General features: G+C 73.0%; 36 protein-coding genes and 2 pseudogenes (1 of these 38 running past the window's edge). 20 read left to right on the top strand and 18 right to left on the bottom strand.

Annotation, left to right across the window (positions count from 1 at the left end; genetic code table 11):
• The 3 genes from MW084_RS16595 to MW084_RS16585 form a co-directional block, all read right to left on the bottom strand.
• Nucleotides 1–5,008 carry the 5' portion of a non-ribosomal peptide synthetase gene (locus MW084_RS16595; RefSeq protein WP_010473304.1) on the bottom strand. The gene continues 2,789 nt to the left of window position 1, outside the view, so the window shows 5,008 of its 7,797 coding nt (coding positions 1–5,008); it begins with the start codon at nt 5,006–5,008; the stop codon falls past the left edge of the window.
• A gap of 61 nt (nt 5,009–5,069) precedes the next feature.
• Entirely contained in the window at nt 5,070–18,926 is a 13,857-nt protein-coding gene (locus MW084_RS16590) for a non-ribosomal peptide synthetase (RefSeq protein WP_275563656.1), read from the bottom strand.
• Between the two features lie 179 nt (nt 18,927–19,105).
• Nucleotides 19,106–20,482 carry a serine hydrolase domain-containing protein gene (locus MW084_RS16585; protein WP_010470901.1) on the bottom strand — a complete coding sequence of 459 codons (1,377 nt, stop codon included), beginning with the start codon at nt 20,480–20,482 and terminating at the stop codon, nt 19,106–19,108.
• Between the two features lie 1,159 nt (nt 20,483–21,641).
• Here MW084_RS16585 and MW084_RS16580 point away from each other — a divergent pair.
• Nucleotides 21,642–21,803 (top strand): hypothetical protein, encoded by a 162-nt coding sequence (locus MW084_RS16580; protein WP_158684326.1) that lies wholly within the window; start codon nt 21,642–21,644, stop codon nt 21,801–21,803.
• A 239-nt stretch (nt 21,804–22,042) separates the two neighbouring features.
• Here MW084_RS16580 and MW084_RS16575 read toward each other — a convergent pair whose 3' ends face one another.
• Nucleotides 22,043–22,240 (bottom strand): DUF397 domain-containing protein, encoded by a 198-nt coding sequence (locus tag MW084_RS16575; RefSeq protein ID WP_010470903.1) that lies wholly within the window; start codon nt 22,238–22,240, stop codon nt 22,043–22,045.
• A complete protein-coding gene (locus MW084_RS16570) occupies nt 22,237–23,139 on the bottom strand; it encodes a helix-turn-helix domain-containing protein (RefSeq protein WP_010470904.1) in 903 nt (300 codons plus the stop codon). The genes MW084_RS16575 and MW084_RS16570 overlap by 4 nt, the downstream gene beginning before the upstream one ends.
• Before the next feature lie 149 nt (nt 23,140–23,288).
• Between MW084_RS16570 and MW084_RS16565 the strand changes: the two genes are divergently transcribed.
• The 3 genes from MW084_RS16565 (at nt 23,289) to MW084_RS16555 (ending at nt 26,553) form a co-directional block, all read left to right on the top strand.
• Nucleotides 23,289–23,759: an ATP-binding protein gene (locus MW084_RS16565; protein ID WP_010470905.1), complete on the top strand. Its 471-nt coding sequence runs from the start codon at nt 23,289–23,291 to the stop codon at nt 23,757–23,759.
• Nucleotides 23,760–24,318: 559 nt separating this feature from the next.
• Nucleotides 24,319–24,936, top strand: a complete 618-nt coding sequence (gene lepB, locus MW084_RS16560) for a signal peptidase I (RefSeq protein ID WP_010470907.1) — start codon at nt 24,319–24,321, stop codon at nt 24,934–24,936.
• Nucleotides 24,937–25,119: 183 nt separating this feature from the next.
• Entirely contained in the window at nt 25,120–26,553 is a 1,434-nt protein-coding gene (locus MW084_RS16555; RefSeq protein WP_010470908.1) for an SMI1/KNR4 family protein, read from the top strand.
• Nucleotides 26,554–26,573: 20 nt separating this feature from the next.
• Here MW084_RS16555 and MW084_RS16550 read toward each other — a convergent pair.
• The 7 genes and pseudogenes from MW084_RS16550 to MW084_RS16520 all read right to left on the bottom strand — a co-directional run.
• Nucleotides 26,574–27,056: pseudogene (locus tag MW084_RS16550) on the bottom strand (hypothetical protein); the annotation flags it as partial.
• 56 nt (nt 27,057–27,112) lie between these two features.
• Nucleotides 27,113–27,841 (bottom strand): DUF4097 family beta strand repeat-containing protein, encoded by a 729-nt coding sequence (locus tag MW084_RS16545; protein WP_010470910.1) that lies wholly within the window; start codon nt 27,839–27,841, stop codon nt 27,113–27,115.
• A 332-nt stretch (nt 27,842–28,173) separates the two neighbouring features.
• Entirely contained in the window at nt 28,174–28,359 is a 186-nt protein-coding gene (locus MW084_RS16540) for a DUF397 domain-containing protein (RefSeq protein ID WP_010470911.1), read from the bottom strand.
• Entirely contained in the window at nt 28,356–29,192 is an 837-nt protein-coding gene (locus MW084_RS16535) for a DUF5753 domain-containing protein (RefSeq protein ID WP_420833767.1), read from the bottom strand. The genes MW084_RS16540 and MW084_RS16535 overlap by 4 nt, the downstream gene beginning before the upstream one ends.
• A complete protein-coding gene (locus MW084_RS16530; protein ID WP_010470915.1) occupies nt 29,159–29,356 on the bottom strand; it encodes a DUF397 domain-containing protein in 198 nt (65 codons plus the stop codon). Before MW084_RS16530 ends, MW084_RS16535 begins: the two co-directional genes overlap by 34 nt.
• 2 nt (nt 29,357–29,358) lie before the next feature.
• Nucleotides 29,359–30,237, bottom strand: coding sequence for a helix-turn-helix domain-containing protein (locus MW084_RS16525; RefSeq protein WP_010470917.1), 879 nt, complete (start codon nt 30,235–30,237; stop codon nt 29,359–29,361).
• A gap of 420 nt (nt 30,238–30,657) precedes the next feature.
• Complete coding sequence (locus tag MW084_RS16520) at nt 30,658–32,016, bottom strand: MDR family MFS transporter (RefSeq protein ID WP_039829331.1); 1,359 nt, start codon at nt 32,014–32,016, stop codon at nt 30,658–30,660.
• 598 nt (nt 32,017–32,614) lie between these two features.
• Here MW084_RS16520 and MW084_RS16515 point away from each other — a divergent pair.
• The 12 genes from MW084_RS16515 to ectB all read left to right on the top strand — a co-directional run bounded on the left by MW084_RS16515 (nt 32,615) and on the right by ectB (nt 45,336).
• A complete protein-coding gene (locus MW084_RS16515) occupies nt 32,615–33,091 on the top strand; it encodes a hypothetical protein (RefSeq protein ID WP_010470921.1) in 477 nt (158 codons plus the stop codon).
• A complete protein-coding gene (locus tag MW084_RS16510) occupies nt 33,082–33,561 on the top strand; it encodes a GNAT family N-acetyltransferase (RefSeq protein ID WP_275563653.1) in 480 nt (159 codons plus the stop codon). Before MW084_RS16515 ends, MW084_RS16510 begins: the two co-directional genes overlap by 10 nt.
• On the top strand, nt 33,558–35,213 hold the full coding sequence (locus MW084_RS16505) for an amino acid adenylation domain-containing protein (protein WP_010470925.1): 1,656 nt from the start codon (nt 33,558–33,560) through the stop codon (nt 35,211–35,213). The genes MW084_RS16510 and MW084_RS16505 overlap by 4 nt, the downstream gene beginning before the upstream one ends.
• A complete protein-coding gene (locus MW084_RS16500; protein WP_010470927.1) occupies nt 35,206–36,117 on the top strand; it encodes an alpha/beta hydrolase fold domain-containing protein in 912 nt (303 codons plus the stop codon). The genes MW084_RS16505 and MW084_RS16500 overlap by 8 nt, the downstream gene beginning before the upstream one ends.
• 2 nt (nt 36,118–36,119) lie before the next feature.
• Nucleotides 36,120–37,766 (top strand): AMP-binding protein, encoded by a 1,647-nt coding sequence (locus tag MW084_RS16495; protein ID WP_029553524.1) that lies wholly within the window; start codon nt 36,120–36,122, stop codon nt 37,764–37,766.
• On the top strand, nt 37,757–38,446 hold the full coding sequence (locus MW084_RS16490; protein ID WP_078571665.1) for a rhodanese-like domain-containing protein: 690 nt from the start codon (nt 37,757–37,759) through the stop codon (nt 38,444–38,446). Before MW084_RS16495 ends, MW084_RS16490 begins: the two co-directional genes overlap by 10 nt.
• Nucleotides 38,447–38,542: 96 nt before the next feature.
• Nucleotides 38,543–39,799: an NAD(P)/FAD-dependent oxidoreductase gene (locus MW084_RS16485; protein WP_010470933.1), complete on the top strand. Its 1,257-nt coding sequence runs from the start codon at nt 38,543–38,545 to the stop codon at nt 39,797–39,799.
• A gap of 69 nt (nt 39,800–39,868) precedes the next feature.
• Nucleotides 39,869–40,423: a DUF3291 domain-containing protein gene (locus MW084_RS16480; protein ID WP_010470935.1), complete on the top strand. Its 555-nt coding sequence runs from the start codon at nt 39,869–39,871 to the stop codon at nt 40,421–40,423.
• A 569-nt stretch (nt 40,424–40,992) separates the two neighbouring features.
• A complete protein-coding gene (locus tag MW084_RS16475) occupies nt 40,993–41,466 on the top strand; it encodes a hypothetical protein (RefSeq protein WP_010470939.1) in 474 nt (157 codons plus the stop codon).
• Nucleotides 41,463–42,764, top strand: coding sequence for a lysine N(6)-hydroxylase/L-ornithine N(5)-oxygenase family protein (locus tag MW084_RS16470; RefSeq protein WP_010470941.1), 1,302 nt, complete (start codon nt 41,463–41,465; stop codon nt 42,762–42,764). Before MW084_RS16475 ends, MW084_RS16470 begins: the two co-directional genes overlap by 4 nt.
• Before the next feature lie 32 nt (nt 42,765–42,796).
• The gene (locus MW084_RS16465; protein ID WP_275563652.1) at nt 42,797–43,987 is read left to right on the top strand and encodes an amino acid:polyamine antiporter; all 1,191 of its coding nucleotides are present in this window, start codon (nt 42,797–42,799) and stop codon (nt 43,985–43,987) included.
• Between the two features lie 98 nt (nt 43,988–44,085).
• On the top strand, nt 44,086–45,336 hold the full coding sequence (gene ectB / locus MW084_RS16460) for a diaminobutyrate--2-oxoglutarate transaminase (protein ID WP_010470945.1): 1,251 nt from the start codon (nt 44,086–44,088) through the stop codon (nt 45,334–45,336).
• 130 nt (nt 45,337–45,466) lie between these two features.
• Here the strand turns inward: ectB and MW084_RS16455 are convergent.
• Nucleotides 45,467–45,820: pseudogene (locus MW084_RS16455) on the bottom strand (winged helix-turn-helix transcriptional regulator); the annotation flags it as partial.
• Between the two features lie 94 nt (nt 45,821–45,914).
• On the opposite strand from MW084_RS16455, the gene MW084_RS16450 reads away from it, so the two are divergent.
• Both MW084_RS16450 and MW084_RS16445 read left to right on the top strand, forming a co-directional pair.
• On the top strand, nt 45,915–47,126 hold the full coding sequence (locus tag MW084_RS16450; protein WP_010470950.1) for a pyridoxal phosphate-dependent aminotransferase: 1,212 nt from the start codon (nt 45,915–45,917) through the stop codon (nt 47,124–47,126).
• A 416-nt stretch (nt 47,127–47,542) separates the two neighbouring features.
• Nucleotides 47,543–48,856 (top strand): ATP-grasp domain-containing protein, encoded by a 1,314-nt coding sequence (locus MW084_RS16445; protein WP_039829334.1) that lies wholly within the window; start codon nt 47,543–47,545, stop codon nt 48,854–48,856.
• Between the two features lie 304 nt (nt 48,857–49,160).
• On the opposite strand, the gene MW084_RS16440 is transcribed toward MW084_RS16445, so the two are convergent.
• The 3 genes from MW084_RS16440 to MW084_RS16430 all read right to left on the bottom strand — a co-directional run bounded on the left by MW084_RS16440 (nt 49,161) and on the right by MW084_RS16430 (nt 54,601).
• Nucleotides 49,161–50,675, bottom strand: a complete 1,515-nt coding sequence (locus MW084_RS16440; RefSeq protein WP_010470953.1) for an AAA family ATPase — start codon at nt 50,673–50,675, stop codon at nt 49,161–49,163.
• A gap of 403 nt (nt 50,676–51,078) precedes the next feature.
• Nucleotides 51,079–52,410: a class I SAM-dependent RNA methyltransferase gene (locus MW084_RS16435; protein WP_010470955.1), complete on the bottom strand. Its 1,332-nt coding sequence runs from the start codon at nt 52,408–52,410 to the stop codon at nt 51,079–51,081.
• A gap of 97 nt (nt 52,411–52,507) precedes the next feature.
• On the bottom strand, nt 52,508–54,601 hold the full coding sequence (locus MW084_RS16430; protein ID WP_275563651.1) for an APC family permease: 2,094 nt from the start codon (nt 54,599–54,601) through the stop codon (nt 52,508–52,510).
• 210 nt (nt 54,602–54,811) lie between these two features.
• Between MW084_RS16430 and MW084_RS16425 the strand changes: the two genes are divergently transcribed.
• Nucleotides 54,812–55,480 carry a potassium channel family protein gene (locus MW084_RS16425; RefSeq protein WP_010476595.1) on the top strand — a complete coding sequence of 223 codons (669 nt, stop codon included), beginning with the start codon at nt 54,812–54,814 and terminating at the stop codon, nt 55,478–55,480.
• The gene (locus tag MW084_RS16420) at nt 55,480–56,160 is read left to right on the top strand and encodes a potassium channel family protein (protein WP_010476597.1); all 681 of its coding nucleotides are present in this window, start codon (nt 55,480–55,482) and stop codon (nt 56,158–56,160) included. The genes MW084_RS16425 and MW084_RS16420 overlap by 1 nt, the downstream gene beginning before the upstream one ends.
• Before the next feature lie 79 nt (nt 56,161–56,239).
• Here the strand turns inward: MW084_RS16420 and MW084_RS16415 are convergent, their stop codons facing one another.
• A complete protein-coding gene (locus tag MW084_RS16415) occupies nt 56,240–57,004 on the bottom strand; it encodes a DUF3159 domain-containing protein (protein WP_010476599.1) in 765 nt (254 codons plus the stop codon).
• A 3-nt stretch (nt 57,005–57,007) separates the two neighbouring features.
• Nucleotides 57,008–57,406, bottom strand: a complete 399-nt coding sequence (locus tag MW084_RS16410; protein ID WP_078572174.1) for an OB-fold nucleic acid binding domain-containing protein — start codon at nt 57,404–57,406, stop codon at nt 57,008–57,010.
• Nucleotides 57,407–57,671: the final 265 nt, after the last annotated feature.

Genomic DNA, 57,671 nt, shown 5'->3' with positions numbered 1-57,671 from the left:
TCACGTCCACGTCGGGGCCGAGCAGTTCGCGCAGCGCGGGCGCGCTCGGCTCGACGGTGAGGACGCTGTGCGGGCGGGCCTGGCCGACGATCGAGCGGATCCGCTCGTCGGGGTAGGCCGGGTCGACGGGCACGTAGGCGGCGCCGGCCCGCAGCACGGCGAACACGGCGGCCACCGCGTCCGCCGTGCGCGGCAGGACCAGGGCGATCCGGTCGCCGGGTCCGGCGCCGGCGGCGACGAGCCGGCGGGCCAGCCGGTTGACGCGGGCGTCGAGTTCGGCGAAGGACAGCGTGGTGTCCCCCGCGGTCAGCGCGGGCCGCTCCGGGTGCGCGGCGGCGGCCTCGGTCAGGCCGTGCAGGACGTGGTCGCGCCCCGTGTCGAGGGCGGGCCCGGACGCGGCGGCCAGCAGCTCGCCGCGGGCGGCGTCGGACAGCGGGACGAGGTCGCGCAGGACGCGGCCGCCGTCCTCGGCCATCAGCCGCAGCAGCAGCGCGAGCTGGTCGGCGAAGCGGGCGACGGTCCCGGGGTCGAACAGGTCGGTGTTGTACTCCAGCGCGCCCAGCAGGCGGCCGTCCACCTCCCCGAAGTCCAGGCTGAGGTCGAACAGGGAGTGCTCGCGGACCAGCGGGTACTCGGTGAGGGACAGGCCGTCGAGGCGCGGGGCCTCGCCCGGCGCGTTCTGCAGCGCCACGACCGCCTGGACCAGCGTGGGCCGCGACGGGTCGCGCTCGGGCGCCACCGCCTCCACCACCCGGTCGAAGGGCACGTCGGCGTGCTCGAACGCCTCCAGGACGGTCTCGCGGACGTCGGCGAGCAGTTCGGCGACGGTCGCCGACTCGTCGACGCGGCCGCGCAGCGCCAGGGTGTTGACGAAGAACCCGACGATGTTCTCCAGCTCGGCGCGCTCCCGGCCGGAGGTGACCGTGCCGACGGTGATGTCGTCCTGCCCGGTCCACCGGGACAGCAGGAGGCGGACCGCGGCGGTGAGCGTCATGAACAGCGTGGCGCCGTTCTCCCGGCCGAGCCGGTGCAGCCCCTCCAGGACGTCGGCGGGGACCGCGAAGTCGTGCACCGCGCCGGCCGTGCCGCGCACGGTGGGCCGGGGGCGGTCGGTGGGCAGCTCCAGCGGCTGGGCGCCGGCGAGCCGCCGCGTCCAGTGCTCCAGGGACTCGCGGAAGGCCGCCGAGGACTCCCTGCGGGTCTGCCACACGGCGAAGTCGGCGTACTGGAGCGGCAGTTCGGGCAGCCCGGCGCGGGCGGGCAGCTCACCGGCGGGCGTACCGGGGTGGGACAGCGCCGCCGCGTACAGGGAGCCGAGCTCCCGGGTGATCACCGACGTCGACCAGGCGTCGGTGACGATGTGGTGGATGCTCATGAGGAGCACGTGCTCCTCGGGGCCGAGCCCGACGAGCAGCAGCCGCAGCAGCGGGCCCTCGTCGAGCGCGAAGGGCCGCTGGACCTCCGCGGCGAGGCGCGCGTCGAGCTCCTGCCCGGACCGGCCGGACAGGTCCTCGAAGGGCAGCGGCACGGGCGCGGGCGGGCGGACGACCTGCACCGGGCTGCCGTCCCGCGAGACGAAGACGGTGCGCAGCGACTCGTGCCGGTGCACCAGGGCGTCCAGTGCCGCCTGCAGCGCCGTCCGGTCCAGCGGGCCGGTGAGCCTGAGCGCGCCGCCCGAGTTGTACTCGGAGCCGCCCGGCTCGAAGTCGTCCAGGAACCACAGGCGGCGCTGCGTGAACGACAGCGGCAGCGGCTCGTCGCGCGGTGCGGGCGTGATCCGGTCGGCGTCCGGGTCCTTTGCGGCGGCGGCGTCGATCAGCGCGGCGAGCCCGGCGATCGTCGGGCGGTCGAAGACGCTGCGCGGCGGCAGCCGCACCCCGAGCACGTCGGCGGCCCGGGACAGCATCCGGACGCTGCCGATGGAGTCGCCGCCGACCCGGAAGAAGTTGTCGTGCACGCCCGGGTCCTCCAGGCCGAGCAGCTCGGCCCAGATCCCGGCGAGCGCGGTCTCGGTGGGGGTGGAGGGGGCGACGTGGCCCGCGCCGGACTGGCCCGCCCAGTCGACGGCGGGCAGCGCCTTGCGGTCCACCTTGCCGTTGCTGGTCAGCGGGACCGCGTCGAGGAGGCAGAAGGCGGCCGGCACCAGGTACTCCGGCAGGAGCGCGGACAGCTCCTCGCGCAGGCCGTCGACGGTCACCCCGCCGGGCTCGGCCGGCACGACGTACGCGACGAGCCTGCGGTCGGCGCCGCGGCCCTGCACGTCGACGACGGCCTGCGCCACACCGGGCAGCCGCAGCAGGGTGCCCTCGATCTCGCCGGGCTCGACGCGGTGGCCGCGGATCTTCACCTGGCCGTCGGAGCGGCCCAGGAACTCCAGCTCGCCGTCGGCGCGGCGGCGCACCACGTCGCCGCTGCGGTACATGCGGGCGCCCGCCGGGCCGAAGGGGTCGGCGACGAACCGCTCCGCGGTCAGCGCGGCCCGCTGCCAGTAGCCGTGCGCCAGGCCGTCGCCCGCGATGTACAGCTCGCCGGGCACGCCGGGCCCGACCGGCCGCAGCCAGCGGTCCAGGACGTACACCCGGGTGCCCTCGATGGCGGTGCCGATCGGCGGGGTGGCCGCGCCGGACAGCGGGGCGCTCATGGTGGCGCACACGGTGGACTCGGTGGGCCCGTAGGCGTTGAACATCCGGCGGCCCGCGGAGAACTCCGCGACCAGTTCGCCGGAGGTCGCCTCACCGGCCACCAGCAGCGCCTTCAGGGGGCGCAGGTCCCGCGGGTCGAGGCTGGGCAGCAGGGCCGGCGGCAGCGTCACGTGGGTGACGCCGTACGTGTCGAGCGCCCGGACGAGCCCCTCGCCGTGGAGCTGCTCCCTGGGCAGCACCACGGAGGTGGCGCCGTTGAGGAGCGCCACGGTCAGTTCGGCGATCGCCGCGTCGAAGGCCGGCGAGGCGAACTGCAGCATCCGCGCGCCCGGGCCCACGTCCATGCGGGAGCCCTGCGCGGCGGCCAGCGCCGCGATGCCGCGGTGGCCGACCAGCACGCCCTTGGGGCGGCCGGTGGAGCCGGAGGTGTAGATCATGTACGCGGCGTCCTCGACCGTGGCGAGGTGCGGCGCGGGCTCGCAGGCCAGGACCTCGTCGCGCACCCGGTCGAGCAGGATCGGCTCGACCGCGTCCGGCAGGACCCCGGCGACGGAGCTGTCGGTGACGACCGTGCGCACCCCCGAGTCCTCCACGACGTACGCGAGGCGCTCGGCGGGATAGCCGGGGTCCAGCGGCAGGTAGACGCCGCCCGCCCGCATGACGCCGAGCAGCGCGGCCACCTGGTCGGTGCCCCGCTCCAGGCACACGCCCACGAAGTCGCCGCGGCGCAGGCCGCGGCCCAGCAGGTACGCGGCGAAGCGGGCGGCCCGGTCGGTCAGTTCGGCGAAGGTCAGGCGCTCGCGGTCGGAGACGACGGCGACCTCGCCGGGGTGGCGCGCGGCCTGCTCGTCGAGGAGTTCGCCGAGGGTGCGCGGAGCCGGGCCCGCCGCGCCCCGGCCGGCGTCGAGCGCCCGCGCGCGGCCGTCGGCGCCGAGCGGTTCGGTCTCCCGCAGCGGCCGGGGGTCGGCCGCCGCGGCCAGTGCCGCGCACAGGTCGCGGGCGAGCAGTTCGACCGTGCCCGCGTCGAACAGCTCGGTGGCGTACTCGATCTGCGCGTCCAGGCCGTCGGCGGTCTCCTGGAACTCGAAGGTCAGGTCGAAGACGGCGTGCTCGCGCCGCAGCGGGTGGGTGTCGACCTCCAGCCCGCCGAGGCCGGTCTGCTGCCCGCTGTCGAGGTTCTGGAGGATCACCGTGGCCTGCACCAGCGGAGGCGTGGAGGGGTCCCGCTCGTCCAGCACGGCGTCCACGACGGCGTCGAAAGGCACCTCGGCGTGGTCCAGGTCGGCGAGCACGTCGTCCTTGACCCCGGCGAGGAGCTGCCCGAAGGTCTGCCGCTCGTCCACCCGGCCGCGCAGCGCGACGGTGTTGACGAAGAAGCCGATCGTGTCGCGCAGCTGCGGGTCGTCCCGGCCGGCCACGACCGTGCCGAGGACCACGTCCTCCGAGCGGGTCCAGCGGGACAGCACCAGCCGCGCCCCCGCGACCAGCACCGCGAACAGGTTGGCGTCCTGCTCGGCGGCGGCCTGCCGCATCGCGTCGGCGGTGGCCTTCGGGACGTGGAAGAAGTGGGAGCCGCCGCCGGTGCCGCGCACCGGGGGCCGCGGCCGGTCGGTGGGCAGGGCCAGCGGTTCGGCCCCGGCCAGCTTGGTCCGCCAGTGCTCCAGGGAGCGCTCGTAGCGCTCGCCGCTGAGCCGTTCGCGCTGCCACACCGCGTAGTCCGCGTACTGCACGGCCGGCTCGGCGAGGCCGGCGGCGCCGGGCAGTTCGGCGACGGGCGCGTCGGGCCGCTCCAGCGCGGCCCGGTACAGCACGTCCAGCTCGGAGCGCAGCACGCCCATGGACCAGCCGTCGGTGACGATGTGGTGCATCGTCGCCAGCAGCACGTGCCGGCGCTCGCCGGCCCGCACCGCGTGGACGCGCAGCAGCGGCCCGGTGGCCAGGTCGAAGGGCAGGCCGTGGCGCTCGGCCAGCAGGGCGTCCAGGGCCTCCTCGCCGTCCGCCTCGGTGAGCTCGAAGAGCAGCGCGTCCTCGGCCTCCTGCGGCGGCCGGACGCGCTGCACGCCCTGGCCGTCCTTCTCGTGGAAGGTGGTGCGCAGCGCCTCGTGCCGCACGACGAGCGCGGCGCAGGCGCGGCGCAGCGCCTCGGGGTCGAGGTCGCCGCGCAGCTCCAGGCAGAAGCCGGAGTTGTAGTCCGCCCGCCCCGGCTCCAGCCGGTCGAGGAACCACAGGCGCTGCTGGGCGTACGACAGGGGCAGCTCGCCGTCCCGGGGGGCACGGGTGATCCTGTTGCGGTCCTTGCGGGCCTGCTGCGCCGCCAGCCGGCGCAGCATCTCCTGCCTCAGCCGTTCCTTCCGGTCCAGGGTCATCGTGCAGTCCTCCGGCGCTGGTGCGAGTGGTGCGGGTGGTGGTTCGGCAGGGGGGCCATGGTCAGTCCTCGTCCCCGAGTTCGGCGAAGACGGCTTCCTCGACGGCCTCCGCGAAGGCCCGCAGGGTCTGGTGGGTGAACAGCGCCCGGGTCGGCATCCGCACTCCGAGGGCGGTCTCCACGGCGCCGACGACCTGGATGCTGCGGACCGAGTCGCCGCCGATGTCGAAGAAGTTGTCGTGGACGCCGACCCGTTCGAGCCCGAGGATGCCCGCCCAGATCTCGGCGAGCGCCTCCTCGGTGACGGTCTCCGGGGCCTCGTAGCTCTCCTCGGACAGCCGGGACCAGTCGGGTGCGGGCAGCGCCCGGCGGTCCACCTTGCCGTTCGGCGTCAGCGGCAGCGCGTCGATGGGCAGCAGCACCGTCGGCACCATGTACGCCGGGAGCATCCCGCCGAGCTTGGTCCGTACGGCGTCCGCGTCGGGAACCGTCCCCGGCTCCTGGGGCAGGAGGTGGCCGACGAGCTGCTTGGCCCCGGACGGCGAGTCCACGACGGCCACGGCGGCGCGGGCGACGCCCGGGCAGTCGGCGAGGGCGTTCTCGATCTCGCCGAGCTCGATGCGGAAGCCGCGGATCTTGACCTGTCCGTCGGCGCGGCCGATGAACTCGATCCGCCCGTCGGCGTTCCAGCGCACCACGTCGCCGGTGCGGTAGAGGCGCCCGCCGGTGGAGAACGGGTCGGCGACGAACCGCTCGGCGGTCAGCGCGGGCCGGTTCTCGTAGCAGCGGGCCAGGCCGTCGCCCGCGAGGTACAGCTCGCCCGCCGCGCCGACCGGCACCGGCCGCAGCAGCGCGTCCAGGACGTAGGCGCGGGTGTTGTCCATCGGCCGCCCGATGGGCGTCACGGACGCGCGTGCCTCGTCGGCGGTGATCGGGGTGCAGGTGGCGAAGGTGGTCGCCTCGGTGGGGCCGTAGACGTGCACGACGGTGGTGCCGGGGCACGCCTCGGCGACCCGGGCGAACGACGCGGGCTGGGACGCCTCGCCGCCCGTCCACACCTCGCGCAGTCCGCCGAAGCACCCCGGGTCCTGCTGGGCGAAGAGGTTGAACAGCGCGGTGGTCAGGAACATCCCGGTGACGCCGTGCTCGGCGGCCTGGGCGCGGATGGTCTCGGCCGTCAGGTCGCCGACCGGGGCGACGGAGACGGCGCCGCCCGCGAGCAGCGGCGTCCACACCTCGTAGGTGGCGGCGTCGAAGGCGTGCGGCGAGTGGAACAGCACCCGCTCGTGCCCGCCCCGCCAGCGCCGGTCCCACGCCAGCGCCACGATGCTGCGGTGGCTGACGGTGACGCCCTTGGGGGTGCCGGTGGACCCGGAGGTGAACATCACGTACGCGGCGGAGTCGGCCGGCACCTGCGGCAGCGCGGCGGTGTCGTCGGCCGGGACGGCGTCGCCCGCCGCGTCGTACGTGACCACCGGTACCCGGGGGTCGACGAGCCGGTCGAGCATCGAGGTGTCGGCGACGACCGCCGCGGCGCCGGTGTCCTCCAGCAGCCACGCCACCCGGTCCGCGGGGAACGCCGCGTGCACGGGGACGTACGCCGCGCCCGCCTTCAGCACCGCCAGCATCGCCACGACCACCCGCGGGGAGCGCGGCATCAGCAGCAGCACCCGGGACTCGGGGCCGACGCCCCGCTCGCGCAGCACGCGGGCCAGGCGGTCCGTCTCGGCGTCGAGTTCGGCGTAGGTGAGCGGGCCGTCCTCGCCGATGACGGCGACCGCCTCGGGCCGCCGCGCGGCCTGCGCGGCGAACAGCTCGGGAACCGTGCCGTCGGGCACCTGGAAGGCGCCGCCGTCCTGGAAGGCGGCCAGGGCGGGGTCGCGCCTGGCCGGCATCCGGCCGAGGGGGCTGTCGGCGCCGTCGACCATCGCCCGGAGGATGTCGCCGAGGTCGTCCAGCAGGCCGCGGGCGGTCGACTCGTCGAAGTGCTTCGGCTCGTAGCCGAGGACCACCCGGACCCGGTCGCCGGAGTAGGCGCTGAGCGTGAGCGGGTAGTTGGTCGCCTCGTTGGCGTCGACGGCCTCCACGGTCAGGCCGTGGGCGCGGGCGCTGTCCTCGTCGACCGGGTAGTTCTCGAAGACCACCAGGCTGTCGAAGAGGGTGGTGTCCGCCGGCAGGTTGGCCTCCGCCTGGATCCGGGCCAGGGAGAGGTAGTCGTGGCGCCGGGACTCGGTCTGCCGGAGCTGGATGCCCCGGAGCCAGTCGGCGACGTTCTGCCCCGGATCGACCTGGATGCGCACCGGCAGGGTGTTGATGAAGATGCCGATGGTCGACTCGACGTCCGGCAGGTCGGCGGGGCGGCCGGAGGTGGTCGCGCCGAAGACCAGGTCGGTGCGGCCGGAGTACGCCGACAGCAGCAGCGCCCAGGCGCCCTGGACGACCGTGTTGACGGTGAGCCGGTGGCGCTTGGCGAAGTCGAGCACCGCGTCCGACAGTCCGGCCGGGATGTCGAGTTCCTGGCGCTCGGTGGCGCGTGCGGCGCGGACGTCGTCGGGGGTGCGGTCGTAGGGCAGGGGTACGGGGGTGTCGTAGCCGGCCAGGACCTCCCGCCAGTAGGCGTGGGCGGCCTGGGTGTCCTGCTGCGCCAGCCAGGCGTGGTACTCCCGGAACGCCGGACGGACCGGCAGCGTCCCGCCGCGGTAGGCGGTGAACAGGTCGGCCATCACCAGCGGCAGGCTCCAGCCGTCCAGCAGGATGTGGTGGAAGGTCCACACCACCTGCACCCGCGTCTCCGACAGCCGGAACAGCGCCACCCGCGACAGCGGCGCCACCGCCAGGTCGATGCCCCGCCGCTCGTCCTCGGCCGTGAACTCCTCCAGCGCCGCACGCTGCTCGTCCTCCGACAGCCCCCGCCAGTCACCGACCGTGACGGGCAGGACGGCTTCGCGCCGGACGATCTGCACCGGTTCGGCGATGCCCTGCCAGGCCAGCGTGGTGCGCAGGACGGGGGTGGCGTCCACAACCTGCTGCCAGGCACGGGCGAGTGCCTCGACGTCGGTGACCCCGTCGAGGACGAGGAGGGTCTGCTCGAAGTAGGAGGAGGAGTCGGGTTCGAGCAGGCTGTGGAAGAGCATGCCCTGCTGCATCGGGGTGAGCGGGTAGATGTCCTCCACCTCGCGCCCGTCCCCGGCCAGCCGGTCCACCTCCGCCTGCGTGAGCGTCGCCAGCGGGAAGTCCGACGGGGTGGCCCCGCCGGTGCCCTCCGCCACGCAGTGCCCGATCAGCTCCGTCAGCTCGGTCAGGAACCGCTCCGCCAGACCCGCGACCGTCGACTCCTCGTGCACGCCCTCCGCGTATGCCCAGTCGAACACCAACCGGCCGTCGACCACCCGGCCCACCACGTCCAGCAGGTGCGCCCGCTCCTCCTCGGCCGCGTACTCGCCGCCGGGTTCGAGGGGCGAGGTGCCGAAGAGGCCGCCTTCACCGGCCGAGGTGTCGAACTGGCCGAGGTAGTTGAAGCTGACCTTCGGGTCGGGCAGGGAGCCCAGCTCGCCGCGCAGGTGGCGCAGCGCGCCGTAGCCCAGACCACGGTTGGGGATCGCCCGCAGCAGCTCCTTGGTGTGCTTGATCTGCGTGTCCCAGTCCTCGTGCGCCTCCAGCGCGACGGGGAACATCGTGGTGAACCAGCCCACCGTCCGCGACAGGTCCACCCCGTCGAACAGCTCCTCACGGCCGTGGCCCTCCAGGTCCACCAGCAGCCGCGACCCGCCGGCCCAACCGCACAGCACCCGCGCCAGAGCAGCGAGCAGCACGTCGTTGACCTGCGTACGGTACGCACCCGGCACGTCCTGGAGGAACCGGCGCGTCAGCTCCGCCGGCAGCTCCGACCGCACCGTCCGCTGGGCACCCATCAGGTTCGCACCCTCACCGTCCACCGGGACGTCGGAGGGGACGCCTTCGGTCAGGGCGGTCCAGTAGGGCAGTTCGGCGTCGAAGCCGCCCTGCTCGGTGTGCTCGGCGAGTCGGGCCGCCCACTGCTGGAAGGAGGTGGTCTTCGGCCCCAGCGGCTCACGCCGGCACGCCGCGTCCAGGTCCTCCAGCAGCACCCGCCACGACACACCGTCCACCACCAGGTGATGCGCCGCCAGCAACAACCGCGACCCACCGCCGTCACCCGCGTCGAAGAACACCACCCGCACCAGCGGACCGGCCGCCAGATCCAGCGACGACTGCACCCGCACCGAGTGCTCCCGCACCACCGCATCCAGCTCCGCACCCGACAGGCCCCGCACGTCGACCGTCTCCAGCACCCGGCCCGCGTCCTCGAAACCGGCCACCGACAGACGCCCGTCCACCACCCGCAGACGCAGCATGTCGTGCTGCCCCAGCAGCACACCCACCGCATCCGCCAGCACACCCGCGTCGAACCCCGCCCGCACCTCCAGCAAAACCGCCATGTTGAAGTGGTGCGGCGCCACCGGATGCGAACCGAAGAACCAGTCCACGATCGGCGTCACCACCACCTCACCCGTCACCGCACCCTGCTCGGCGGCCGGTACGGCGCCCTCTCCGGGGGCGGCGGCCGCGGCGAGTCCGGCGACGGTCTGGTGGGCGAAGACGTCCTTGGAGGTGAGGTGGATCCCCTCGCGGCGGGCGCGGGAGACGAGCTGGATGCTCAGGATCGAGTCGCCGCCCAGGTCGAAGAAGTTGTCGTGCACACCGACCCGCTCGACCCCCAGCACCGACGCGAACACCCCCGCCAGCGTCCGCTCCACCTCGTCGCGCGGAGCGACGTACGCGGCGTCCTCCGTGGCCCAGACGGGGTCCGGGAGCGCCTTGGTGTCGGTCTTGCCGTTGGCGGTGAGCGGGATCGCGTCCAGGGTGACGACGGCCGCCGGGACCATGTGGGCGGGCAGGGCCTCGCCCACGCCGGCGCGCAGCTCGGCGGCGTCCGGGGCGGCGCCGTCCTCGGGGACGACGTAGGCGACGAGCCGCTTGGACCCGGGCCGGTCCTCGCGGACCGCGACGACGGCCTGCCGGACGCCCGGCCGGGCGAGCAGCGCGGCCTCGATCTCGCCGAGTTCGACGCGGAAGCCGCGGATCTTCACCTGGTTGTCGGCGCGGCCGACGAACTCCAGCTCGCCGTCGGCGCGCCGGCGGACCAGGTCGCCGGTGCGGTACATGCGGTCGCCGGGCGCTCCGTGGGGGTCGGCGACGAACCGGTCGGCGGTCAGGTCGGGGCGGCCCCAGTAGCCGCGGGCCAGGCCCTCGCCCGCGACGTACAGCTCACCGGTGACCCCGGCGGGCACCGGCCGCAGGAAGGCGTCCAGGACGTACACCCGGGTGCCCTCGACGGCGGTGCCGATCGGCGGGGTGCCCGCGCCGGACAGCGGGGCGCTCATGGTGGCGCACACGGTGGTCTCGGTCGGCCCGTAGGCGTTGACCAGGATGCGGTCCCGCGACCACCGGTCGGCGAGTTCGCCGGGCAGCGCCTCGCCGCCGGTCGCCAGGACGGCCAGGCCGGGCACCTCCCGCGGGTCCATGGTGGGCAGGACGGCGGGCGGCAGGAGCGCGTGGGTGACCCCGAAGTCCCGGACGACCTCGGCGAGTTCCTCGCCGGCGAGCTTGTCGCGGGAGGGGGTGACGAGGGTGGCGCCGTTCAGCAGGGAGGCGGTGATCTCGAAGACCGCGGCGTCGAAGCTCGGCGAGGCGAACTGCAGGGTGCGCGAGTCCGGGGTGACCCGCATCCGGTGGAGCTGGGTGCGGGCGAAGTCGGCCACGCCCCGGTGGGTGACCACGACGCCCTTGGGGCGGCCGGTGGACCCGGAGGTGTAGATCATGTACGCGGCGTCGTCGAGGCCGGGCTCGGGCAGCGCGGCGCCGTCCGCCACGGTGTCGCCGGTCAGCTCGTCCAGCAGGAGCTGCCGCTCGGTGCCGGGGATGGTCCCGGTGAGGGAGCGCTGGGTGACGACGGTGCGGACGCCGGAGTCGTCGACCATGTACTGGAGGCGGTCGATCGGGTACGTCGGGTCCATCGGCAGGTAGGCCGCGCCGGCCTTCATCACGCCGAGGTAGGACACGACCTGCGACGGGCCGCGCTCCAGGCAGACGCCGACGAACTCGCCGCGCCGCACGCCCTGGGCGCGCAGCGCGCGGGCGACCCGGTCGGAGCGGGCGTCCAGCTCGGCGAAGGTCAGCCGCTCGTGCTCCCCGAGGAGCGCGACGCGCTCCGGGTGCCGCGCGGCCTGCTCGGCGAAGAGGGAGACCATGGTGCCGGCGGCCCCGGCGGTCCGCCGCGCGGAGCCGGTCAGGGCGGCCCGCTCCTCGGCCGGGGTCAGCAGCGGCACGGCGGCGACCCGGCGCCCGGGCTCGGCGACGAGCGCGGTCAGCAGGTGCACCAGCCGGTCCAGGAGCCGCCGGGCGGTGTCCGCGTCGAAGTGGCGCGGGTCGTAGCGCAGGTGGAAGCCGATCCTGGCGCCGTCGTAGGCGACCAGCATCAGCGGGTAGTTGGTGGCCTCGTTGGCGGTGACGGGCTCCACGGTCAGGCCGTGGGCGCGGGCGCTGTCCTCGTCGACGGGGTAGTTCTCGAAGACGACCAGGGTGTCGAAGAGGGTGGTGTCCGCCGGGAGGCCGGCCTCCGCCTGGATCCGGGCCAGCGGCAGGTAGTCGCGGCCGTGGGCCTCGGTCTGGCGGAGCTGGATGTCCTGGAGCCAGTCGGCGACCCGCTGGTCGGGGGTGATGCGGACGCGCACCGGCAGGGTGTTGATGAAGATGCCGACGGTCGACTCGGCGTCCGGCAGGTCGGTGGGCCGGCCGGAGGTGGTCGCGCCGAAGACCAGGTCCGTCTGGCCCGAGTGGGCCGACAGCAGCAGCGCCCAGGCCGCCTGCACCACGGCGTTGACGGTGAGCCGGTGGCGCTTGGCGAAGTCGTGGACGGTGTCGGACAGTTCGGTGCTCAGGTCGTCGACGAGCCGGGCGGTGGAGCGCGCGGCGCGGACGTCGTCGGGGGTGCGGTCGTAGGGCAGGGGTACGGGGGTGTCGTAGCCGGCCAGGACCTCGCGCCAGTAGGCGTGGGCGGCCTGGGTGTCCTGCTGCGCCAGCCAGGCGTGGTACTCCCGGAACGCCGGACGGACCGGCAGCGTCCCGCCGCGGTAGGCGGTGAACAGGTCGGCCATCACCAGCGGCAGGCTCCAGCCGTCCAGCAGGATGTGGTGGAAGGTCCACACCACCTGCACCCGCGTCTCCGACAGCCGGAACAGCGCCACCCGCGACAGCGGCGCCACCGCCAGGTCGATGCCCCGCCGCTCGTCCTCGGCCGTGAACTCCTCCAGCGCCGCACGCTGCTCGTCCTCCGACAGGCCCCGCCAGTCACCGACCGTGACGGGGAAGGCGGCCGAGCGGTGCACCCGCTGGACGGGCTCGTCCAGGTCCTCCCAGGCCAGGGAGGTGCGCAGGACGGGGGTGGCGTCGGCCACCCGCTGCCAGGCGCGGGCGAAGCCCTGGACGTCGTCGACTCCGTCGAGGACGAACATGAGCTGCTCGAAGTAGGAGGAGGAGTCGGGTTCCAGCAGGCTGTGGAAGAGCATGCCCTGCTGCATCGGGGTGAGCGGGTAGATGTCCTCCACCTCGCGCCCGTCCCCGGCCAGCCGGTCCACCTCCGCCTGCGTGAGCCTGGCCAGCGGGAAGTCCGACGGGGTGGCCCCGCCGGTGCCCTCCGCCACGCAGTGCCCGATCAGCTCCGTCAGCTCGGCCAGGAACCGCTCCGCCAGACCCGCGACCGTCGACTCCTCGTGCACGCCCTCCGCGTACGCCCAGTCGAACACCAGACGGCCGTCGACCACCCGGCCCACCACGTCCAGCAGGTGCGCCCGCTCCTCCTCGGCCGCGTACTCGCCGCCGGGGTTCAGCTCGATCGACTCGTACAGGCCGCCCTCGGTGCGCAGGTCGAACTGGCCGAGGTAGTTGAAGCTGACCTTCGGGTCGGGCAGGGAGCCCAGCTCGCCGCGCAGGTGGCGCAGCGCGCCGTAGCCCAGGCCACGGTTGGGGATCGCCCGCAGCAGCTCCTTGGTGTGCTTGATCTGCGCGTCCCAGCCCTCGTGCGCCTCCAGCGCGACCGGGAACATCGTGGTGAACCAGCCCACCGTCCGCGACAGGTCCACCCCGTCGAACAGCTCCTCACGGCCGTGGCCCTCCAGGTCCACCAGCAGCCGCGACCCGCCCGTCCAACCGCACAGCACCCGCGCCAGAGCAGCGAGCAGCACGTCGTTGACCTGCGTACGGTACGCACCCGGCACGTCCAGCAGCAGCCGGCGCGTCAGCTCCGCCGACAGCTCCGACCGCACCGTCCGCTGGGCGCCCATCAGGTTCGCACCCTCACCGTCCACCGGGATCCGGGCCCCGGCTCCCGCGGTGGCCTCGGTCCAGTACGACGTCTCCGTGTCGAAGCGGCCCTCGGCGGCGGCGGTCGTCAGCAGGTGCGCCCACTGCTGGAAGGAGGTGGTCTTCGGCCCCAGCGGCTCACGCCGGCACGCCGCGTCCAGGTCCTCCAGCAGCACCCGCCACGACACACCGTCCACCACCAGGTGATGCGCCGCCAGCAGCAACCGCGACCCACCGCCGTCACCCGCGTCGAAGAACACCACCCGCACCAGCGGACCGGCCGCCAGATCCAGCGACGACTGCACCCGCACCGAGTGCTCCCGCACCACCGCATCCAGCTCCGCACCCGACAGGCCGCGCACGTCGACCGTCTCCAGCACCCGGCCCGCGTCCTCGAAACCGGCCACCGACAGACGCCCGTCCACCACCCGCAGACGCAGCATGTCGTGCTGCCCCAGCAGCACACCCACCGCATCCGCCAGCACACCCGCGTCGAACCCCGCCCGCACCTCCAGCAAAACCGCCATGTTGAAGTGGTGCGGCGCCACCGGATGCGAACCGAAGAACCAGTCCACGATCGGCGTCACCACCACCTCACCCGTCACCGCACCCTGCTCGGCGAGGGTCCGCCCGGCGCCGGTGGGGACGGCCACGGTCGCCAGGCCGGCGACGGTCTGCCGGACGAAGACGTCCTTGGAGGTGAGTTCCAGTCCCTCCTTGCGGGCGCGGGAGACGAGCTGGATGCTCAGGATCGAGTCGCCGCCCAGGTCGAAGAAGTTGTCGTGCACACCGACCCGCTCGACCCCCAGCACCGACGCGAACACCCCCGCCAGCGTCCGCTCCACCTCGTCGCGCGGAGCGACGTACGCGGCGCCGGCCGTCAGTTCGGCGGCGGGGGCGGGCAGGGCGCGCCGGTCGACCTTGCCGTTGCTGTTCAGCGGCATGGCGTCGAGGACGATCAGGGCCGCGGGGACCATGTACTCGGGGAGCCGCTCGGCCAGCCGGGCCCGGCAGCCCTCGACGTCCAGGGGGCCGTCCAGGTCCCGCTCGGCCACGACGTAGGCGATGAGCCGCTTGCCGCCGGCCTCGGTGCCGTGCACCACGACCGTCGCCTCGCCGATCTCCGGGAGCCGCAGCAGCGCGGCCTCGATCTCGCCGAGCTCGATGCGGAAGCCGCGGATCTTCACCTGGGCGTCGACGCGGCCGACGTAGTCCAGTTCGCCCCGGGGCGTCCAGCGCACCAGGTCGCCGGTGCGGTAGAGGCGCTCCCCGGGGGCGGTCGGGTGGGCGACGAACCGCTCCGCGGTCAGGTCGGGGCGCCCCCAGTAGCCGCGGGCCAGTCCGGCGCCGCCGAGGTACAGCTCGCCGACGACCCCGACGGGAACCGGCCGCAGGAAGGAGTCGAGGACCAGGGTCCGGGTGTCGTCGAGGCCGGTGCCGATGGGCAGCGTCTTCGCGTCGCGCTCGTCGGCCGTGTAGGCGTGGACGGTGGCGAAGGTGGTGGTCTCGGTGGGGCCGTAGCCGTTGCAGATCACCAGATCGGGGCAGGCGTCGGCGACCTTGCGGACGGCCTGCATGTTCGCGGCCTCGCCGCCGGTGATCACCGCGCGCATCCCGGAGAAGCACTCCGGCAGCTGGTTGGCGTACAGGTTGAACAGCGAGGTGGTGACGAACGTCGACTGGACGCCGCGGGAGCCGACCAGCGCGCCGAACGCCTCCGCGTCGAGGTGCTCCGGCGGGGCGACGACCACGCTGCCGCCGTTCAGCAGCGGCACCCAGATCTCGAAGGTCGCCGCGTCGAAGGCGTGCGCGGAGTGGAACAGCGTCCGCTCGTGGCGGCCGTCGCGCCAGCGGCTGTCGAGGGCGAGCCGGGTGATGTCGTCGTGGGTGACGCCGACGCCCTTCGGGGTACCGGTGGAGCCCGAGGTGAACATCAGGTAGGCGAGCTGGTCGGGGTGGCGGGTGGCGGTGCTGTCGAGCGGCTCCCGCGGGCCCTCGGCGGTCGGCCTGCCGCCCTCGTCGAGGACGATCAGGGGCAGCCCGGTGTCCTGCGGCACCCGGTCGGCCGACGCCTCGTCGGCGATCACGCAGACCGCTCCGGCCTGCTCGATCAGCGCCCGGACCCGCTCCGCGGGGTGCCCGGAGTGCGCCGGGACGTAGGCGCCGCCCGCGCGCAGCACGGCCAGCATGGAGACCACGACCTGAACGCCGCGCTCGAGGACGAGGACGACCGGCGTCTCGGCCCGCACCCCCGCGGCGCGCAGCCGGCGGGCCAGGTCGTCGGTGCGGGAGTCGAGCTCGGCGTAGGTGAGCTCCTCGGCGGTGCCGACGAGGGCGGTCGCCTCGGGCGTCCTCGCGGCGATCTCCGCGAACCGCTCGGGGACGCCGGGCACCGTGTCCCGCGGGGCGTCGCCGGACCACTGCGCGAGCCGGTCCCGCTCGTCGGCCGACAGCAGGTCGAGGGCGGCGAGGGGCAGCCGCGGCTGCGCGGTGGCGGCGGCGACGAGGCGGCGCAGCCGCTCGCCGAGGCGCCGGGCCGACGCCTCCTCGAACAGCTCGGTGTTGTACTCCAGGGCGACGCGCAGGGCGCCGTCGCGCTCCTCGTACTCCACGACCAGGTCGAACAGCGAGCGGGTGCGCGGGAGCAGCACCTCGGAGACGTCGAGGCCGGGCAGCTCGACCCGCTGGGGCAGGGTGTTCTGGAGCACCATCATGGCCTGGAACAGCGGGGTGCGGCCGGGGTCGCGCTCGGTGACCAGTTCCTCGACCAGCCGGTCGAAGGGGAGCTCGTGGTCGAAGGCGTCCCGCACGGTGGTGCGCACGTCGTCGAGGAAGGACACCACGGTGTCCGTGGTGCGCGGCCGGGAGCGGATGACGACGGGGTTGACGAAGAAGCCGACCAGGTCGTCGGTCTGCTGGTGCTCCCGGCCCGCCGAGGCGACGCCGAGGGCGACGTCGCGGGTGCCGGACGCGGTCGCCAGCAGCAGCTGGGTCATCGCGGTGAGCGTCATGAACAGGGTCGCGCCCCGGCCGCGGCCCAGCTCCTTCAGGGCCTCGGTCTCGGCGGCGGTCAGCTCGAAGCGGTGCACCGCGCCCCTGGTGGTGCGGACCTCGGGGCGCGGCCGGTCGGTGGGCAGCGCGAGCGGCTGCACCTCGTCCAGCTGCCGCTCCCAGTAGGCGAAGCGGTCCGCGGCGGCGGCGCGGTCCCAGCCGCTTTGCTCCCAGGCGGCGAAGTCCGCGTACTGCACGGCGAGTTCGGCCGGTGCGGCGGCCTTCGGGTCGGTCGCGGCCCGGTAGAGCGCGGCGAGGTCCCGGGTCAGCACGTCCAGCGACCAGCCGTCGCTGACGATGTGGTGGGTGCTCAGGACCAGCACGTGGTCGTCGTCGGCGAAGCGCACCAGCACCGCCCGCAGCAGCGGGCCGGCCGTGAGGTCGAACGGCTTCTCCACCTCGGCGAGCAGCAGCGCGTCCAGCGCCTCCTCGCGGTCGGCGCCGGACAGGGCCGACAGGTCCTTCTCGTCGAGGGCGAGCGGGGCGTCGGCGGGGGCGTGGACCCGCTGGACCGGGTGGCCGCCCTCCTCGTGGAAGGTGGTCCGCAGGGACTCGTGCCGGGCGAGCAGCCCGCGCAGGGCGGTGCGCAGCGCCGGCACGTCGAGAGCGCCGGCCAGCCGGTAGGCGCTGCCGGTGTAGTACTCGGTGGAGCCGCCCTCGTACTGGTCGAGGAACCACAGGCGGCGCTGCGCGGAGGACAGCGGCAGCGGGCGGTCGCGGTCGGCGCGCGGTATGCCGTCGTCGGCGGAGGCGGCGGTCAGCCCCTCGGCGGCGAGCTGGGCGACGGTGGGGTGGGCGAACAGGGCGCGCCGCTCGGCCCTGACGCCCAGCCGCGCCTCGACGCGCGACAGAGCGTGGACGGCGCGGATGGAGTCGCCGCCGAGGTCGAAGAAGTCGTCGTGGACGCCGACCCGGGCCACGCCGAGGACCTCGGCGAACACCTCGGCGACGGCCTCCTCGGTGGCGTCGCGGGGGGCGACGTACTCCCCGACCAGGTCGCCGAGGGACGGCTCGGGCAGCGCGGCGCGGTCGATCTTGCCGTTGACGGTGAGCGGCAGCGCGTCCAGCGTGACGACGGCCGAGGGCACCATGTAGTCGGGCAGCTCGCGCCGCAGGGCGGCGCGGACCGCGGCGGGCGCGGGCGCGTCGGACGTGTCGTCCGGGACGGTGTACGCCACCAGGCGGCGGTCGCCCGGGCGGTCCTCCCGGACCACGGCGACGGCGTGGGCGACACCGGGCAGCCGCATGGCGGCGGCCTCGATCTCGCCGAGCTCGATGCGGAATCCGCGCAGCTTGACCTGGTCGTCGACCCGGCCGGCGAACTCCAGCCCGCCGTCCTCGGTGCGCCGCACCAGGTCGCCGGTGCGGTACATGCGCGTCCCGGCGGGGCCGTACGGGTCGGCCACGAAACGTTCCGCCGTCAGGTCGGGGCGGCCCCGGTAGCCGCGGGCCAAGCCCTCGCCGGCGATGTACAGCTCGCCGGTGGCGCCCGCCGGGACCGGCCGCAGGCGCGCGTCCAGGACGTACACCTCGGTGCCCTCGACGGAGGTGCCCAGCGGCGGGATGCCGCTGCCGCTCATCGGGGTGCTCATGGTGGCGCAGACGGTGGCCTCGGTCGGCCCGTAGCCGTTGTACATGCGGCGGCCGCGCGACCACAGGTCGACCAGCTCGCCCGGGCACGCCTCGCCGGCCACCATCAGGGCGGCGAGGCCGGGCAGCTCCTCGGGGTCCATGGTGGGCAGCACGGCGGGCGGCAGCGTCGCGTGGGTGACCTCGAAGTCCCGCATGGCGCGCGCCAGTTCGGCGCCGGCCAGGCCGCCGCGGTCGAGCACGACGAGGGCGGCGCCGTTCAGCAGCGACTTGGTGACCTCGAAGACGGCCGCGTCGAAGCTGGGCGAGGCGAACTGCAGCACCCGCGAGTCGGGCGTGACCTCCATCCGCTCCCGCTGCGTGCGGGCCAGGTCGGCGATGCCGCGGTGGGTGACGACGACGCCCTTGGGGCGGCCGGTGGAACCCGAGGTGTAGATCATGTACGCGGCGTCGTCGGGGCCCAGCTCCACGGCGGGCGCGCCGGCCGTCGCCGTGTCGTCCAGCTCCGCCAGGAGCAGCCGCCGCGGGCCGTCCGGCACCCGCTCGGCCACGGACGGCTGGGTGATCACCAGGCCGATCCCGGAGTCGTCGGTCATGTAGCGCAGCCGCTCCGCCGGGTACGCCGGGTCCAGCGGCACGTACACGCCGCCCGCCCGCATGACGGCGAGCATCGCCACGATCACCGCGGTGCCGCGCTCCAGGCACACGCCGACCGGCGTCCCCCGCCGCACCCCCCGGTCGTGCAGCACGGCGGCCGCCCGCGCCACGCGCGCGTCCAGCTCGGCGTAGCTCATGGACCCCGATTCGGCCGTCAGCGCGGTCGCGTCGGGACGGCGGGCCACCTGTGCACCGAACAACGCCGGGAGCGTCCGGTTCTCCGCGGGCTGGGCAGAAACCACGGTTGCTACTCCTTCGAGAGCTGCACGCGCCGCGGTATCGGTCCGGCGCGAGCCGAGGAACCGCACGCCGGTGCGGCTCCACGTGAGGGGGGAGGGCAGGGCCGTGCCGCCGGCCGGGCCGGCGGCACGAGGAGGGAACTGGAGGGGAGGAAGAGGTGAGGGAGGGCGGCGGCCGGAGGTCAGGCGGCCTGGCAGATCTTGCGCGCCGCCCGGCGCAGGGTCCGGCCGTTGTACTGCATCAGGTCGGCCGGACGGCCCTTCCCGGAGCTGAGGAAGCGGCCGCTGAACAGCACGTCGCCCTGGTCCGCGGCGCGCACGCTGAAGATGAGGTCGGAGCCGACGGTGAGCACCCCGGAGACACCGTTGTCCGCGTCCAGGCGCAGCCTGCCGCCGTCGCCCTCGTGGGACACGCGGATGGCGAGCTCGCCGTTGACGAACTCGCCGGCGAGCGCGGCGGCCTCGTCGCACGGACGGCCCGCGGGAGCGGGCTGCTCGTAGTGGCCGACGCGCAGGCCGAAGGTGCGGTCCAGCTCGCCGACGAGGTCGAACCAGGCGGCCAGACCGGTGGTGGAGTTGGTGGTGAAGGCCAGGGCGGTGCCGCTGGCCTGGTCGACGCGGACGTTGCAGGAGCCGCCGTCGAGGGTGCCGTCGTGGCCGAGCCACAGGCTCTCCCCGGCGGGGTACAGGCCCCAGCCGGCGCCCCAGCCCGCCGCCAGGCCGAACGGTTCGGCGGCCGGCACGGCGTGGCCCATCACGGCCAGCACGTCGGGGTCGGCGATGTCGGCGTCCAGGGCCTCGTGGCCCTCGCCGAGGAACGCGCGGCCGAAGCGCACCAGGTCGGTGGCGCTGCCCGCGATGCCTCCGGCCGCGGCCAGGGTCGACTCGCAGTAGAAGTCCACGGGCTCGGTGCGGCCGGTGCGCGCGTTCACGGCGTGGCCGCTCACGGTGGCGCCCGGGCCGCGGCCGGGGCGCGGGTCCTCGACGAACGCGAGGTCCAGCCCGGTCGGGTGCGCCAGGTACGACTCCAGCGAGTCCCACCAGCTCTGCCCGGTGAGCGCCTCGACGACGTACGCCGCCACGGCGTAGCCGGTGTTCGAGTAGGAGAAGGCGGTGCCCGGCACGCCGAAGTGCCCGTCGCGCACGACGGACTCGAAGTAGCGGCGCAGGGACGGGGAGCGCAGGGGAGCGCCCTCGTAGTCGGAGACGAGCCCGGCGGTGTGGCTCAGCAGCTGGCGGAGTGTCACCTGGTGCATCGGGTGGTCCGCGGGAACCGCCGTGTGCCCCGCGACGTCCGCGAGGACTTCCATGACGGGGGTGTCGAGTTCGACCTCCCCCTCCTCGACCAGCTGCATGACGAGCGCGGCCGTGAAGATCTTGCTCACCGAGCCGTAGGCGAAGCGGGACTTCACGGACACCGGTACGTCGGAGCCGATCCGCTCGACGCCGGTGCACACCTCCCACAGAGTGCCGTCGCTGTACACGGACAGCTGGGCTCCGGGTATCCGGTGGTCACGAATGAGTTCGTTCACCATGCCGGAGAGGACACCGACATCCATGCTCTCGTACCCCCGTTCGAGAGTGCCGTACGGCTTGGTCAGCCGCCCGGCTGTTTAGGGATAGCTGGCTCTACCTCTTCCGTAGGGCCAGCCTGACTTTCGGTCACAGACTCATTGATACCGTCGGCATTCTCAAGAGCTCCCAGCTCAAACCGAAAACCGCAGGTCAGAGCCGCGCTACACGCGCAGAAACGACCATGCTCGACCCCTTCGGGAAGGCCCCGAAACCGGTCGCCCGGGGGCCCTGCCCCACCGGGTCGAACACCGCCGCACACCCCCCGCCGGGCACCACCGGAACGGGTGAGGATCTTCCGTGGGCGGGGACGGCACAGCCCATCGGGGCGCGGCCCGCCGAACGCGCCCGAGGGGCCCGAAGGGCAGGTGAGGCAAGGGAAGGAGTCGGGTCCCGGGACCTCGCGCCACCGCAGTCCCGGCCAAAAATCCCGGCCGGAGCCACGAAAAACCGCCACCGCACCGGACGGCGTTCCCGGGGCGGGAGCACCGGGGGTGATGCGGCGTCACCGAGGGGCGGTCTCCGCCTCGTCGGGAGGGGACGGCCCTCCTCGCACAGGAAAGGGTGGCCTTCCTCACAAACGGGTGAAGGCCAGAACGTCTGAGCGGTTTTTCGCGTCCGACAAGGCGCCGTCACGCCCGGCGGACGGGCGCCCCGCGCACCGCGGACGGGCGCCCCGCATGCCATGGACGGACGCCCCGCATGCCATGGACGGACACCGGCCGGGTACGCGGGCGTCCGCACCGCCCCGGGGGCGTACCGGCCTTGCCGGTGCGCGACGCCCGGAGTGCGCGGCGCCCGGGATGCGTGCCGCTCGGGAAGTGCGTCGCCCGGGTGCGTGATGCCCGGGAGGCGCAAGGCTCAGGATGCGCAAGGCCCGAATGCGCGGCACTTGTGGTCCGCGGCTTCCCCGGCTCCCGCAACTCCTGCCGGGGGGGACACCGTCCGTACGGTCGCGCTTTCCCCGGTCTTCACACCGGCGGGCCGGTCACCGCGCCGGGACGGGGGCGCGAGCGGTGTCAGGGGGGTGGTGTAGCGTTCTGCAACGCAACTCCGTTGCAACGCCACCTCGTTCGATGCTGCGAGCCCGGGCATCGTAACCGCCCGCGAGGGCACCGGTCCCTTCGCACGACGAAAGAAACGGTCATGAAGATCCTCCTCTGGATCCTGCTCGTGGCGGGCATCGCCACCAACGCCTACTCCACCATCGCCCTCCAGGGCGGCAAGCAGACCCTCGTGGGCGCCGCCGGCGGCACGGTCGCGGTGGCCTCGGCCATCGGCCTCTTCCTGACCCGCAAGAAGCGCTGAGCAGACCGGGCCCGGCACCCGCCACCGGACCGAGGTGGTCACCCCGGCACCGGTCCCCCGGCTCCGGACTGACGGCTTGAGGCGAACAGCCCCGGCGACCTCGCGAAGCCCGTCCCGTCCGCCGTCCGACCCGTGTGCTCCCGGGTGCCGGTTCCACCTCGCGACGACGCGAAGGCGCGGTCGTGGACGGACCGGACACGGCTCCGCCCCCGGTACGGGACCGGGGGCGGAGCCGTCGCCTATCGGGCGGCGAAGCCGACGAACGCCGTCCAGGCGGAGGCGGCGACCGAAAGGGCCGGTCGGCCGGTGTCCTTGGAGTCACGGACACGGACGGCCCCGGGACGGACGGCGACCTCCACGCACTCGCCGCCCGAGCCCGTGCTGTAACTGCTCTTGAACCACGCCGACACGGACGCGGTGGAGTTCTCGGCGTTCATTGTGCTCCCAGCAACTTTTCGACGAAGGCAAGTGACGCGCACGGGGTGAGTGCTTGGGCCCTGAGGATGCCGTACTGCTCCTCAAGCTCCCGGACAGCCCTGCGTTCCGTGTGCAGGCGGCTGTCCTTGTACCCCTCCACGTAAGCGATCCTGCGCCCGTCCTTCGTCTCAAGCAAGGTGAACGGTCCCTCAAGTCCGGCGTGCTCCTCCAAGTCGGTCGGCATCACCTGGAATTCGACGTTGCGGCGCCGACCGTGCAGAAGGACCTGCTCCAACTGCTCCCGCATGACCGTCTGTCCTCCGAGCGGCCTCCTGAGCACCGCCTCCTCGATGACGAAGCTGATGGTGGGATGTGGTGCGCGGGCGAAGATCTCCTGCCGGGCGAGACGGGCCGCCACCCGCTCCTCGATGACATCCTGTGACAGCAGCGGTCGCCACATGGTGAACACCGCACGCGCGTACCCCTCGCACTGGAGTAGTCCCGGCACGGCCTTCGTGGCGTACACGTGCAGCCCAACCGCCTCCCCCTCCAGCCGCGCCACGTCGCGGAAAAAGGCCGGATACTGCGCTCGGGCCACCTCTTCCTTCATCTCCTGGAGGACGCCGCCCGCGTCCAGCACCTCGTCCGCCTGGTCGATGAACCTCGGCGGCGGCACCCGGCGACCCTGCTCGTACGCGGCGATCGTGGAAACCGAATAGCCCGTCACGGCACCGAACTCGGGCCGCTCCAGACCCGCCCGCAGACGGAACCGCTTCAACTGCCGTCCGAAGACCCGCAGGACACCGGAGTTCACGTCCGGTTCCGGCTGCCGCTCACCACCGTCACCGCCACCACTGCCACCCTCGTCGCCCTCGCCCCGGTCGGGTGCCTCGTCCGCCGGGCCCGTCGGTCCACTCATCGCCGTACCCCCTCCCCCGGGCCAACGCNCCCCCGCACCGATCGTCACGCCCCGCCCCGCCGACACCCTCCCGTCCGGTGCCTACAGCACTCTCCGGTGCGCGCGGCATGCCTGGTCACACCGGGGGCGGCACCGGCAGCGTGGGCCGCATGGACAGCCGAATCCCCACCCGCCGGGTGCCCGTTCCCGATGACGGCGCGGGTGCCACCCGCCCGTTCGACGAGTTCGCGATGGCCTTCACCTCCTCGCCGCGCGGGGCGCGTCTCGCCCGCACCCTGGTCGCCCACCGGCTCGACGCCTGGGGGCACCCGCACGGCGGCCGGGTCAACGACGCCCTCACCCTGATCACCGCCGAACTGGCCGCGAACGCCGTGCGGCACGGGCACGTCCCCGGCAGGGACTTCCGCGTCCGGCTCGTCCACGGCCCGGACGCCGTGCGCGTCGAGGTCACCGACACCCGCACCGAACGCCTCCCGCCGTCCCCCGACCGGGAACCGCCCGGTGAAGCGGAGTCCGGCCGGGGCCTGGTGATCGTCGCGGAGCTGGCGACCCGCTGGGCGGTCGCCCCGCGCGAGGGCGCCCCGGGCAAGACGGTCTGGGCGGAACTGAGCCTGAACTGAAGGGCACGGGACCCGACCTGAAGGGCACGGGACCCGACCGGAAGGGCGCGGGACCTGAAGTGAAGGCACGGAACCCGACCGGAAGGGCGCGGGGCTCGGCGGTCCGTGCGTCCGTCCGGACCGCGCGCCCGGCGCCTGGCGCACGGCGACCGCACCGGCGCCCGGCCGCAGGGACCCCGGCTAAGGGCGGCCGGTGGCCTTCCGGCCCTTCGGGTACGGCGGTCGGCGGTCCCGGCCCTGGTCCCGGCCCTGGTCACGTCCGTGGTCCCGGTCTTCGCGTCCCGCGCCGGGTACGCCCTCGTCCGGGGCCGGGGGCCGGCCGGTGGGCGTCCCGCAGTGGGCCGGTACGGCCTCCTCCAGGAGGCGGCTGCGGATCATCACGGGCCGACGATGTGCTCGCCCTCGCATCCCCGTGGCACGAGGGCGGACCCGCGAACGGCGGCGACCGGCCTCGCCGCGTACGGGAAGCGGAACCGGCACCCCCCTGCCCCACCGCCCGAACCGCCGTGAGAGAAAGCACTGTCGGCGAGGAGCGCCGGCGGAACGGAGCGGGAGAGAAGTGAGAGCGATTCACCGGGCGCTGGGCGCGCTGGGGCTGGTGGCGGTACTGGGAGCGACCGGGTACGTCGTCTCCGGGCACACCACGGCCACCGTCTCGAGCGACGCCATGCGACCGACGTACGCGCCGGGCGACCGCGTGTTCCTGGAGCGGACCGAGGCCGGATCGGTCCGGCGGGGCGATGTGGTGCTGCACCGGTCGCAGGACCGCTACGGGGGCCTGGCGACGATCCACCGGGTCGTCGGCGTCGGCGGCGACCGGGTCGCGCAGCGGCCCGGAGGACCGGTGATGGTGAACGGGAAGCCGCTGGCCGAGCCCTACGTCCAGGACGGCGACCCTTCGGGCACGGCCCCCGCGTACGACGTGGTGGTCCCCGAGGGGCGGCTCTTCCTGCTCGGCGACCACCGCGCGAACTCCCGCGACTCCCGGTACTTCCTCGACGAGCAGTCGGGCACCGTCGCGGAACGCACCGTCCTGGCACGCGTACCCGGCGACCGCTCCGGCCTCGTCGGCGCGGGCCTGGCAGTCTTGCTCGGGCTCGCCCTCGTCGCCGGCGCGATCGTGGCGGAGGTCACCGGACGCAGGAGACGGACCGCCGGGCGACCGTACGCACGGTGACTTCCCGTCGGCGGGCGACCGTACGCACGGTGGTGAACCCCCGGCGGGTACCGCCTGGTCGCCCGCGCGGCGGACCGCTCCCCGTTCCGGCACACCACACGGCACGACACCACGGGCACGACGGACGCGCCACGCTACGCCACGCCACGCCACGCCCACGGCACACCTACGACGGAGGAAGAGTTGCCCTCGATACACGACCTCGCCACCTGGGAGCCGCTGCTGCGGCTGCTGCTGCTCCAGGACAACGCGGAGCGGCTCGCCGCGCCCGGCGGATACGTGGCCGGCCACGTGGGCAGGGGCGGTTGGAGCGTGCCGGTGGCCCGGCCGGAGCCCCGGCCGGAGCCCCGGCCCGGGCGGGCCACGCTGGTCGGTGACATGCGGGCGGAGTGGGACGCGGTCGGCCGCGTACGGGACGTCCTGACGGAGTCGGACACCGACGGGGTCTCCTTCATGGTGGAGACACCCGCCCCGGGCAAGGCCCTGCTCCACCTCTTCGACAGGGGGCCCGCCGTCGAATCGGGGGCGGGGAACCACCTGGGCGCGCTCGTCCTGGTCGAGGGCGCCGTTCCCGAGCCGTGGCGCCGGCTGCCGGACCCCACGCCGGACGCGGTGCCCGCCCCGACGGCGGACGCCGCGCTGCTGGAGCGGACGCTCCGGGAGCGGCTGCCCGACGCGATCGGCGCCGGCGAGGAGGAGCTCGCGGCGGCGGAGGAACGCCTGGGCGTCGCCCTGCCCGAGGAGCTGAAGGCCCTGTACCGGGTCACCCGGGCCCGCTGGGAGGACCACGGCGAGGACTACGGCGCGGCGGCGCGCCTGGCCCGGGCGGTCGGATGCGAACTCTTCTCCCCGAACGACGTGTACGTCGCCGACGCCGCGTCCCGCCCCGCCCTCTGGGAGTTCGGGGCGATGGACGCCGTCGAGACCCGGCCCGACGCGGCCGTGCAGGGGCTGGTCGGCTCGCCCGGCTGGATCGTCTTCGGGGACACCGGGGGCGGCGACCGGATCGCGGTCGACCTGACCCCGGGACCGCGCGGACACCTCGGGCAGGTCATCGTGATGAGCCACGAGGAGAACTGCGGCGCGGAGCTGGTCGCGGACTCCCTCACCGACATGGTCCTCGGCCGGCGGTACGAGGAGGGGCACGGCACCGGCCGCGAGGAACACCCCCCGGCCGTCGCCTGGGTGAACAGCAGCGGCATCCCCGACGTGGTGACCGCCGCCCACCCCGGGCTGGAGGTCCTGAGCATCGGCGTGCGGGAGGGCGAACCGCTCAGCCTCGAACCGCTCGTCGGGCTTCCGCGCCTGCGGACCCTCTCCGCCTACCCGGGCACCCTCGCCGACCCGCTGGAGATCGCCCGTCTCGACGGGCTGGAGTTCCTGGAGCTCGCCCCGGAGGAGTGGCGCGTCCTGCTCGCCGCCGGAGCCGTACCGCGCGGCCTCTCGGCCGCCGCGATCGAGGTGCACGGCGAGCGGAACCCGTTGCAGGTCGTGGCGCTCGCCAACGAGATCCTCGCCCTGTGGAACCGCCCCCCGATCACCCGCACGACCATCGAGGCCGACCTGGGGCCCGCATCACACCCGGTCGGTCCGGAGCCTCGGCGCCGGCTCCGTTGAGGTGAAGCAGTCGTCGCCCCTCAGGCGCCGAAGCGTTCGACGAGCCTCCTCAGGGTGTCGAAGGCGGGCTTGGGAGAGTAGTCGTCGGTGGTGAGCCCGAACTGGTGGAACAGTCCCGTCCGGGTGCTGTCGGCGTCCCGCAGCGAGAAGTGCGTGTAACCGCTCAGGTGGAGTCGCTTCGACTGGGCGGCGATCACGTTCACCACCGTCTCGACGACGTCGGCCTGCCGGTGCGGGGGGCGTTCGGGGCCGGTGGGCCAGCCGTGTTCGGTGATGTGCAGCGGCAGGTGTCCCAGGCCGGAGGGGGCCAGGACGGAGTCGCGGTGATGCCGCAGCAGCTCCTCGACCGCGGGTGCGAGGTCGGGTGCGTCGACGGGCCGGAAGACGTCGGGGAAGAAGTCCAGGCCCACGTAGTCCAGGTCGGCGACGAAGTCCTCTCCTCCGAGGCCGGTCAGATCGGTGACGAAGGAGGCGGCCGGCCCGAAGAGGGGGGTGGAGGGGAACGAAGGGGGACGGTGCGCCGACGGAAGGGGACGCGGGCAGGGGCCGGGGCCCCGGTTCAGCCGTTCCGTACGGTGATGTCGCCGTTGCTGGTGCGTACGTCGAGCTTGTGCTTTCCGGCCGGGTCGCTGGGCACGTCGACGGTCCGGTCGCCGTTGTTCGAGGCGACGGTCACCCGGTAGGCGGCTTCGGGCACGGTGAGGGTGACGTCGCCGTTGGTGGTCCGGGCGCGGACGTCGGCGGGGGTGTCCGGCGCCAGGTTGATCCTGCCGTTGGAGGTCTGGGCCTGGATCCGGTCGGCCTTGATGCCGGTGCCGTCGATCCGGCCGTTGCTGGTCCGTACCCGGACGGTGCCGGTGACCCCGTTCATCTCTACGCGCCCGGAACTGGTCGTCACCTCGACCGATCCGACCCGGGCGAGACGGACCGCCCCGCTGGAGACCTCGCCTCCGACCGGGATGCCGGCCGGTACGGCGACGGTGTAGCCGACCGAGCAGCGGTGGCCGCACCCGCCGAGGATCAGCACGCCGTTCTCGATCCGGTGGGTGGCCCCCGTGGGCCGCTCGCCCCGGAACTCGATCGTGCGGTGCAGCCTGTGGGAGCCGTCGGTGACCCCGTTGACCGTGACACCGCCCGAACCGTTGTCGATGCGCACCGAGGTGATCTCGCCGGAGAGGACGGCGTCGTCCTCGTGGGTCGTGCCCTGCACGATGCCGCAGGAGGCGAGCGCGCCGACGGCGATCCCGGATGCCGCGAAGACGCCGAGGCCGCGGAGTAACTGACGCATGGAGGTCCCTCGGTTCTGGAGAGTCGCCCGGGTGGGCGCGAGAAGGGGATACCGGTCCGGACCCGGATCGGACCCGTCGTTCCGCGACGCTATCGCGCCCCCGGCGGAGCGCCCATGGGGCAGGCCCCCGCATCCGGACACCGGTTTCCCGTACCCCCGGGACGGTGGCCCCGAAGGGCGCGGCGGCCGACGGGGGCCCTGCGCGTACGCGGCGGACCGCTGCCGGGCGGTGAAATCCGGCTGTATGCAAGCGAGTTGAGGTGTGGGCAGGCGGCGGGGCCGGACGTGCTTCCGCCCCCGGGGCGTGACGCACCGGGGGCGGAAGCCACCGCCTACCGAGCCGCGAAGCCCACGAAAGCCGCCCAGGCGGGAGCGGTGATCGAAAGGGCAGGCCGGTTGATGTCCTTGGAGTCGCGTATGTGGATGGCGTGGGGGCGAACGGCGATTTCGACGCACTGCCCCCCGTCCCCGGTGCTGTGGCTGCTCTTGTACCAAGCCAGTTCGGACTCAGCTCTCATGTCTCTCCCAGCAACTTCTCTACGTATTCCAGCGAATCGCTCGGTGTGAGGGCCTGCGCTCGGAGGATCCCGTAACGGGCTTCAAGCTCCCGGACCTTCGACTGCCCTGAGTAGAGGCGGCTGTCGCCTTGCACCTCTGCGTAGGCGATCCTCCGCCCTTCAGGCGTATCGATCAAGGTGAACGGGCCACCCAGTGCGCCGTGATCTTCTCGACTGACCGGCATGACCTGGATCTCGACGTTCCGCATACGGCCGATGAGCAGTACCTGCTCCAGTTGGCCCCGTAGCACGTCCATACCCCCGAGGGGCCGTTGGAGCACACACTCTTCGAGGACGAAACTCACCAGCGGCGCAGGCTTTCGGGCATAGAGCTCTTGCCGAGCCAGGCGCGCACTGAGCCCTTGCTCGATCTGATCCTCGTCCAGCAGGGGGCGGCGGATGGAGAACACCGCTCGTGCATACTCCTCGGTCTGCAACAGGCCCGGGACGGCATACATCTCGTACACGTGCAGCCCAACCGCCTCCCCTTCCAACCGCGCCGCGTCGCGGAAGAAGGCCGGATACTGCGCTCGGGCCACCTCCTCCTTCATCTCCTGGAGGACACCGCCCGCGTCCAGCACCTCGTCCGCCTGGTCGATGAACCTCGGCGGCGGCACCCGGCGCCCCTGCTCGTACGCAACGGACCGCTGTCGTGTGGCGAAATCGGCTCGCTCACAGGCAAGTTGAGGCACGGGTAGGCGACGTGCCCGGACGTGCTTCCGCCCCCGATGCGCGACGCACCGGGGACGGAAGCCACCACCTACCGAGCCGCGAAGCCCACGAAAGCCGCCCAGGCGGGAGCGGCGACCGAGAGAGCAGGCCGGTTGATGTCCTTGGAGTCGCGGACCCGGATGGTCTGGGCGCAATCTGCCACCTCGACGCACTCCCCTCCGGCGCCCCCGCTGTAACTGCTCTTACGCCAGAGCAGTTCGCCCGCTGTACCCGGAGTCTTGTTCACCTTCACACCTTTCCAAGCAGCTTCTCAACGAAATCCAGCGACTCGCATGGAGTGAGAGCCTGCGCACGGATGATGCCGTAGCGCGACGCGATTCCCTGAACTTCCCGCCGGTCGCTGACCATTGTGCTGCGTCCCTGCGCCTCCAGGTAGGCCACCTGATCGCCTCCGGCGCGATTCAGCAAGGTGAACGGGCCGTCCACCCCGGCGTTGTCCTCGCAGTCAAGTGGCATGACCTGGATCTCGACGTTGCGAAGGGCTCCCACGAGCAGCAGTCGTTCCAACTGGCTTCGCATCACCGGCCAACCACCCAACGGCCGGCGCACGACCGCCTCGTCGATGACGAAGCTCAGCAGGGGCGCGGGCCTGCGTTCGAAGATTTGCTGACGCGCGAGACGAGCCGCCACTCGCTGCTCCACGGTCTCTTCGTCCAGCGGCGGACGCCACATGCCGAAGACCGCCCGCATGTACTCCTCGGTCTGGAGCAGTCCGGGCACAGCTTGAGTGGCGTACACCCACAACTCCACCGCCTCCCCTTCCAACCGCGCCGCGTCGCGGAAGAAGGCCGGATACTGCGCTCGGGCCACCTCCTCCTTCATCTCCTGGAGGACACCGCCCGCGTCCAGCACCTCGTCCGCCTGGTCGATGAACCTCGGCGGCGGCACCCGGCGCCCCTGCTCGTACGCGGCGATCGTCGAGACCGAATAGCCCGTCACGGCACCGAACTCGGGCCGCTCCAGACCCGCCCGCAAGCGGAACCGCTTCAACTGGCGTCCGAAGACCCGCAGGACACCGGAGTTCACGTCCGGTTCCGAGCGCCGTTCGTCGGCGCCGTCCTCTCCTCCGCCGGGGACCTGGCCCACCGGGTCCGTGGGTTCACTCATCCTCGTACCACCTCCCTGGGCCAACGCTCCCCCGCGCCGGCCGTCACGCTCCGCGCCGCCTACACCCGCACACCCGCCGCCTACAGCGATCCCCTGTGTGCGCGGTGTGTCCGGTCACGCCAGGGCGGTGGCGGCGGCGCGGGCCACACGAACAGCCGAACCTCCCTCCACCGGGTGCACACCGCCGGCGCCGGGGCGGAAGGAGCCCCGTAGTCCGGCGAGTTGGCGATCCGGTTCACGAGGAGGTTCCCCTCATCACCGCGCGACCCGCGCCTCACCCACCGGCCTCGTCCACCGGCCCCGGCACCGGCCCCGGCCCCGGCACGGCCCGCGGAAACGATCAGGGGTGGTTCCGGATCGCTCCGGAACCACCCCTGATCCGCGACTCCCACGAGTCGGGACGGTCGGGACGAAGGGGAGTCAGGTCCCGGCCCCGGTCCCGGCCCCAGTCCCGGTCCCAGTACCAGTCCCGGCCCCACTTCCGCTCCCAGCCCCGGCCCCGCTCCCGCTCCCGCTCCCGGTCCCCGTACCGGCCGGAGCGGGCTCCGGCACCTCGGCCGGGGGAGCCACGACGCGCCGGCCGAGCCGGGTGCCGATGCCCAGCTGTGCCGCCGCCGCTGCCAGGCCGACGACCAGGCAGCCGATCCACAGCGGTGCCGCACCCCAGGTGTGGATCACCCAGCCGCCGATCAGCGGCGCCACCACCGCCGACCCCGTCCAGGCGACCTGATAGAGCCCCTGGTAGCGGCCGCGGAGGTGTTCCGGGGAGATGCGCGCCACGATCGCGAAGCTGGTCGGCGTGTTGCCGATCTCGCCCAGGGTCCACACCACGATGGACGCCCCGTAGATCCAGGCCGAGTGGCCGAGGAGGAGGACGGAGTAGCCGATTCCGATCAGCGCCGACGAACCCGCGAGCACCCACGACTCCGGGAACCGCTTGTAGTACCGGGTGAGCGGAAGCTGCACCGTGGCGATCACGATTCCGTTGAGCGCGGCCACCTGCCCGAACGTGCTCGGCGAGAACCCGTCCAGCCCCATCGCGATCGGCAGACCGCTTTCGGACTGCATGAGGATCGTGAGCACCAGGAACTCGGCGGCGACGAACGCCACGAAGGTCCGGTCGCGCAGGACGGAGCCGAACCCTTCGCGGTCCTCGGTGTCCGTCGGCGAGGCGACCGGGCGGCGCCCGGGGACCCGGATCGCGATCAGCAGGGCGCCGATGAGGAGGGTGGCCCCGTTGAGCCAGAACAGGGCGACGTAGCCGGTGACGGAGACGAGGCCGACCGAGAGCATCGCCACGGAGAAACCGATGTTGATCGCCCAGAAGTTGAGCGAGTAGGCCCTGCTCTGGTCCGACGGGGGGATCACCTCGGCGATGAGCGCGTTGTGGGCGGGCCGCGTCGCGTTGTTGACCACACCGACGACGAAGGCGCCGAGCAGCAGAGCCCACGGCGACCGGGCGTAGGCGAGCGCGACCATGCTCACCGCGGTGGCGGCCTGGGCGCCGACGAGCGTCGGCTTGTGGCCGAGCCGGTCGGCCAGGATGCCGCCGAGCGGCCCCGCCACGAGCGACCCGACGCCGATCGCCGCCACGACGGCGCCGGCGAAGGCCGCACTGCGATGCAGCTCGTCGGTGATGTAGAACGCGAGCAGCGGCATGACGAAGCCGCATGCGCGGTTGATCAGCTGAGCGCTCCAGAGCCACCAGAAGCCGGCCGGAAGCCCGCCGAAAGTCGCAACGAGCGACGATCGCGCCCTCGTCAGTGGCTTGAATCGCATGCATTTCCCTTCGTCGTAACGCTCTCGAACGTGGCGGATACTACGAGACCAATGCCCCGATGTCCCGACCATCGAATGAACATCGACCTGGAATAAGTCGGCACGAGGGGAGGATGTGCCCCGCACCGCGCCCGCCGCGCCCATCGCCGGTTCCAGCGTCCGGGCCATCGTCGCCCCGATCGCGCCAACTCGCCCTGTCAACGCATGTATTCAGCCAACCGCACCGGCAGCCACGGCGCACGAAGATCATTCGGCACAAGGGCGACCATGCCCTTTCTTCGACGCCGCCCCGGGCCTTTTGGTGATCAAGGGAATCGATGCGCCACCACACGGACAAAGAGATCACTTCGCCCGCTGGTTGTTTTCGACAAAACTTCGTGATCGTATGGCGCGCCGGTCCTACGAACTGGTGTACTGCGCAATATGAGGACCGGTCAGGCTCGTTGAGTGCGGCGATGACGGGGGGCTGTCATGCGGAGCCGGCGGCAGAAGCCCAGGCCGTCGCGGGCACCTTCCGTACCGACACTCCAGGACAGTTCGGAGGCGAAGAGCACGTGACAGAGACGACCGGCAGCCCGCGGGCGGGAGACACCGCCGGATGAACCAGTCGACCTACTCGCCGCGCCTGGTCAGGGCGCTCCCGCCGGTGGACGTGTGCGGCCGGGTGCTGAAGGCGTACGCGATGTTCGCGGAGCCGGAGCGCCACCGCGCCCTCCCGGAGCCGAAGTGGCTGCAGCGGCACGCGGCCTCGATGCTCGACGAGTCCCCGCAGGGGAGGGACCACCCGGTCGGCTTCCTGATCCTGCACCACGGGATGGAGAACACCTACCTGCTGGTGAGCCAGTGGTACGGAGCCGACATGCTCAAGCACTGGGCGCGCGGCTCGGTGGTCGACGCCGACGGGAACACGGCGTTCGCCCCGCTCGCCCAGCGGGACCTGATCGCCTGCGTCTGGGAGCTGGAGATCATCAAGTTCGAGCGCGACGCCTGGGTCAACACCGTACTGGCGCGGGGCGGCCTCGACGGATCTTCGCTTGACGCGTACCTGCAAACAACCTTCTCGGGGTGGGTGTGAAGCACGACATCGAGGTCCGGCCGATCGAGCCGGGCGACCTGGACGCGCTGCTGGAGCTGTGCCGGGAGCACGCGGCGTACGAGAAGGCGGAGTTCCGGGAGAACGGCCAGGTCGAGCGGTGGCGCGCCGCGCTGTTCTCGGAGGCTCCGGCGCTGCACGGCTGGATGGCGCTGGACGGGGGGAGGCCCTGCGGCTTCATGACCGTCACCACCGACTTCGCCACCTGGAGCGCCGAACGCTTCGCCTACATGGACTGCCTCTACCTCCAGGAGCCGTACCGCGGGAGGGGGATCGGCCGCATGTTCCTCGACCGGCTGCGGGAGTTCTCGGTCGCCCAGGGGTGCGGCTGGGCCGAATGGCAGACGCCCACCGACAACGAGCTCGGCATCGGCTTCTACCGGCGCATGGGCGCCGGGGCCAAGACCAAGATCCGGTTCCACTACGCCGTTGGGGGGCGTGACGTCTCGTGACGAAGAGTTCCGTACCGACGGCTTCGCCGACTTCGCTGCCGCCGTGGTCGATCGACCCCGCCGACCAGGCCGGCCCGGCGCCGGCACTCGGCGACCTCGTCCGCGCGGCGGCGGGCAACTGGCCGGACCGCCCGGCCCTGCACGACGGACGCGGCGGCCTCACCTTCGCCGAACTGGAGCAGCAGGCCCGGGCGTTCGCGGCCTGGCTGGCCGAGCAGGGGGTCGGCCCGGGTGACCGGGTGGCGATCCTGGCCGAGAAGTGCGCGGTCATGCCCGTCCTGGCCATCGGGATCTGGAAGTGCGGCGCGGTCTACGTCCCGCTCGACGCCGCGCAGCCGGTCACGCGCCTGCGGAGCCTGCTCGGCCGGCTGCGGCCGCGTGCCGTGATCGCGCTGGACGACCGGGAGCCGGCGGTCGACGACGTCCACTGGGCGGGCCGGACACGGCTGGACGCGATCCTGGCGGGACCGGCTCCGGACCGGCCGACCGTGGCGCACCGGCCCGAGGACACGGCGTACATCATCTTCACCTCGGGGTCCACCGGGGAGCCCAAGGGCGTCGAGATCACCGTCGCCAACCTGGTCGCGTACTTCGGCAACCACAACGAGGTGCTCCGGTTCACTCCGGACTCACGGGTGTTCAGCCTGTCCCCGTTCCACTTCGACGTGTCGATCGAGGACACCCTGCTGCCCCTGTCCCTGGGCGCGTTCGTCTACCAGTTCCGGGGCGTCCACGCCGGCGCCGTCATGCGCACCGTCATCATGCGCGAACGGATCACGCACCTGATCGCGGTGTCCACGCTGCTGACCATGATCACAGAGGGCGGACGCCAGGTCACCCGGGAGAACTTCCCCGCCCTGGAGATGGTGATGACGGGCGCGGAGGTCTGCGACCCCGGCGTGATCAACGTCTGGAAGAACGGCCTCCCCGAGGTGCGCGTCATCAACGTCTACGGGCCGACCGAGGCGACGATCGTCTGCGTCGCCCATGAGATCGAACGCGTCGACCCGGAGCGGACGGCCTCGTACCCGATCGGCCGACCCCTGCGCGGCGTGGTGGCACGGATCGTGGAGGACGACGGGACCGAGATCCACGAGCACGACCGGATCGGCGAGCTGTGGATCGGCGGCGAGCAGGTGATGCGCGGCTACTTCGACCAGCCGGAGGAGACCGCCCGCCGCGTGGTCGAGGTGGACGGCGTCCGCTACTACCGCACGGGTGACATGTGCAGCTACGACGAGGACGGCGACATCGTCTTCCGCGGCCGGAACGACGACGAGGTGAAGCTGGCCGGCCGCCGGATCCACCTCGGCGAGATCCGGCAGACCGCGCTGAGCTGCCCGGGCGTCGAGCGGGTGGCCGTCGCGCTGGTCCCGCGCCACGGCCACGACGTGATCGCCCTCGTGGTGATGGCGCCGGACCGGGCGGTGGTGGGCGACGTCGAGAAGCGGCTGGCGGATCTGCTGCCCGCGTACATGCGCCCGACCCTCGTCGCCTGGTCGCCCGAGCTCACCGTGTCCTCGACGGGCAAGACGGACGAGAAAGCGCTGATGCGGCGGCTCGCCGAGGCGGCCGGGGAGACGGGCGCGACCCACTTCGCGTTCACGGCCGCCGGGGACGTCGAGCCCGTCGACGGGGACGGCCATGCCTGATGGGGGAACCCCGGCGCTGAACGCGGAGTTCGGCCGCCTGGCCGCCGCCCGGAAGATCATGGCGGTACGGGCGTCCACCGGCTCGCTCACGCAGGACCGGGCCAACGCCGAGCGCTGGATCGCCCGCTTCGGAAGCACGGACGAGCCGGACGACGGCGCGTCGGTCGACGCGGGCGAGCACTCGGTGGTCATCCGTCCGGCGCAGGAGGCCGCGGACAGCCCCTGGGTCGTGTACGTCCACGGCGGCGGGATGGTCTACTACTCGACGGCCGTCTTCCGGCCCTTCCTGCGCACGCTGGCGAACGCCCTCCGGGCGCCCGTGGAGGCGTTCGACTACCTGAAGGCGCCGGAGCACACCGCCGAGCAGTCGGTGGAGCAGCTGGCGGACCGCATCGCGGCGCGGTGCCGCGCCACGACGGGCCGCCGGCTCGTCCTCGCCGGCGACAGCGTCGGCGGGCTGCTCGCGCTCTACCTCGGCCTGCGCGTCCTGCCCGGGGTCTTCTCGCGCATCGTGCTGATCTACCCGGTCCTCGACCTGCACACGGAGCGCGACTCCTACCGGGTGTTCGGCGAGGGCCACTTCCTCGACCGCGACAGCATGCGGCTCTTCAAGTCGGTACTGAGGCCCTTCTTCTCGGAACGCGACTTCGATCCGATGGCCCTGCCGGAGAACGACCTGGCCCGGCTGCCGGACTGCTCGATCGTGACGGCCGGCTGCGACGTGCTCCGTGACGAAGGGCTCGCCTGGGCGGAGCACATGGCCGGCCGGTCGGCCGGCGTGCGGCACCAGCACTTCCCGGACCTCCCCCACGACTTCTGCCTGTACACCGGAAAGTTCGATTCGGCCAGGAGCGCCGTGACCGAGATCGCCGAGACCGCATTCCTCCAGAAAGGACAAGGGTGAGCGTGGCAGCCAAAGCCGGAGCGTTATCACTACCACCGTGGTCGATCGATCCCGCCGACAGGGCCGGCACGCCGCCCGCTCTCGGCGACCTGCTGGTGGCTCCGGCTCTCAGGTGGCCGGACCGCACGGCGATCGACGACGGCGCGGTCGGCTACACGTTCGCCCAGCTCGAACAGGGCGCTCAGGCGGTCGCCGCCTGGCTGACGGAGCAGGGGGTCGGCGCCGGGGACCGTGTGGTGGTCCTGGCGGAGAAGCGCGCCGTCATGCCCGTGCTCGCCGTCGCCGTCTGGAAGTGCGGCGCCGTCTACGTACCCCTCGACTCCGCGGAGCCGGAGGCCCGGCTGCGGGGACTGCTCACGCGTCTGCGGCCGGCGGCCGTGATCACGCCGGGCGACCGAGACCCGGGGACCCCCGCCGGTCGCCGGCTGGGCGGGGAGCGGTTGGCCGAGATCCTCTCCGGGCCGGCGGTGGCCCACACCACCGTGGCCCGCCGGCCGGAGGAAGCCGCGTACATCGTCTTCGCCTCCGGTGCGACGGGTGAGCCGCAGGGCGCGGAGATCAGCGTCGGCGCTCTCCTCTCCTACTTCGTCAACCACAACGAGGTGCTCCGGATCACCCCGAAGTCCCGCGTACTGAGCCTGGCGCCGTTCCACTTCGACGTGTCGCTGGAGGACACCCTGCTCCCCCTGTCCCTGGGAGCCTTCGTCCACCAGTTCCGCGGCCTGCCCGCCGGCGCCGTCATGCGCGCCGTCATCGCCCGCCAGGGGATCACCCACCTGATCGCGGTCACGATGCTCCTGACCATGATCACCGGTGACGGGCGGCAGATCACCCGGGCCAAGCTGCCCAGCCTGGAGCTGGTGATGACGGGCGCCCAGGTCTGCGACCCCGCCGTCCTGCGCGTCTGGGCCCGGGAACTGCCGGAGACCCGTCTCGTCCAGGCCTTCGGCCCGCCCGAGGCCACGATCTTCAGCTTCACCCACGAGATCGGGCCCGAGGAAGCGGAACGCATGACCGTCTGCCCCGTCGGCCGGCCGCTGCGGGGCGTGCGGGCGAAGATCATGCGAGACGGGGCCGAGGTCCACGAGCCCGGCGTGCGGGGCGAGCTCTGGGTCGGCGGCGCGCAGGTCATGCGCGGCTACTTCGACCAGCCCGAGGAGACCGCCCGGCTCGTCGTCGACCTGGACGGGACGCGCTACTTCCGAACCGGGGACATCTGCAGCTACGACGCGGACGGCGACATCGTGCTGCACCGGCACGACGACGAGCGGATCGTCTGGCTGGCGGGCCGCCGTACCCATCTGAACGAGGTCCGCCGGGCCGCCCTGGACTGCCCCGGCGTCGACCGGGCGGTCGCGGCCGTGGTCCGGCGCGGCCGGCGCGACGTGGTCGCCCTGGTCGTCGGGTCCGAGGAGCGGCACGTGGTCGTCGAGGTGGCGGAGCGGCTGCGCGGCCTCCTGCCCGAGTACCTGCGCCCGTCCCTGATGGGCTGGTCGCCCGCGGGGCCGGCCGCTTCGCTCCCGGAACGCGACGACCGGCAACTGATCCAGCAGCTCACCGCAGCAGCTCAGCAGTCGGACTCCGACTGTTTCGCCCTGTCGGCCGATGGTGCCGTCGAGACCATTGATGAGGTGGAGACATGTCCGTAGTGGTGAAGGAAAAGGTCGCCGAGTACCTGGAGGCGGCGCTGGGCAAGCCGGTGGACCTCTCCCCGCTGCCCGACGACACGCCGCTCAACACCCTGGGTCTGGACTCCCTCCTGACCATCAGCGTCCTGGTCACGCTCCTGGAGGACTGCGGCGTCGACCTGGGCGAGCACGCGGACTCGCTGGTCACGCCGAGCACCCTCGGTGATCTGTACGCCATCGCCGACCGGTTCATGGGAGAGCAGGACGCGCCCTCGCACGGGGCCGACGAGTCCCGGGAGCAGAACGACCAACTGGCCTACTACCAGGCGAAGCTCGCCTACGAGATCGACTCCGCGGACCTGAGGGACGCTCTGGAGGCCGGCCAGGACCTGGTGGTCGTCGACGGCCGCAGCAGCGAGTCCTACGAGGCGGAGCACATCCCCGGCGCGATCAGCATCCCGCACCGCTCGATCTCCCAGGAGTCGCTGTCCGCCCTCTCCAAGGCGCCGCTGTACGTCGCCTACTGCGACGGCATCGGCTGCAACGCCTCCACCAAGACGGCCATCAAGCTGGCGACCGCCGGCTTCCGGGTCAAGGAGCTGATCGGCGGCCTGGACTGGTGGAAGCGGGACGGGTACCCCACCGAGGGGCGGGCCGCCCGGGAGCACGTCCACCACGCCGTCTGCGGGTGCGCCGGCTGATCGGCGCCGCCCGGAGGAGTCCGGGAGCCCGGGAGTCACGGGAGTCACGGGAGTCACGCAGAGAGTCAGCCCCAGCAGAGAGATGGTAGTCGTCCTGTGAGCACTCAGAAGTTCGACGACCCGTCGGTGGACGTCGCGGTGGTGGGCGGGAGCCTCGCCGGCTGCGCCATCGCGATCCGCTTCAGCCAGATGGGTCATCGGGTCGCGGTCTTCGAGAAGAAGGCCGTGACCGAGCAGTCCTACAAGCAGCTCTGCACCCACTTCGTCCAGCCGCACACGGTGCCGCTCCTGGACGGACTCGGGCTGGCCCACCTCCGGGAACCCGCCTGGTCGGTGGCCACCAAGGCCGTCTTCGTCACGCCCGGAGGCGTGGTCGAGACGCCCGGCACCGGCTACGACCCCGAGCAGCCGGACTCCTACGCGCTCAACCTGGAACGGCGGGTGCTCGACCCCGCGATACGGGAGGCGGCGCGGCAGCAGGGCGTCCGGTACGTCGAGGGCACCAGCGTGGAGGGCCTCGAAGAGGACGAGTCCGGCTGGACCCTCGACACCCTCGGCGGAACCGGGTCCCGGCGTTACCGGGCCCGCCTGGTGGTGGCCGCGGACGGGCGCCGCTCGCGGCTGGCCGGGCTGCTCGGCAACCCGGCCGAAAGCCGCCCGAACGAGCGCGCGGCCCTCTTCGGCTACTTCACGGGCATCGAGGCCCCGGAGGGGAACCGCTCGATCTTCATCATGAACGAACGGGACCTGGCCTGCACCTACCCGCTTGTCGGCGGCAGGACCGAACTCGTCCTCTTCGCGGACAAGTCGCGGGTCGAGGGCTGGCGCGGCGCGGACGGCCGGATGCAGGAGTTCCTGAAGTACTTCGGCGGCCTGGCGGAGGCGCCGTCGGTGGCCGACGCCGTCCCGCAGTCGCCCCTGCTGGGCTACGGCGACTATCCGAGCCTGATCCGCCGGCCGGTGGCCGGGTCCGTCCCGTTCGTCGGCGACGCGGCCCTGTCACTGGACGCCATGAGCGGCGTCGGCTGCGGATTCGCGCTGCTGTCGGCCGATCTGCTGGCCCGCTCGTTCGCCGACCGGTCCCTGGACGGGGCCGGTCTCCGGGAGGGACTGGACGAGTACCGGCAGCGGTTCGAGTCCACCCTCCTGCCGCATGCCGAAGGCATCTGCGGCGACTCCCTCGTCGGCAAGGACGAGGCGACCCGGCGGAGGATGTTCGAAACCATCTGCGCAAGCCCGGAACTGAGCCAGAAGTACCTGGCCCTGACCGGCCGCATGGTGCTGCCCGGCGAGTTCCAGCGGGCGTTCATGCGCGGGCTGATGGCCCGGGGTGCGGGTGCCGCACGGAAGTAGCACCGATCCGGTCCGGGGCCGAGAGGGCCACCATCCGGCAGGCCGCACACAACAGGAGGACAGAGACTGATGCCGCGCGTCGCGTTCACGACCTTCGCGATCCTCAAGAAACCGTACGGGAATCCCGAAGTCCAGGAGTTCGACGACCTGACGCCGCCCACGTTCGAGGAGGCGGAGCGCAGCCCGGGATTCATCGCCCGGGCGAAGGAGGACCCCGGCCAGAGCCACCTCACCAACTTCCAGCGCGACTGGGGCGAGTGGGGCAGGTTCGACGTCCCGCGCTTCTACACGGGCGGCCGGACCGACGAGACCGACAGCCGGGCCTCCACCCTGTCGCTGTGGACCGATCTGGACTCCGTCTTCTCGTTCGTCTACGCCGGACTGCACCGCTCCACCCTGCGCAAGCGGCACGAGTGGTTCCTGAAACCCGAGTGGCCCACCTACGCGGCGTGGTGGGTCTCCGACGACACCATCCCCACCTGGTCGGACGCCTGCAGCCGGCTGGAGCACCTGCACGACCACGGCCCGACCCCGGTCTCGTTCACGTTCCGCCGGCCCTTCGCCCCCGACGGCACTCCGACCCGGCTGCGCGGCGCGGCAGGCAGGCGAGAGACCAGCGCCTGACGCCGAACCACCTCCCCNNNNCCCCCACNCCCCNACNCCCCNAGGGACTCCCCTTGATCACGCGTGCCTCCGACCGGTCGGTGACGAGCCGGTCCCACGAGACGCACCTCCGCCCCATGCCGTCCGCCGACGACGTCCAGGGGCCGCCGTTCGGCTCCGTCCTCGGCTCCCGGAATCGTCCGGCGCACGCGGCTGCGTCGGCCCGCTGGAGCCCCTCGTGACCCGCTCCGCCGGGTTCCGGGCGACGGAGGGGGCGCTGCGCGAGGTCCCGCCACCGGCGGAGGAGGCGCGCACCGGTCCGACGCCGGAGTACCCGGCGGCCGAGGCGTTCGCCGCGCCGGCCTGGCCGGTCGCGCCCGGGCCGGCGCGGCGGGCCCGGGACCGGCCGGGCCTGCCCGCGCATCCGGTCCGCGAGGCCGGCCGGCCCTTCCTGCCTTCCGGCACCCGGTGCGCATCGGCTGCTCCCGGCCTCGCGGCGGACGCCGTCCCCGCTGCGAGCGGGCGATCGTGAGCCGGGCCGGCGGCGTTCCGTTCCGAACACAGGCACCCCACCTCCCCTCGCCGAGCGCGTGAGCGCGCCCGGTTCCGAAGCGGCCCCGCCGCTCGTCGCCGAGTACCGGAGGCCCTACGACCGGGAAACCGACGGTTCCGAGACCCGGCGGTCCCTCTGCGGACCGCCGGGGACCGACCCCCGCGGGCTCCGACCGACCGCCCGCCGGGGGCCGCACACCATCGGCTTCGCCACCCTCCACCGGGTGCGCGTCCCCACCGGGGCCGCCACCACGGCCCTCCTCGACACCCCGCACGTCCGTCCCGACCACCGGGCCGGCCGGACAGCGGGCGCCGGAACGGCACCGCCGCGCGCGGCCGTACGCGAGGCGGACGACCACGGCCTCTCCCGGCCCACCCGGGAGGCCGCGCCCGGCGGCCGCGCGGCGCGGGCCCCGTACGACCGCTTCCCGCGCGCGGCGGCAGACCCCGAAGCGCCCTCGGCCCGGATCCACCACCACTCCTACTCGTTTTCCACCAAGGGGGAACAGTGACCCGCTGCCACGACGTGCTGGGCATAGGCTTCGGCCCGGCCAACCTGGCTCTGGCCATCGCTCTCGAGGAAGAGGGCTACGACCTCGACGTGCGCTTCCTCGAAGCCAGACCGGGCCCGTCCTGGCAGAGCGCCATGATGCTCGACGGGTCGGACATCCAGAACCATCCCGTGCGCGACCTGGTGTCGCTGCGCAATCCGCGCAGCCGCTACAGCTTCATCAACTACCTCTTCGAGAACGGGCGCCTCCTCGAGCACCTCAACCTGCCGACGGAGTTCCCGCTGCGCAAGGAGTACGCGCAGTACGTCACCTGGGCCGCCGGGCACTTCGGCCGGCTGGTCGACTACGGCGTGCACGTCACCGGCATCGCCGTCGACCGCGATGCCGAAGGCCGTCCGCTCTACACCGTCACCACCTCCACCGACGACACCCTCCGGGCGCGCGCCCTGGTGATCGGCACCGGGCGCGCCCCCTTCGTCCCGGAGCCGTTCGACACGGTGGACTCCCCCCGCGTCTTCCACCTGACGCACTACCTGCCGGCCCTGCGGCGGCTGGAGGAACTGGGCGTGACCGGACGGGGCGACCGGTCGCCGCGCGCGGTGACGGTCGTCGGGGGCAGCCAGAGCGCGGTCGAGCTCACCCTCGACCTCGCGCGGCGCTTCCCCCGCGCCGAGGTGACCACCCTGGTGCGTTCGCTGACGCTCCGTGAGAAGGACACCAGCCCGTTCAGCGAAGAGGGGTACTTCCCCGCCTTCACCGACTACTACTACCGCGCTCCCCGCGAACGCAAGGACGTCATGGACGCGTTCATGCGGCTGACGAACTACTCGTCGGCCGACGGCGACGTGCTCCGCGAGCTGTACCGGCTCATCTACGAGCAGCGCCTGGACGGCGACCAGCGGGTGTTCGTCAGCGGCAGCCGCCAGGTGCGCGGCCTCGACGTCCGCGAGGACGGCGTCCGGCTCGACGTCGAGGAGCTGAACACCGGGGAGACCGAGGAGCACGAGACCGACTTCGTCGTCCTCGCCACCGGGTTCCGCGACCTCGGCCCGGCCGCCCACCAGGAGCGTGTGCCCGCTCTCCTGCGCGGCACCGCCGACGGCTTCGCCTTCGACGGCCACGGCTACCTGGCCGTCGGCCCGGACTACGAGGTGCAGCCCGCGAGCCCCGACACGCCCACGCTCTTCCTCAACGGCCTGTGCGAGTCCAGCCACGGCATCGGTGACGCCGGTTCCTTCAGCCTGCTGTCGCTCAGAGCGAAGGTCATCGCGGAGAGCCTCAGGAAGCGTCTTCCGTAGTGGGGCCGGCGGACACCTCTGCCCTGGGCGCGGTGGACGCGCCGCGCGGACCGGGAACGGACGGCGGCGGCCGAACGGCGCGAAGGCGGGAGCTGGAGATCGCCGCCCACGTCTCCCGCGGTGTCCTCGGCGCCGGGATGGTGGTCATGCCTCCCGTCGTCGCGGCCCTGTCGGGCGGGCACAGCCTCCTCCTCTGGTCGGCCCACGTCCTGCTCGGCGGATCGGTCAGCCTCGTGCTGGCCATGCTCGTCCGCGCGAGGGTGCGGCCGACCACGTTGGCGGGTGCCGTCGGGGCCCTGCTGGGCACCTGGGCGGAACGGGCGGTGGACGGTTCCTTCGCCGTCGCCTTCGCCGCCGGGCAGGCGGCGATCGCCTGGTTCGCCGCGACCTGCCTGCTGACGGCCGCCGACGGTTCGCCGCCGCGGCCGGGGGCGGGCGGTCTGCTGCTCGCCCTCGGCGTGCTCGCGGTGGCCGTGTCGGCGGCGCTCAGTCCGCTCACACTTCCGGCCGCGGTGCTCCGGTTGCGTCCCTGGGTCACCGGGGCCGTGGCGTTGGCCTGCGTCGCATGGGGCTGGCCCGCCGCGCCCGCGGCGGGTTCGCACACGCCGCTGGTGCCGTCGGGGCTCTCTCCCGACGGTGCTCACTGGCTGGCCCTCGCGGCGTTGTTCTTCGCCGGTGTCGGCTGGGAGGCGGTCACCGCCGTCGTCCCCGCCGCCGCTGCCGGGCCGAGGCGCACCGCGGCGGGCGTGGCCCTGGGCGCGGCCTGCGTGGCCGCCGTCTACCTGGGACTGGCCGCGGTCCGGCAGCTGGCCGCCGGGGCGCCGGCCGTCCAGGCTCCGGTCCCGGCACCGCTGCGCTGGGTGCTCGCCGGGGCGGTGACCGTCGTGCTGGCCTCCTACTGCTTCACCAACGTGCGTACCGCCGCCCGGATCGCCGCGCGGCTGCACCCCGGCGGGCGGCGCCCCGCCGCACGGGGCCCCGCCAAGGCCGTGGTCGCGGCCGTCGGTGCCGCCTGCTGCGCCTTCGCCTGGGCGGGGGCCCGGGACGGCGCCGTCCCCCTGCTGTTGCTGGGGCCGGCTGCCGCCGCGCTGATCGGCTACGCCCTGGCCGCCGTCGCCGCCGTGCGCCGCGGCGGGCCTGTGCTGCGGTGCGCCGGAGCCGCGGTCCTGCTCGTGCTCGTGGGCCTGACGGCCCTCGCCCTGCCGTTCCTGGTCGGTGCTTGAGCGGGGTTCCCCGCCCGCTNCACCGCCNACCANNNGNGTCCCTCCCCTCCTCCCTCCCCTACGGCCTTCCGTTCCGGTTCCATCTCCGAGGAGACCTCATGACCACCCCCACCATCGAGTCCGAAGTCCGCAGCTACTGCAGGAACTGGCCAGTGGTGTTCGACCAGGGGCGCGGCAGCCGCGTGTTCACCCGTGACGGCCGTGCCTACCTGGACTTCTTCGCCGGTGCCGGCGCCCTGAACTACGGCCACAACCACCCCGTGCTCAAGCGGGCGCTGCTCGACCACCTCGGGCGGGACGGGATCGTCCACAGCCTGGACATGCTGACCACCGCCAAGGAGGACTTCCTCACCGAGCTCGCGGCGCGGGTGCTCGCCCCCCGCCGGCTGGACTACCGGGTCCAGTTCCCCGGCCCCACCGGGACCAACAGCGTGGAGGCCGCGCTCAAGCTGGCCCGCAAGGTGACCGGGCGCCAGACGGTCGTCGCCTTCACCGGCGCCTTCCACGGCATGTCACTGGGTTCCCTGGCCGTCACCGGCAACGCCGCCAAGCGCACGGGCGCCGGTGTACCGCTCGGGCACACCTGGCGCGTCCCCTACGACGGGTTCGCCGGAGGCCGGGTGTCCGGGCTGGCGCTGCTGGACAGCATGCTCGCCGACAGCAGCAGCGGCCTGGATCTCCCCGCGGCCGTCATCGTGGAGGCGGTGCAGGGCGAGGGCGGCGTGAACCCGGCCGACCCGGTCTGGCTCGCCGACCTCGCGGAGTTGTGCGGCCGCCGGGGCATCCTCCTGATCGTCGACGACATCCAGATGGGCTGCGGCCGCACCGGGCCCTTCTTCGGCTTCGAAGCCGCCGGGATCACCCCGGACATCGTCTGCCTGTCCAAGTCCATCAGCGGGTACGGCCTGCCGATGTCCCTCACGCTCTTCCGTACCGAGCTGGACGTCTGGCAGCCCGGCGAGCACAACGGCACGTTCCGCGGCAACAACCCGGCCTTCGTGACGGCGGCCGCCGCCCTGCGGGAGTTCTGGGCGGACGGCACCCTGGAGAAGCGGACCGAGGACCGGGGCCCGCTGTTCGAGGAGCGTCTGGGCGAGCTCGCCGACCGGCACGCGGCGCACGTCGCGGCCCGGCGCGGCCGCGGCCTGGTGTGGGGTCTGGTCTTCCGGGAACCCCACGTGGCCAGGCAGGTCGCCGACGCGGCGTTCGCCCGCGGTCTCCTGGTGGAGACGGCCGGGTCCGGCGACGAGGTGGTGAAGCTCATGCCGCCCCTGACCTCCACGGACGAGGAACTGGCCGAGGGGCTCGGCATCCTGCGGGAATCGGTGGCCTCCGCCGTGGGCGGCTGAGCGCGCCCCCGGAGCCGGCGGCCCCGGCGGTCCGGGCCGGGGATCCGCCGGCGGGTCACCGGTGGTGCTCCGGTGACCGGTCCGCCTCCTCCGCGGGGGCCGCGGCCCGCCCGGCCGGGCCGCCCCCGGTGAACCAGTGGGTGCGCACCGCGTCCGTCGGCCGCGGCTCGCCGAGCGCGTCCAGGCCCCAGGCGGCCAGGGCGTCGACGACCTGGCGCAGCGCCAGCCCGCGCGGGGTGAGCTGGTACGCCGCCGCGTTCGCGGGCCGCTCCAGGCGGCGGCGCTCGACCAGGCCCTCGCTCTCCAGTTGCCTGAGCCGGGTGGCGAGGATGTCGGTGGAGACGCCCGGCAGGTCGGCGTGCAGATCGGTGTACCGCCGCGGACCGTGCAGCAGCTCACGGACGATCAGCAGACTCCAGCGCTCCCCCACCGCGTCCAGGGCTCGGGCGACGGCGCAGTACTGGTCGTAGCTTCGGCGTGGCATGGGGCCAGCATAGCGAAGGGATTGGACTTTCCAAGTGAGTACTTGGTAGAACGAAGCAGCCACGACGGCGCGGGCGACGGTCGGGAGGCCGCTGATGAAGTTTCGACAGTCCAGCAAGCTGAAGGACGTGTGCTACGAGATCCGTGGCCCGGTGGTCGACCAGGCCAACGCCCTCGAGGAGGCCGGTCACAGCGTGCTGCGGTTGAACACCGGCAACCCCGCGCCGTTCGGCTTCGAGGTGCCGGAGGAGATCCTCCAGGACGTCATCCGCAACCTGCCCAACGCCCACGGCTACAGCGACGCCCGCGGCATCCTGCCCGCCCGGCGCGCGGTGATGCAGTACTACCAGCAGCGTGGCGTCGCGGGCGTGGCGGTCGACGACGTCTACCTCGGCAACGGCGCCTCCGAACTGATCCAGATGGCCGTGCAGGCCCTGGTGGACGACGGCGACGAGGTGCTGGTGCCCGCCCCCGACTTCCCGCTGTGGACGGCCGTGGTCCGGTGCGCCGGCGGCCGGGTCGTGCACTACATGTGCGACGAGGAAGCGGAGTGGTATCCCGATCTCGACGACATCGCCGCGAAGATCACCGACCGGACCAAGGCCGTCGTCGTCATCAACCCCAACAACCCGACCGGCGCGGTCTACTCCAAGGAACTCCTCGAGGGAATCCTCGAACTCGCCCGCCGGCACGGCCTCATGGTGTTCGCGGACGAGATCTACGACAAGATCCTCTACGACGGCGCCGAGCACCACTGCCTGGCCGCGCTCAGCGAGGACGTGCTGACGCTCACCTTCAACGGCCTCTCCAAGGCCTACCGCGTGGCCGGTTTCCGCAGCGGCTGGCTGGTCGTCTCCGGGCCGAAGGAACAGGCCGGGGACTACCTGGAGGGCCTGACCATGCTGGCCGGGATGCGGCTGTGCCCGAACGTGCCGGCGCAGTACGCCGTCCAGGCGGCGCTCGGCGGCCGCCAGTCGATCCACGACCTCACCCTGCCGACCGGCCGGCTCACGGAGCAGCGCGACGTCGCCTGGCGGGCACTGAACGACATCCCGGGCGTGAGCTGCGTCAAGCCCAGGGGCGCGCTGTACGCCTTCGCCAAGCTCGACCCGGACGTGCACAAGATCGTCGACGACGAGCGGCTGGTGCTGGACCTGCTGCTGCGCGAGAAGATCCACATCGTCCAGGGCACCGGTTTCAACTGGCCCCGCCCGGACCACTTCCGGTTCGTCACCCTGCCCCGCGCCGACGACCTGGAGACCGCGATCAACCGCATCGGCCGCTTCCTCGCCACCTACCGCCAGTAGCCGGACCGCCCGGGCCGTCGAGACCCGGCCGGGCCGCGCCCGGCGTGTGCCCTCACCCGTTCGACGGAGTCGAGGCCGGGGTGCTCCCGGGGTGCTCGACGGAGCCGGGAACCGCGCGATGACCGCCCGACCGGCCGGCCCGCCCGCCGGGGGCGCCATCGACGGGTTCCCGTTCCCGGGGCACCTCACGACGTGCCCGACGAGGACGCGACACCGCTGGACCATTTCTTGATCGGCGCTTGCCTTCACCGTACCGTGGTACACGCGCCATATCCGAAGTACCCATGTACAGATAGTGCGTTGACCTGCCGAGGCAGTGGAATCGGCGCCACGAGCGGCACACTGCCGCGCCGCGTCGCAGACGGCTCCCGTGCCGTCGCACCCGCATCGGATGACATCCGACTGGAGGAGTTCTGTTGAGCCGTCAGAGCGACCGTCCACCTGCCGTGATCGTCATGAGCGACCTGGCGGCCCTGGCCCGCCAGCACCGCCTGATCACCGATATCGCGGAGCGCGGATTGACGCCGCTGGTCGTCGTCGGGCCCTCGACCGACCTGGTGAAACTGACCGGGCACATCGAGGACGGCACGCACCCGCTGTCCCGGATCGCGGCCGTCCGCCAGCTTCCGGGCGCCGCGGTCGACAGTGTGCTGGCATCCGTGCAGGACTGGGTCACCGACTTCGACGTGCGCGGTGTGATCTGCAGCGGCGAGGTCTTCGTCGACCCGTGCGGGGTCCTGGCCGAGGCGCTGGCCCTGCCGGGCCCCGGCGCCTGGGCGGCGCGGGTGTGCCGGGACAAGGTCATGCAGCGCGTCATCCTGCGCGACCACGGGCCGTCGTGGCGCGCCTTCGCCCCCCACGAGCGGGACGCCGCGGCGTCCGACGTGTACCCGTGCGTCGTCAAGCCGGCGGGGCGGATGTTCAGCTCGGGGGTCGTCCGGGTCTCGGACGACGCGGAGCTGCGCGCCGCGCTGGCCGCCTACGAGCCGGACGAGACGATCCTGGTGGAGGAGCTCGTCACCGGGCCGGAGTTCTCGGTCGAGGCCCTGGTCCACCGCGGCGAGCTGGTGTGGAGCGGCGTCACCGCCAAGCTCACCAACGAGGACAGCAGCCGGTATTTCACGGAGATCGGCCACACCAGTCCCGCCAAACTGCCGCTCTCCCATTCGGACGCGCTCATCGAGGCGAATGCCGCGATCCTGAAGGCCCTGCGGTTCGACAGCGGCATCACCCACGCGGAGTTCCGGTTGCGTGACGGGCAGCCGGTGCTGATGGAGGTGGCCGCCCGCCTCCCCGGCGACGCGATCACCATGCTGTGGCACCTCGCCACCGGCCGGCCCCTCGAACCGGCCATCGTCGACCTCGCCCTCGGTGTGAAGCCGGAGTACCCGGTGCCGACCCGGCGAGCCGTGCAGCGCTTCGTGGAGCACCGTCCGGGCCGGCTGACGGACGTCCGGTGCGCGGGGCAGACGGTGTCGTGGATCGCGGACGACGGATACTGGCCGACCGTGGCGCCGTCCGACGCGCAGGCCCCGGCCCGGTGCGCGTCGGTCATGGTCGGCCTTCCGCGGGGCGCCACGCTCGGGCCGTTGAGCGACTCGTCCGGGCGCTCGGCGTCCGTGGTCGTCGACCTCCCCTGGGAGGCGGACCCCGACGGCGAGGCAGGCGTCTACGCGGATCAGGTCGAGTTGGAGATCGACGGGGAGACTGCCGGTTCGACGGCTCGTTGAGCCGCTCCGGGTTCGGTGACGACTCGGTCCTCCGAAGGGATCGAGTCGTCCCACCTTCCTCCCTCCACTCCGCCGGGCCGCGGCATCGCGCGGTGCGACAGGGTCGCCGAAGTCCGTCCCGGCCGCACCACCGCGCGGGCCGCGATCCCTGCCCCGGGCCGTACGGAGAGACTCCCGGCGTCCCACCGGAGCGAGCCCCGGACGAGCGCCACCCCGGCGTCGGGACACCGCCCGCAACACCCGCACCGCACCTCAGCCGCACACACGAAGCCGCAGCTCATGACGGGCAAAATCCCTGCTGAGGTCACCCGCCCCCGTAGAGACCCGGCAGGTCGACCAGGAGGAGATCATCACGTCTGGCCGCCGATTCGACCAGGTCCGGGTAGAAACCGTGCAGGGAGAACAGAGCCAGCGTGGCGCCTGTGGTGTCGTAGCCCTGGCCGGTGAGCAAGCCCCGGATGTGCTCGAGGCGTTGCAGGTCGCCGGTGCCGCGGCGGGCGGCGGTGGCCTTGGCCTCGCCGATCAGGGCGATCCGGGCGCGCGGCGCCTGCGGACGCTCACCCAGGGCCAGGGCGATCACATCGACCTCGTGCTTGGTGCGGGCCGCCGGGTCGGCGACCTCGGTGGTGCCGACGGGTCCCGGCAGGCCGCCGGGAAGGAGGGTATGGGCGTAGCGGCGGGTGAAGGTACGGGCGAGATCCTCGAAGTGCGGTCCCAGGATCTTGGAGTTGAAGGTCGTCGTAGCGGCCTGCCACGCCTGTTCCGCGAAGCCCTGCTCGACGGTGGCGGCCTGCGGCAGCGTGATCAGCTGGTTGAAGCGGATGACGGGGTCGGCGAGCGTGATGACCGGGTGGCGCGGGCGCAGAATGTCTTGCTCGCGCTGGATGTAACCGGTGGACTCCAGAATGTCCAACGGATGCGTGACGGCGTTGCGTTGACGCTCCAGGGCTGCCCCGATCTTCGTCGGGGTCGAGGCACCCTGCGCGATCGCGGTGAGGATGTCGTAGTACAGCGTGTGGTGGGTGATGCGCGGATCCTCCCGCAGCAGGTACTCCGTCTCGGTGCGCGAGTAGACGGCCCGGCCGGGATCGAGCAGCGTGCGGGTCAGCCAAGCGGCGAAGCCGTCGTTCGGATGCGGGCGGGCGGCTACCGGCCGGTAGCCGGGGGCTCCGCCGAGGACGGCGTCGACCTGCAGTGCGGTCAGCGGATCGTCGATCTGCCAGAAGTCGCGGGCCGCGCGGTAGTCGAAGGCACCCAGCCGGAGGTCGATCACGGCACGGCCCCGCAACGGCTTGGTACCCGAGAGCAGTTCGTGCATGACGCTCATGGCGGAGCCGCAGAGGATCAGCCGGGGGCCGGGACGGGCATCGGTGCCCGTCCCGGTGCCGCGCTGACGCTCGTCGTAGAGCTGCTGGAGCAGCCCGGGGATCTCCGGCGAGTGCTGGAGCAGATACGGCAGTTCGTCGATCACCAGGAGCGGCGTTCCCGAGCGAACGGTCACATCAAGGGCGTTGGTCAGGACCTCACGCCAGTCGGACAGCCGCAGCGTGCCGGGCTGCAGACCGGCATACGCTGCGACCGCGTCACCGAACCGCCGGATCGCCGGCAGCCGGCCCTCCTCCCGCACCGCGGTGACGTAGAGGCCGCCGACCTGCTCACACAGGGCCTGCAGGAGATACGACTTCCCGTGCCGCCTGCGACCCGACACGACGCCCAGGCGCATCGCCGGATCCGGATCCGTGACGAACTCGGCCAGCAGGTCCCACTCCCGGTCCCGGTCGACCACGTCTTCGGGCTTGGACGGCAGGTTCTTGTTCATCAGGGAAACCCCACATCGGGATGAATCTACTTCGTCCGATCCCGTACAAGTCTACTTGTACGAGATCGGTAGGGGTAGACCTGTCAACGGCAGCGTCCGGGTCATACGGCCCATGGCCACAGCAGTGAGATGCCACTGTCCGTGGCCGATGCGCGGGCATCCGCAGGCGCGGCTCACACTCCTCGGTACAGCCGCGCTTCTCGTCGGCCATCGCCACATCACCCCATGATCCGCCGAGGACCCGAGCGTCACATGAGCGTCAAGAATTCCGAAAAGACGGTGCCATCAGGCATCACAGCGTCTCCGACCAACGGAAACGCGCAGGTCAAGGCCGTGCCTGCGGATCGATCCGCTGCGAGGGCGAGAACACGTCGAACCCCCAGGTCAACCGCGAAAACGCAGGTCAGGCGCCCTTCTTCGCAGGCTCCAGGATCGCCACGCACTCCATGTGGTGCGTCATCGGGAACAGGTCGAAGACCCGCAGCGTCCGCGGCTTGTAGCCGGCCTCGCGGAAGTACGCCAGGTCGCGGGCGAGGGCGGCCGGGTCGCAGGCGACGTAGGCGATACGGCGGGCTCCGAGGGTGGCGAGGTGGCGGACGACCTGCTTGCCGGCGCCCGCGCGGGGCGGGTCGAGGACGACGAGGTCGACCTTGGTGATGCCGGTGCGCGGCAGGACCTGGTCGACCTTGCCCTGCTCGACACGCACGCGGTCGAAGCCCTGGAGGTTGTGGCGGGCGTCCTCCACCGCGCGCTTGCCCGACTCGATGCCGAGGACGGCGCCCTGGTCGCCGACGCGGTCCGCGAGGGCGCCCGCGAAGAGGCCGACGCCGCAGTACAGGTCCAGGGCGGTGTCGCCCTTGCGGGGCAGCAGGCCCTGCATGACGGCGCGGACCAGGGTGTCGGCGGCCTTCGGGTGGACCTGCCAGAAGCCGCCGTTGCCGACGCGGTGGGTGCGGTCGTCGGCGCGTTCCCGGACGAAGGGGCGGCCGTGGACGCGGTGGGCGCCGCCGTCCTTCTCGTCCACGCGCAGTACGGACACCGGCCTGTCGAGTTCGACGAGCGGCAGGCGGGCGCCGGGGCGCGGGGTGAGGACGACCTGGCGGTCCTGCGAGCCGGTCGCGGCGATCGCCTCGACGGACGCCATGCCGGGCCATGGGCGCTTCTCGATGCCCAGTTCGCTCACGCCCTCGGCGGCGATCATGCAGTGGTCGATCGGCTCGACCTCGTGGGAGCGGTGGCGGCGCAGGCCCGCGCGGCCGGACTCGTCGACGGCGTACTGGACGCGCGTGCGCCACCGCGGGACCTCGCCGGCCGGCAGCTTGTCGCCCTCGGCGGGGACGACCGTGCCGTCCCAGCCGGCCTCCTCGGGCGTGAGGCCCGCGAGGCGGCGCAGCTGCTCCGCGACAACCTCGCCCTTGAGGCGGCGCTGGGCGCCCGGCTTGGCGTGCTGCCAGTCGCAGCCGCCGCAGCGGCCGGGCCGGGCGTACGGGCAGGGCGCCTCGATGCGGTCCTTGGAAGCGTCGAGGACGGTGACGGCGTCGGCCCGCAGGAAGCGGGAGGTCGCGTCGCCCTCGGTCACGCGGGCGACGACCCGCTCGCCGGGCAGCGCGTGCCGGACGAACAGGACGCGGCCCTCCCCGGTGCGGGCGATGCAGTGGCCGCCATGCGCGACGGGGCCGACCTCGACCTCGTACTCCTCGCCGACCAGCGAGGACTCGGGTGCGTTCTTCGGCATGGCGGGGTGACTCCAGGGAGGGAAGCGGGGGCGTTCGCCGCGGTCGGGTGACCGGGCCGGTCGGGCGACCAGCCCACCAGTCTACGTCCTCGCGCCATCACCCTTTTCCTGGCGGGCTCCCCTTCGGGCTTCCCTTGGAGTTTCCCTTCGGGCGGGCGGGGCGCTTCGGGCCGGTCTCGACCGGGCCGCGGCGCACCGAGCCGGGCGCGTTCCACTCCTGGTTCTTCTTCGCCCGCTGCTTCGCCACCTCCGAGGAGCGCAGCTGGTACGGGACGGAGGTGACCATCACGCCGGGCGTGAACAGCAGGCGGCCCTTGAGGCGCAGGGCGCTCTGGTTGTGGAGGATGTGCTCGTACCAGTGGCCGACGACGTACTCGGGGATGATCACGCTGACGACGTCGCGGGGGCTCTCGCGGCGCAGGCCCTTGACGTATTCGATGACGGGCCGGGTGACCTCCCGGTACGGGGAGTCGAGGATCTTCAGCGGGACGGCGATGCCGCGGCGCTCCCACTCCTCGGTGAGGGCCCTGGTCTCGGCCGGGTCGACGTTGATGCTCAGCGCCTCCAGCTTGTCGGAGCGCATCAGCTGGGCGTAGGCGACGGCGCGGAGCGTCGGGCGGTGGATCTTGGAGACGAGGACGACGGAGTGGACGCGGGCCGGGCGGACGCTGTCCTCGCTGGGGCCCTCGGGAGCGGCGAGCTCCTCGGCGACCCGGTCGTAGTGCCTGCGGATCGCGGTCATCGTCACGTAGAAGACCGCCATGCCGAGCAGCGCCACCCACGCTCCGTGGGTGAACTTGGTGATCAGGACGACGACCAGGACGAGCCCGGTGAAGAACGCGCCGAACGCGTTGATGGCGCGGGCGCGGACCATGCGGCGTCGCGCGGCCGGGTCGGCCTCGGTGGCCAGCAGGCGGTTCCAGTGGCGGACCATGCCGGTCTGGCTGAGCGTGAAGGAGACGAAGACGCCGACGATGTAGAGCTGGATGAGGCGGGTGACCTCGGCGTCGTAGACGTGGACGAGGACCGCGGCGGCCGCGGCGAGCAGCACGATGCCGTTGGAGAAGGCGAGGCGGTCGCCGCGGGTGTGGAGCTGGCGCGGCAGGTAGCGGTCCTGGGCGAGGATCGAGCCGAGGAGCGGGAAGCCGTTGTACGCGGTGTTCGCGGCGAGGAACAGGACGAGCGCGGTCGCGGCGGCGAGGACGACGAACAGGATGCTGCCCTCGCCGAAGACGGCGGCGGAGATCTGGGAGATCACCGGTTCCTGGGTGTAGTCGGGGCCGACCGGGACTCCGTCGCGGAGCAGTTCGCGGGCCGGGTCCTCTGCCATCTTGACGCCGGTGGCGAGGGCGAGGCCGATGATGCCGCAGAACATGGTGACGGCGAGGCCGCCCATGAGCGCGAGGGTGGCGGCGGCGTTGCGGCTCTTGGGCTTGCGGAAGGCGGGGACGCCGTTGCTGATCGCCTCGACGCCGGTGAGCGCGGCGCAGCCGGACGAGAAGGCGCGCAGCAGCAGGAAGAACAGCGCGAACCCGGCGAGGCCCTGGTGCTCGGCCCGGATCTCCAGGTCGGCGGTGGGCGCCCGCATCGTGTCGCCGAGGACCAGTCCGCGGAAGGCGCCCCAGGCGACGAGGGCGAAGACGCCGGCGACGAAGACGTACGTCGGGACGGCGAAGAGGCGGCCGGACTCCTTGACCCCGCGGAGGTTCATCAGCGTGAGCAGGACGATGATCGCGATGGCGGACGCCGTCTTGTGCTCGACGACGAACGGCACGGCGGAGCCGAGGTTCTCCACGCCGGAGGAGATGGACACGGCGACGGTGAGGACGTAGTCGACGAGGAGCGCGCTGGCGACGCCGACCCCGGCGCGCGGGCCGAGGTTGGTCTGGGCGACCTCGTAGTCGCCGCCGCCGCTGGGGTAGGCGCGGACGTTCTGCCGGTAGGAGGCGACGACCGTGAACATCAGGACCACGACGGCGGCCGTGATCCACGGGCTGAACGCGTACGCCGAGGCGCCCGCGACGGAGAGGACCAGCAGGACCTCGCCCGGCGCGTACGCCACCGAGGAGAGCGGGTCGGAGGCGAAGACGGGGAGTGCGATGCGCTTGGGCAGGAGGGTCTCCCCCAGCCTGTCGCTGCGCAGGGCCCGGCCGATCAGGATCCGCTTGGGCACGTCGGTCAGTTTGGACACGCAGAGGATCGTAAGGGTTCGCCCTGTGCGGCACCCACCCGCCGGGGAGGTGCGCCCGGCGCGTCACCGGCTCCCGACTCGGATGAGGGCAACCGGTCGGCCGGGGCATAAGCTCGTTTCGAGACAGCACCGCACGCAGGCTGAGAGAGAAGAGTGAGCAGGGTGTTTTCGCAGGTCAGCAGGGTGACCAGGAGTGCGGGGTAGAGGGACGTGCATATCGTGATCATGGGCTGCGGCCGTGTCGGCGCCGAGCTGGCGCAGACCCTGGAGCGGCAGGGTCACACGGTCGCCGTCGTCGACCAGGACCCCACGGCCTTCCGGCGCCTGGGCTCCGGCTTCGGTGGCCGGCGCGTCACCGGCGTCGGCTTCGACCAGGACACCCTGCGCGAGGCGGGCATCGAGGAGGCCGGGGCGTTCGCCGCGGTCAGCAGCGGTGACAACTCCAACATCATCGCGGCGCGGGTGGCGCGCGAGATGTTCGGCGTCGAGCACGTCGCCGCCCGGATCTACGACCCCCGCCGCGCCGAGGTGTACCAGCGGCTCGGCATCCCCACGGTCGCCACGGTGCGGTGGACCGCCGACCAGATGCTGCGGCGGCTGCTGCCGTCCGGCGCGGAGGAGCTGTGGCGGGACCCGAGCGGCGGGGTGCAGCTCGCGGAGGTGTACATCTCCCCGGCGTGGATCGGCCACAAGGTGCACACGATCCAGGAGGAGACGGGGGTCCGCGTGGCGTTCCTGACCCGGCTGGGCGAGGCGGTCCTGCCGACGTCGCAGACGGTGCTGCAGGACGGCGACCTGGTGCACGTGATGATGCGGACGGACGAGGTCGAGCAGGTCGAGGCGGCCTTCGCCCACGGCCCCGAGGGGAGCGGTCACTGATGCGGGTCGCCATCGCCGGCGCGGGCGCGGTGGGTCGTTCCATCGCGGGCGAGCTGCTGGAGAACGAGCACGAGGTACTGCTGATCGACAAGGCGCCGACCGCCATCTCGGTGGAGCGGGTGCCGCGGGCGGAGTGGCTGCTGGCCGACGCCTGCGAGATCACGTCCCTGGACGAGGCGGCGCTGCAGCGGTGCCACGTCGTGATCGCGGCGACCGGTGACGACAAGGTCAACCTCGTCGTGTCGCTGCTCGCGAAGACCGAGTACGGGGTCCCCCGGGTCGTCGCGCGGGTCAACAACCCGAAGAACGAGTGGCTGTTCACCGAGGCGTGGGGGGTGGACGTCGCCGTGTCGACGCCGCGCCTGATGTCGGCGCTGGTGGAGGAGGCGGTGAGCGTCGGCGACCTGGTGCGGCTGCTGCGCTTCAGCCACGGCGACGCCAACCTGGTCGAGCTGACCCTGCCCCCGGAGTCGGGGATCGCCGGTACGCGCGTCGGGGACGTGGCGTGGCCGCAGGACACGTCGCTGGTCACGATCATCCGCGGTTCGCGGGTCCTCACGCCGGGCGCGGAGGAGACGCTGGAGGCCGGCGACGAGCTGCTGTTCGTGGCCGCGCAGGCGCGCGAGGAGCAGCTGGAGGAGCTGCTGTCGGTCCGCCGGGAGGACGGCGGCCGGGGCTGACGCGGGCCGGCCGCACCGGAACGCGCGAGGAGCCGGGGACCCCGACGGGTCCCCGGCTCCCGGTCGTACGGCCCTCGGGTCAGGCGCCGGCCCCGCGCTCCTTCTCGGCGCGCTCGGCCTCCTCCATCTCCGCGAACACGTCGATCGGCGGCGGCGCCTTCGCGAGGAACACCCACGTCAGGTAGACGGCGAGCAGGAACGGCGGGATCTTCAACGCGACGAGGACCCAGCCCAGCCGGGTCGTGTCGGCCCACCAGTACAGGGGGAAGAGGATCGCGCACTTGCCCAGCAGGATGGCGCCCCAGGCGTAGCTGGCCTTGGCGTACGCCTTCTTGCGTCCGGGGTTGCGGGTGCGCCAGGAGAGGTTCTCCTTGAAGACCGGGCCGAGGATCAGCCCGATCAGCGGGACGCCCGCCAGGGTGGTGACGACGTACGCGAGGCCGAGGCCCAGCGTGTACAGCATGCCCGGCAGGTAGAAGTCCTTGGCGTTGCCGGTCATCATCGCGAAGACGACGCCGAAGGCGACGCCGAAGACACCGCTGAAGGCGTGCTTGACGGTGTCGCGGCGGGCCAGCCGGACGGCGACCAGCAGCAGGGACACCGCGAGCGCCGCGATGGCGGAGGCGTGCAGGTCCTTGTTGACGGTGAAGATCGTGACGAAGAGCAGGCCGGGCAGGACCGTCTCCACCATGCCCCGGACCCCGCCGAACGCGTCGAACAACGCGGCCTCGGTCACGGCCCTGGCGTCCCGGCCACCCCACGCCCCGGGGGCGTCCGGGGCGGCGCGGCCGTCGGTGCCCCCGGGGCCGCCTTCTTCGACGGTCGGCTTGTCGAGTGACGTCACCGGCTACTCCTGTCCGAGCGGTCGGAGCTCGTATTTCGGATTGAACAGGACCCTGCGCCCCTGGCTCACGGAGATCCGGCCCGAGGCTATGAGCCTGCGCCCCGGTTCGATGCCCACGATGGACCGCCGGCCCAGCCACACCACGTCCAGCGGGGCCGTGCCGTCGAAGAGCTCCGCCTCCAGGGCCGGCACTCCGGCCCGCGGGCGCAGGGTGACCGTCCGCAAGGTACCAGTCACCTTCACGATCTGGCGGTCACCGCAATCCGAGATACGGGTGCAACCCACCGCCTCGGCGTCCTCCTGGAGTTCCTCGGACTCCAACTCGCCCTGCGAGCTGGAGAGGCGGTCCAGCATGCGGCGGAAGCGGCTGCCGGACTTCTCCGTACGCGGTACAGCACTCATACGGAAAGCCTACGGGACGCCTCGCCGGGGACCGGGCCCCGCCGGGCGGCCGCGCGGTGCGCCGCGGCCGGACCGCGNGCGGGCGGCCCGGCCGGGACGGCCACCCGCACCGGGCGGCCCGCGTCCCGTGCCCGGCCCGGCGGCGGGGGTCCCCGGGCGGCACGGCCGGAGCGGCCGGGACGCGGACGAGAGGGACGGCCGGCCCGGCCGCCGCCTCCCCGGCCGGTTCCTCCCGGGGGGCCGCCGGCGGTTCCCGGNCCCCGTC

The sequence above is a fragment of the Streptomyces sudanensis genome (genome assembly GCF_023614315.1).
Lineage (GTDB): Bacteria > Actinomycetota > Actinomycetes > Streptomycetales > Streptomycetaceae > Streptomyces > Streptomyces sudanensis.
The sequence above is the reverse complement of the archived record's forward strand: the minus strand, read 5'-3'. Positions and strand labels throughout refer to the sequence as shown.

Excerpts from the sequence above, each read along its gene's own strand:
- MW084_RS16410 (WP_078572174.1), bottom strand. The coding sequence starts at position 57,406 with ATGAGTGCTGTACCGCGTACGGAGAAGTCCGGCAGCCGCTTCCGCCGC.
- MW084_RS16440 (WP_010470953.1), bottom strand. The coding sequence starts at position 50,675 with ATGAACAAGAACCTGCCGTCCAAGCCCGAAGACGTGGTCGACCGGGAC.
- MW084_RS16520 (WP_039829331.1), bottom strand. The coding sequence starts at position 32,016 with ATGCGATTCAAGCCACTGACGAGGGCGCGATCGTCGCTCGTTGCGACT.
- MW084_RS16540 (WP_010470911.1), bottom strand. The coding sequence starts at position 28,359 with ATGAGAGCTGAGTCCGAACTGGCTTGGTACAAGAGCAGCCACAGCACC.
- MW084_RS16420 (WP_010476597.1), top strand. The coding sequence starts at position 55,480 with ATGCGGGTCGCCATCGCCGGCGCGGGCGCGGTGGGTCGTTCCATCGCG.
- MW084_RS16585 (WP_010470901.1), bottom strand. The coding sequence starts at position 20,482 with ATGGATGTCGGTGTCCTCTCCGGCATGGTGAACGAACTCATTCGTGAC.
- MW084_RS16580 (WP_158684326.1), top strand. The coding sequence starts at position 21,642 with ATGAAGATCCTCCTCTGGATCCTGCTCGTGGCGGGCATCGCCACCAAC.
- MW084_RS16480 (WP_010470935.1), top strand. The coding sequence starts at position 39,869 with ATGCCGCGCGTCGCGTTCACGACCTTCGCGATCCTCAAGAAACCGTAC.
- MW084_RS16490 (WP_078571665.1), top strand. The coding sequence starts at position 37,757 with ATGTCCGTAGTGGTGAAGGAAAAGGTCGCCGAGTACCTGGAGGCGGCG.
- MW084_RS16565 (WP_010470905.1), top strand. The coding sequence starts at position 23,289 with ATGGACAGCCGAATCCCCACCCGCCGGGTGCCCGTTCCCGATGACGGC.
- ectB (WP_010470945.1), top strand. The coding sequence starts at position 44,086 with ATGACCACCCCCACCATCGAGTCCGAAGTCCGCAGCTACTGCAGGAAC.
- MW084_RS16575 (WP_010470903.1), bottom strand. The coding sequence starts at position 22,240 with ATGAACGCCGAGAACTCCACCGCGTCCGTGTCGGCGTGGTTCAAGAGC.
- MW084_RS16500 (WP_010470927.1), top strand. The coding sequence starts at position 35,206 with ATGCCTGATGGGGGAACCCCGGCGCTGAACGCGGAGTTCGGCCGCCTG.
- MW084_RS16525 (WP_010470917.1), bottom strand. The coding sequence starts at position 30,237 with ATGAGTGAACCCACGGACCCGGTGGGCCAGGTCCCCGGCGGAGGAGAG.
- MW084_RS16450 (WP_010470950.1), top strand. The coding sequence starts at position 45,915 with ATGAAGTTTCGACAGTCCAGCAAGCTGAAGGACGTGTGCTACGAGATC.
- MW084_RS16545 (WP_010470910.1), bottom strand. The coding sequence starts at position 27,841 with ATGCGTCAGTTACTCCGCGGCCTCGGCGTCTTCGCGGCATCCGGGATC.
- MW084_RS16435 (WP_010470955.1), bottom strand. The coding sequence starts at position 52,410 with ATGCCGAAGAACGCACCCGAGTCCTCGCTGGTCGGCGAGGAGTACGAG.
- MW084_RS16570 (WP_010470904.1), bottom strand. The coding sequence starts at position 23,139 with ATGAGTGGACCGACGGGCCCGGCGGACGAGGCACCCGACCGGGGCGAG.
- MW084_RS16515 (WP_010470921.1), top strand. The coding sequence starts at position 32,615 with ATGAACCAGTCGACCTACTCGCCGCGCCTGGTCAGGGCGCTCCCGCCG.